We start from the raw sequence: 57,671 nt of genomic DNA, 5'->3' as shown, positions 1-57,671 counted from the left end.
CGCCGCCGTAGACCACCGATGCTTCCAGCAAAGCACGCCGCGCGGGCCTCCCCAAGCCGGCGAAGCCGTCATCGCCTATACCCACCACGGTCAGCCAAGCCGGCATGCATCCATCCTCTTTCTGTATCTTCAAATAATGCGCTGTGCCACGCCGATCAAAGCGTCCAGCCTCGTTGTGCTGTTCGAAAAAAGGCATAATACAGCCGCCGGTGCCCTTCGGGGCCGAAGAGGGAACACAGTGCCACTGTGGCTGCCCCCGCAACTGTATGCAGCGAGTCCGCCTGCGCTCCGTGCCACTGGTTCGACCGGGAAGGCCGCGGCGGACCATGACCTGCCAGCCAGGAGACCTGCCGGCCAGACTGTTCGTGCCAGCCTACATCGGGCGGGGTGTACCGATGCCGCAGCAATGCCCGCCTGGGCGGCGCTCGGGCCTTCGCGCGACGCTAAACCCGGTGTCCGTCTTGAATCAAGCTTCGCCCTCCACTGCTATGCCCGACGCGGCCCTCGCGCTGCGGCCCTCGGCCTGTCCGGGGCTGCTGCGCATCGTCGCCGCGCGCGATGGTGGGATCTGCCGGATCAAATTGCCCGGCGGCGAGCTGGGCGCGGGGCAAGCTGAGGCGATCGCCGACGTCAGTGAGCGGCATGCGGCAGGCGTGGTCGAACTGACCAATCGCGCGAATCTGCAGGTGCGTGGCGTGCGAAGCGGGCATGAAGCGGCGTTGATCGCGGCGCTGGTTGACGCGGGTCTTGGTCCGATTGGGGCGTTGGGCGCGGCCGACGCCTCCAGCCTCTTGCCGCCATCCGCTGCGGACGATGTTCGCAACGTGATGGTGAGCCCGACTGCCGGGCGCGATCCGTTTGCGCTGTTCGACACTTGGCCGCTCAGCACCGAGCTTCTCACACTGCTGCAAAGTGATGCGCGTTTCGCGGGGCTATCGCCGAAATTCGCGCTACTGCTGGACGGCGGTGAGCGGCTTGCCAGGCTCGATCACCCGCATGATGTCTGGCTGGCGGCGATACAAGCTGAAGACGGTGTGCGATTTGTGTTTGGATTGGCGGGTTGTCCGCCGGTGGTGGCCGACGCGAGCACAGGCGCGGATGCCGATGCCGATGCCGATGCCGATGCCGATGCCGATGCCGATGCCGATGCATTCCAGCATACCGACTCGCGTAGTTCCGCTGTCCATCTTCGTCCGAATTACACAGGCGCCCTCGCAGCCGTGCTGCCTGCACAGGCCAAAGATCTTGTCCGCGCGCTGCTGCATACATTCCTCGATCTAGCCGCCGCCGATGCCACGCGCATGCGTCATCTGCTTACCGCACATTCCATCGACGCCGTATTGCAGCACGCTCAAAAGTACGTCGATTTCCCGCTGTCACGCGACACATCGCTCGCAAACTGGCAACGCAGCACGCCTGCCGATGCCACGCTGCGACTCGGCGTGCACGCGCAGCGAGTCGTGGGAACGCTGCACGTAGGCGGCCAACCGCCGCTCGGACGCCTCGACGCCGCGACCTTGCGTGGCCTCGCCACGCTCGCGCAACAGCAAGGCAACGGCACGCTGCGCATGACGCCCTGGCAAAGCGTACTGCTGCCCGATATCGCTGCCAATGCCGCGCCCGCTGTGCTCGCTGAAATGAACGCGCTCGGCCTCGCCTGCGATCCCGCACAGCCTATTACGCACTTGATCGCCTGCGCCGGTTCCACCGGCTGCGCAAAAAGCCTTGCCGATACCAAAGCCGACGCACTGCTTCTAGCGGATCGCTTGCCCGACGGCATCGATGTCCATCTAAGCGGCTGTCCGCGCTCATGCGCCGCCGCACATTGCGCGCCGTACACGCTGCTGGCCGCGGCGCCCGGAATCTATGACCTTTATCGACGCGACGGCCAGCCGGGTTTCGGCTCGTGCGTCGCGCACCAACTCACGATCGAACAGGCCGCCGACATGCTCGACCCATTGGCACACCCGGCCCGGAGCCCTTTAGATGCTTGATTACATTCGCGACGGTCAGGAGATCTATCGCCAATCCTTCGCGACGATACGTGCGGAGGCCGATCTCTCCCGCATCCCCGCTGACCTTGAAAAGCTCGCGGTGCGCGTGATCCACGCCTGCGGCATGGTCGACGTCATTGAGGATATTCAGTTTTCCAACGACGCAGGCGCCGCCGGCCGCACGGCGCTGGCACAAGGCGCGCCGATTCTGTGCGACGCCGGCATGGTGGCGCAAGGGATCACGCGCGCACGACTGTCCGCGAACAACGAAGTGATCTGCACCCTCACGCATCAGGATGTGCCCGTGCTCGCGCGCGAACTCGGCAATACGCGCTCGGCCGCCGCGCTCGAATTGTGGCGGCCGTATCTGGCAGGCAGCGTCGTCGTGATCGGCAACGCGCCGACCGCCCTCTTTCATCTGCTCGACATGCTCGATGCCGGCGCACCGAAACCCGCGCTGATCCTCGGTTTTCCGGTCGGTTTCGTCGGCGCGGCCGAATCGAAAGCGATGCTGGCCGAAGACAGCCGCGGCGTGCCTTACGTCGTGGTTCACGGCCGACGCGGCGGCAGCGCGATGGCCGCTGCCGCTGTAAACGCGCTGGCGACGGAGGTCGAGTAAATGACCGTGCAAGGACGTTTATTCGGACTGGGCGTCGGCCCCGGCGACCCGGAACTCATCACACTGAAAGCGCTGCGTTTGCTGAAAGCGGCCCCCGTGGTCGCGTATTTCGTCGCGAAGGGTAAAAAGGGCAACGCCTTCAGCATCATCGAGGCGCATCTGCATGACGCTCAACAGCATCTGCCGCTGGTTTATCCCGTCACCACCGAAGCGCTCGAGCCGCCGCTTTCGTATGAAGCGATCATCGCCGACTTCTACGACACCGCTGCGCAGATCGTCGCCGGCCATCTCGACGCGGGCCGCGATGTCGCGGTGATTTGCGAAGGCGATCCGTTTTTCTACGGCTCGTATATGTATTTGCACGACCGTCTCGCGGCGCGTTTCGAGGCCGAAGTCGTGCCCGGTGTGTGCTCGATGCTCGGCGGTGCGGCGGTGCTCGGTTCGCCGCTGGTGTATCGCAATCAGAGTTTGTCGGTGCTCTCCGGCGTGTTGCCAGAAGACGAACTGCGCCGGCGTCTCGCCGATGCGGACGCTGCGGTCATCATGAAACTGGGCCGCAATTTTGATAAGGTGCGGCGCGTGCTCGGCGAATTGGGGCTCGCGCATCGTGCGCTTTACGTCGAACGCGCGACGATGGGCAATCAGCGCATCGTGCCGCTCGCCGAAGTCGATCCGATGGCTTCGCCGTATTTTTCGCTGCTCGTCGTGCCGGGGGAAAAATGGCAAGGTTGACGCCACCCGCGATTGTGATTCTCGGCGTGGGCGCACTGGCGACGGCGCGGCGGATTCAGGCGCTGTATGCAGGTAGCCAGGTGCATGCCTTGCAGGGGCGAGTTGAGGCGGACGTCTCGTACATCGAACTCAGCTCGCATCTGCGTGAACTGTATTCGCGTGGCACACCGATCGTCGCGCTGTGTGCGGCGGGTATCGTGATTCGTTGCGTTGCGCCATTGCTGTCGAACAAAGGCGTCGAGCCGCCCGTGCTAGCTATCGCCGAAGATGGCAGCGCGGTCGTGCCGTTGCTTGGCGGTCTCGCAGGCGTCAATGTGATGGCACGCGAGATTGCAGCTGCGATGACCGTGTCGCCTGCAATTACGACGAGTGGCGAACTTCGCTTCGGAACGTGTGTGCTCAATCCACCTGACGGCTATGCGCTCGCCGATATTACGCAAGGTAAGCGGTTTGTTTCGGATCTGCTGGCCGGAGAAAGCACGCGAATCGAGGGCGAAGCGCCTTGGCTCGATGAAGCGCAACTGCCGCGCTCCGAATCGGCACGTCTCGCGATTCGCGTGACGCCACGCGCGTGGGATGGGCGTGATGACGAATTGGTCATTCATCCGCGTAGTGTGGTGGTGGCAGTGACGGTTCCAGGTATTGGTGCTGGTGCTGGTGCTGGTGCTGGTGCTGGTGCTGGTGCAGATTCCAATACAGATGCGAACATCGACGCAGATTCCAATTCAGATGCGCAGCCGGATTCCGGCGCCCGGATCGCTGCGCTCGTGCGCGAGACACTGAACGCGCATGGTCTTGCGACGCTTTCCCTCGCGGCCCTGCTGGCTTCTTCCGAACACACGGCGAACCCGGCGTTCGCCGATGCCGCGGCGAGCCTGAACGTGCCGCTGCGTTTTGCCGAGCCGCGCCCGGAAGACGGCGAGCCGCCGAGCAATTTGCTGCATGCCGCGCTGCGCGTCCCTTATCAAACCTTGCATGACGACGCGGACGCAGGGGTTGCGCTCGCGTTGGCTGCATTGGCCATCGACCCGGACACGATTGGCCGTCCACGCGGCCGCTTGACCGTGATCGGCCTCGGCCCCGGCAGCGCCGACCTGATGGTGCCGGCCGCTCGGACAGCGCTGAACGAAGCCACCGATATTCTCGGCTACGAAACCTACGTGAAAATGGCCGGTCCGTTACGCGCCGATCAACGCGTACACGGCACGGACAATCGCGAGGAGATGCAGCGTGCACGTCATGCATTCGAACTCGCTAGCACAGGACGGTCAGTGGTGATGGTGTCGTCGGGCGACCCTGGCGTGTTCGCGATGGCGGCTGCGGTGCTTGAGGCGCTCGAAGAGGGAGGTTCGACGAACGCTGACTGGCGCGCGGTCCAACTCGCCATCGTGCCGGGGGTGTCCGCGGCCATGGCGACCGCAGCGCAAGCCGGCGCGCCGTTGGGTCATGACTTCTGCATGCTGTCGCTATCCGACAACCTGAAACCGTGGACTATCATCGAAAAGCGCCTCAGGCATGCGGCCGAAGCGGACCTGGTGATGGCGTTCTACAACCCGATCTCGCGCGCACGGCCGTGGCAGTTAGATAAAGCGCTGGACATCGTGCGGGAATATCGCGCTGCGGCGACGAAGGTGGTGCTCGGACGCGATATCGGCAGGCCAGGCAGCACACTGCGCACGATCACGCTCGGCGAACTGCGCTCTTCCGATGTGGATATGCGCACGATGGTGATCGTGGGGTCGTCGACGACGCGGGGGTTTGCAAATGGCATCGACGGTGGCGAGTGGGTTTATACGCCGCGGTGGTATGAGTGAATCGAAGTGCGCTTATCGGTCACCAGCTGAGCGCGCTGCACATTTGTATCACCTTCACCACCGCCCCCATCCGCATCCCAACCGTCCACTAACGCGCGTGTCCCCTCACGCCGCCGCCTTCAAATCGTCAATCGCCCGCTGCCTCACACCCAGATCGTCCCAAAGCTCTGGATGGCACGTGAACACCAGAATCTGGTGCCGCGTCGCCGCGTCGATCAGCGCGCGCTTGATCGCATCGCGCCGCGCCGCATCGGTATGCACGGCAGCATCGTCGAGCATCAGCAAGGTCGGGCGACCCGACGCCTTCAAAAGATCCGCATACGCCAGCCGCGTCAAGATACCAAGTTGCTCCCGCGTACCGAAGCTCAACGCGTCGAGCGTATCCGCACGGCCATAACGATCCAACGTCGCGGGACTCAAATCGTCGCCGAGCGCAATCGTCGACTGCGGGAAAATCCGTTTCAGGTAGTGCCCAAGCCGCTCGGTCAGCGGCGCACGCAATTGCGCGACCGCCGCGTCGCGTTCGTCGACCAGCACCTCGTCGAGCAGACTCAAAGCGCTCGCCCGCAAGCTGAGTTCGTCCTTGCGGCGGGTGGCTTGCTCGACCGACGCCTTCACCGTCGCAAGACGCTCCCCTAGGCCGGATGCGCCCACCGTCTCCAACTGACTGCGCAACTGCGCGATCCGCAGTTGCCGCTCGTGCTGCTCGTTGCGCGCAAGCTCTGCCGATGCACGATAGCGTTTCGCTTCAGCCGCCGGATCGTCGAGACGCGCTGCTTCCAGCTCGCGCTCACGTCCTTCGAGTTGCTTTTTCAGCGCCTCAACCTGTACACGCTGCTCAACAATTTTTGCCTGCCACTGCGCACGGTTGCGGCAAAACGCTTCGTCGCTCAGTTGGGCTTCCTTTCGCTGCAACTGACCAGCGAGCGATTCTGTCGTAGCCGTGGCGGTGGATCTGCTTTCCGCCGCCTGTGCCAGCACTTTTCTGGCAGCGTCCAATGCATCGCGCGCGATGTCGGCATTACGGCGAGCTTCATCAAGCGGCGGCGCAGCAGAGACATCGGGCAAGATCGCCAGCCGCTCGTTCGACGTTTGCAACCGCGCGGCGGCCGAAGCCAACGCAGCACGCAGCGTGTCGATGCCTTGCGGCGCATGCACCTCAAGAATCTTCGCCTGACTTTTCTGCTGCGCGACCAGCGTCTTCCACTGCTCGTGCCTGGCCTCGGCTTCGCCCAGCGACGCTACGCCCAGTGCCTGCAACAGCTGCGCATGCCGGGCTTCTAGCGACGCCAGCTCAGACAACTGCGCAGACAGATCGGAAACGCCCGGAATCACGCGCAATTCGCCGAGCTCGCCAAGACCGATCAGCTTTTCCTCGTCGAGCCGCAACACACCTTCGCCGCTCACCTTCGTATCGCCGACGGTAATCGCGCCATTCAGCCGGTATTCGATACGCGTCATCGCCGCTTCGGTGCGGGCGCGCAGCACAGTCAACTCCGCATCGAGCGCCTGGAGCCGCTTCAATTGCGCCCCGTCGATTTCGACCGCCGCCGCTGCACGCGTCGCCTCCAGTACGGCCTCGTTCGCCTTGCCGGCGGCCGCGATCGCCGCCTCAAGCCGCTCGCTCTCGGTGCGGTGCAGAGCAATCTGACTGCGCAAATCGCCCGCGGTCACCGCGGCGCTCGCCAGTTCGTGGGCGCGGCTGGCGTCGGCATACGCCTGCTCGAATTGCGCCACGCTCGCCTGAGCCTGTGCATGGTCGTGCTGAACCGCCGACACGTTGGCGCGAGCGGCGTCGAGTTGCTGCCGTTCGCGGGCAACGGCCGCCTCCAGTTCTGTTGCGGCCTGTTCCTGCTGCACCGACAGCGCCAGTTCCGCGTCGCTCAATTTCAGCGACTGCGCGAGCCCCTGAAGACTGCGTTCGAGTTCCGCCGCAGCATCGGCGCGCTGTTGCGCCTGCACGGCCTTCTGCTCGTGAAGCTCCCAGGGACGCTTGCGTAGCGCGTCCTCGAAGGCTTCCTGCTGCGTGGCAAGGCGCGCTATATTCTCGTCGAACTGCTGACGCTGCTGCTCGAGATCGTCGCGTTCTTCAATCAGCGCCGCCAAGGCCTGTTCGGCCTCGGCCAACGGTCCGGTGGACTTCTGCGTACGCGCCGTGAGCAGTTGCCGAAGCTCACGCTGCACCGCCGCGATCAGCGCATCCTCACCCGCCGATTCATTGCCGCCCGACAGTTGCGACAACGCGTCGCGCAGATACTGCGCCGCGTGTCCCGTGGAATCGCGCACCTCCTGCGTGCCACCTTGTTGCACCCACAACAAACCGGGAACGCCGGCGTTTTCCGCCTTGAGCGGCCCGCGCGCGGCACGCGAAAAGCCGAGCAGCGCGGCGAGCTTGTCTTCGGCTTCATCTTCGCCGAACACCGCCTGGCCGATCTTCAGCTCGCAGCGCTGCCGTGTGACAAACTGCTTCGACAGCCTGCACGCTGTGCCGTCCATATCGAACGTCACTTCAACCGAAGGTTGCCCGCTCGCCTTGCCCCACGGCAGCAGGTCTTTCAGATGCGACGCCTTGTAGCGTTCGAGGAACACCGCTCGCACGGCTTCCGCGATCGTGCTCTTGCCGGCCTCGTTTGGGCCGGTGAACAGATTGAGACCGGGCTGCAGATCGTCGATAACGAGCCGGCCGGTGAACTGCTTGAACTCCTGAATCGCGATACTTTCCAGCTTCATGCAGACCTCGCTTCGCGCGGCAGTTCACGTTGAAAACGCGCCAGGAGCAATAACGCCTCCGCCGCTCGCTTGATCTGTTGCGGGTCGGACTGCGGGTCCTCCTGCAAGCCTCGCAGACGCGCCACCACTTTCGCGAGGTAGCCGCTTTGCGCGCCGAGTTCGGCGAGGTCGTCAGCGGTAGGCAGCACTTGCAGGCCACTCAGATCGACACGTAGCGCACGCACCCGCGCGCGGGTCTCTTCCACCGCGACGTGAATCGCTTCGGCTTCGGCCAATGCGGTCGTGCCGCTTACGGTGACCCGCAGCACGTCGTGACTGCCTAACGCGCTGAGGCGCGCCTTCAGAGAATCCACATCGGTCGGCACCGAGATCGTCTCTTCCCAGCGATGCCATTGATATTTACCGACCCGCACCGCTTCAACGGCCGGCACGGCGCCTGGCCCGGTTAGCGTGACGTCGAGCATGAAGCCCGGATCGTTGGCGCGGAACCGGTCCTGCTCATGCGTGCCGGCATACCAGGTGCGCTCGTCGACACGCAAATGACCGTGCCAGTCGCCGAGTGCAAGATAGTCCAGACGCGCACTCGCGGCACGCGTGGGGGCGATCGGGTTCGACGAATCGATGCCCTCCTGCAGAATCCCGCTCACACTGCCATGCGCGAGCCCGATTCGGTGATAGCCGCTCGGCGTCTCCGTTGTGTCGAAGAAGCCCGTCGTGTCGTCGTAGGTGATACGTTGTGTGAGCGGCGCGCAGAGCAACGCGCATTGGCAGGCGTCGAGCGTCACCACGCCGGGTTCGAGCACCACCCGCACGTTCGGTGCAATGCAGTTCAGGCGCTGCGCACGGGTCCACACGCTCTCGACCAGCGCGGCATCGTGATTGCCCGGCAGCATGATCCACGGCCCGGAAAACGCTTGCAACGCGCCGAACAAACGGCGGATCACCGTGTCCGAGACGGTCTGCAGGTCGAATACGTCGCCTGCGACCAGCACGGCGTCGACCTTGCGCGCCGCCGCTTCCTCAGCGATCCGGCGCACGGTTTCGAAGCGCGCTTCCGCGAGGTGTGCGGCTTCGTCCGGCTCGAACTGACCGAATTGCGTCCCTATCTGCCAGTCCGCGGTGTGCAGAAACCTGATCACTGTGCCTCCATTCCGTTCAATTGCATCGTCATTCCACGCCCATCCGGCGTTCATTCAGCCATTCAGCAGTTATTCAGCGCTCATTCCGCGCTCAATCTACGACTGCTCAGCGCTCACCCCGCGCTCGATCAACGACTACTCAGCGCCCGTTCAGCGCTCATTGCGCAACTACCCGGCGCCCGCTCGAGGTTCGCTCAACGTTCCGTTAGCGCTCGCCCCAAGCCACGCTGCCCGGGCGCCGCATCGCAGTCTAACCGTAGATGTTACCGCGCCGACGGGTCAAAGAATGTCTCAAGCCGTGCCGCACGGCCGGAACAGCGGCGCTACACTCGCGTTTCTGGACGATCAAGTCAATCGCACCGCAACATTTCAATCGAATTGAACCCCGCTGCCCTGCTGCCGATGAACAAAGAGACCGAACTGAAGAAGGCCAAGCGCACCCCGTTGCTGTTGCTGGCGGCCGCCGCCTGCGTTTTCGTCGTGACCGCTTTTATGCCGCGCGACGTCTGGGTGGACGGCATCAAGGCAGTGGCCGAGGCCGCGATGGTCGGGGCGCTCGCCGACTGGTTCGCCGTGGTCGCACTGTTTCGCCGCGTGCCGATCCCGATCGTCTCCGCGCATACCGCGATCATTCCGAAGAACAAGCACAAGATCGCCGACAACCTCGCGGTGTTCGTACAGGACAAGTTTCTGGACGTGCCGTCGCTAGTTGGGCTGATCAAGAAACACGACCCGGCGCAAAGCATCACCGGCTGGCTGACGACGCCGGCCAATACCGCGCGTCTGGGCGACTACGTGGTCAAACTGACGAGCGGCATTCTCGAACTGACCGACGACGTGCGCATCCAGGTCTTCATCAAGGACGCATTGCGCGACGTGCTGGCCAAAGTCGATCTGTCGCAATCCATGGGGACGATTCTCGATACGCTCACCAAAGACGGCCGCCATCAAGAGTTGCTCGACGCCGGCATCGAACAGGTCGTAGCGCTGCTGCGCGAACCGCAGGCGCGCGAGTTTATCGCTGAACGCATCGTCGAGTGGGTGAAGAGCGAATATCCGAAGATGGAAATGATTCTGCCGTCGGCGTGGCTCGGCGAGAAAGGCGCCGAAGCGATCGCCAATGCGGTGAACCGGATGCTCGAGCAGATCAGCGAGAACCCCACCCATCAACTGCGCCAGAAATTCGACGACGCGGCGCAGAAGCTGATCGTCAAACTCAAGACCGATCCTGCGTTCCTGCAAAAAGGCGAGGATCTCAAGCGGTATCTGGTGGAAGGCGAAGCGCTCAGCACCTATGTAAAGGACATGTGGGGCGAACTGCGCGCATGGCTCAAGCGCGATCTGCAAAGCAGCGATTCGGCCCTGCACGCCAGAGTGATGGCGATGGGCCAATGGGTCGGCCGCGAACTGGCGCACGACCCTGCGCTGCGTCAGTCGCTCAACGACCACCTGGAAGAAGCAGCGCGCGCCATGGCGCCGGATTTTGCCCAGTTCCTCACGCGCCACATCAGCGATACAGTGAAGAACTGGGACTCGCGCGAAATGTCACGGCAAGTCGAGTTGAACATCGGCAAGGATTTGCAGTACATCCGCATCAACGGAACGATTGTGGGCGGCTTTATCGGCTTGCTGCTCTACGCGAGTTCGCAGCTATTCGAGCTGTTGCGTTTGCACATGGGCTAGCGATACGGCCGGCATACGCCAAAGCGCCTACAATCCGGGCATGTGAATTGCTCAGGCGCTTTACCTGACTGCCGCCGGTCCATTTGCGCGTGCCCTCAATAAAAGCGACAGCGCCACAACATCGAGAAGTGTGTTCATGAAAATATCGTTACCGCCGCACGGGCGGCCGAACCGCGTATACCCGCCGGGTACGCCCAGTCTGCATGGTTTGGCCTCGGTCATCACCGGCGTGGTGGTGGTGTGCGCGCTTTACTTCGGCCGCGCGGTGTTGATCCCGATCACGCTCTCCGTACTGCTCAGCTTCCTGCTCGCACCGCTGGTGCAGGCGCTGCGGCGCTTGCACATGGGTCAACTGCCGTCGATCTTTATCGCCGTGCTGTTCGCCCTCGCCGCTTTGCTCGCTGTGGGCGCGTTGATCGGAGCGCAACTGGTGCAACTGGCGGGCGATCTGCCGCAGTATCAAGTGGCGATCGAGCAAAAGATCGAGACTGTGCAGGAGAAAACCGTCGGCCGGGCCGATTCGCTGATGAGCCGCGCCGCCGCCACGCTGCAACGCGTCGCGCCGAGCAAGCCGAGCCCGCCGCGCCTCACCGGACGCGCGGCGCGCAATGCGCCCGCTGTACCGACGCCCGTCGAAGTGCACGAGCCGTCGCCCACGCCGATGCAACTCGCTCAACGCGCGCTGTCACCGGCGATCGCGCCGATCGAGACGACCTTCATCGTGCTGGTCGTCACCATCTTTATCTTGTTGCAACGCGAAGACCTGCGCGACCGTTTAATCAGTCTATTCGGTTCGCGCGATCTGCACCGCACCACCACCGCGATCAACGACGCCGCCGTGCGGCTGAGCCGCTATTTCGTCGCGCAACTCGGCGTGAACCTCAGCGCAGGGGGAATCATCGCCATCGGTCTGGCGATTATCGGCGTGCCGGGGGCGCTGCTGTTCGGTGTGATCGCCGCATTGCTGCGCTTCGTGCCGTACATCGGCATCTGGATCGCCGCGATTCTTGCCGTGTTTCTTGCCGCCGCCATCCAGCCTCAATGGACCATGGCGGTCTATACGCTGATCCTGTTTATCGTCGTCGATGTGGCGGCTGGGCAGATCGCCGAGCCGCTGCTGTACGGCCATCGTTCGGGGCTGTCGCCGCTGGCGGTGGTGGTTGCGGCGATTTTCTGGAGCTGGCTGTGGGGGCCGATCGGCCTCGTGCTGTCCACGCCGCTCACGCTGTGCGTCGTCACGCTGGGTCGCTACGCCGATCGTCTGAACTTTCTCACTGTGCTGCTGGGTGACCAGCCCGCCCTTACGCCCGCGCAGAACTTCTATCAGCGGCTTCTGGCGGACGATCCGCATGAAGCCATTGTGCAGGCCGAGCGCCTGCTGCGCGAGATGTCGCTGATCGATTACTACGACAATGTCGCGCTGGAGGGCCTCAAGCTCGCGCGTAACGATGCGATGCGCGGCGTGTTGATGCCTGACCAGTTGGCGCGGATCAATGATGCGCTGGTCGATATCGTCGAAAACCTGGAAATCGCCGACGGACTTCCGGACCGCCTGTCGCGCACTGAATCGGCCGACGCCGCTGGGGCCTTACTGGCTGCGGCTTCAGCTGATCTTTCGGAGCGCCATGACAGCCACATTTCGGCACACCCGCAAGTGCACCATGAAACCGAAAAGACGTCGGTGCTGTGCGTGCCGGGACGCGGCGCGTTCGACGAGGTCACTACCGCAATCGCCGTGCAATTGCTCGGGCGCCAGGGACTCGCGCCGTTGATGGCCACGCACTCGGGTTATCGCAGCGCGCATGCCGACGAACCGAGCTTCAAGGACGCGCCGATCATCTGCATCATCTCGCTCGACGCGCCGGAGTCGCCGCCTTATCTGCGCAATATGCTGCGGCGCACGCGGGAATGGCGGCCGAGGGCGACGTTGGTGGTCGGCGTCGGCGGCGCGCCCGAAGGCGCCCCGGAGAAGGGCGCGACGGGCGCTTCGCACTCGGCCCCGACGTTCCGCGCGATGATCGAGGAATGCCAGGCGGCGGCGAGCTTGCAACACATGCGGCAGCCATCGCATGTTGCTGGGGCGGATTAGGCAAGTCTGCCCAATACATACCCGGCCCAGAGCGCGTGAGGTCAGACTCCGACCGCCGCAATGCCGGCGCCTCGTACCCAAAATGAGGACAGCCACGCGCCCCCCCTCCTTCATACTTCACCTATCGATTCGCACCGCCTCTAGAGCGCATTCAGGCCCCGGCGGGCAATCCATCGGCATCGAAGATCCAGGAGACACGCATGAGCCGCAGCTTCAAACCCTATCCATTCACGCCTCGTCACTATGAGGGCGTGGTGCCGCCGCTGGTCGACGGGCGTGATCCTGTGCGGCGCGCCGTAGCAATCGTCGGCGGCGGTCCGGTAGGCATGACATTGGCGCTCGCGCTGGCTCGCCAGGGCGTGCGCTCGGTGCTGATCGAAGCCGACGACGGCGTCTGCACCGGCAGCCGCGCGATCTGCATTTCACGGCGTAGCCTCGATATTTTTAAACGCCTGGGTGCGGTGCACGGCTTCCTGCAAAAAGGCCTGCCATGGACAGGCGGCCGCAGCTTCTACCGCGACGCAGAAGTATTCCGCTTCGCCATGCATCAGGACGACGAGCAATCGCTGCCGCCGATGATCAACATCGCGCAATACCAGATCGAACAGTTGTTGCTCGACGAGGTGGAACAGCACGCCGATCTGATCGACATCCGCTGGCAAACCCGCGTGACCGGTATCGGACAACATACCGACAACGGCACCGCTGGCGCAACGCTTGACCTGAGCACCGGCGACACCGCATGGAAAATGCGCGCGGATTGGGTCGTCGCATGCGACGGCGGCCGCAGCACGATTCGCGAGGCCCTCGGCCTCAAGCTCACGGGCACGACCTACGAAGGCCGCTACGTGATCGTCGATATCGAACTGAAGAGCGAACGCGCCACCGAGCGTCTCGCCTATTTCGATCCGCCCTCCAATCCCGGCTCGACAGTGCTGGTGCACAAGCAACCCGACAATGTCTGGCGCATCGACTACCAGCTTCGCGACGATGAAGACCCCGAGGCCGCCGTCAAGCCTGAAAACGTGATGCCACGCGTGCAGAGCGTGCTCGATTCGATGGGCGAAACAGGCGAATGGTCGCCGATCTGGATTACGGTCTACAAGGCCAACGCATTGACGCTCGAGCGCTACCGCCACGGCTCGGTGCTATTCGCGGGCGATGCCGCGCATCTCGTGCCGATTTTCGGCGTGCGCGGCGCAAATTCCGGCATCGACGACGCGGACAATCTCGGTTGGAAACTCGCTTGCGTGGTCAACGGCATTGCGTCGGCACGCCTGCTCGACAGCTACAGCGACGAGCGCGTGTTCGCGGCGCGTGAAAACCTGAGCTACGGGATGAAGAGCACGGAATTCATGGCGCCGCCCTCGTTCGCATTCAACCTGATGCGCAAGGCCGTGCTAGGACTTGCCGAGCGTCATCCCGCCGTGCGGCCGCTGATCAACCCGCGGCAGACGCATGCGATTGCGTATGCCCAGTCGCCGCTCAATCGGGTCGCGGCCGTTGCATCGGGCGCGTTCGCCAAAGGGCCAGCACCTGGCACGGTACTGCCGGAGTGCCGTCTTCAACGCATGTGCGACGGCGTAGCAGTCGATACCCACCTCACCGATCTGCTTGGGCCATGCTTCACCGCACTTCGCTTCAGCGCGGACGTGACCCAAGACGAAGCATGGCAGCAACTGCACTATGCGCTTGGCGAACACAGCATTCCGTTCAAAGCGGTCACCCTGGTCACGGGCGACGCGCCGCGCGCCGCGAGCCCGCATGTGGTCGATCCGGCGGGACGCTTGCACGAGATGCTCGACGCGACGCCGGGCACCGTCTATCTGATCAGACCGGACGGTCATGTGCTCGCCCGCTGGCGCAACGGCAACGCGGCGAACGTGCAAAGCGCCGTGACGGCCAGTCTGACGAACTGACGCAAGAGGAACTCAAACCATGACCGATAGCGAACTCGACCTCGTCTACACGACGCTCTGCAAGACACTGACCGCTGAAGGCGAAACGCAAGCGCCCCTGTATCTGGCACGCCTTGCATTGCTATGCATGACGGAGCTCGGCGACACGCAGCGGGCGTTGTCGTTAATCGAGGCGGCGAAGCTGCCGCCATCCTCTGGAGTGATTGTGTGATGTGGTGGGAGTACGGTGCAAAGCCGAAGAACTAAGCCTTAAGACGAAAAAAGCCACCTCATGAAAAAACACCCCAAATCGTTGGACGGGTGTCCAGCTTTTGGGGTGCAGTTCATCGCTGATCACGCGGAGCAGCTTCTTTTCGGAGCAACTTTCACTGCCGCGGATACAACCCCAACGTGCTCGCATGCAAGCGCGCGAGCCCAAGCAACGCGTCCGTGTAAGGCGTAGGCACATCGGTAAGCTGCCCCAGTTCACGCACCGCGGCCACCAGCGCATCAAGCTCGACCGCCTTGCCCGCCTGCACATCCTGCAGCATCGAGGTTTTCATCGCACCGAGTTTGAGCGTAACCTCGTGGCGATCCGCGGGCGCCTGCTCGATTGGAATACCGAAACGTGCGCCGATCTCCTTCGCTTCCAGCATGATGCTCGTGACGAAGTCGCGCACCAGTTCGTCGCTGAGAATCCGGTCGGTGGTCGCGCCGGTGATGGCGCTGATCGGATTCATCGTCATATTGCCCCAGAGCTTGAACCAGACGTCGCGCTGAATCTGCTCCGACATCGACGCATTGAAGCCCGCTGCGGCTAGTGCGGCGGTGAGCGTCTTGACGCGTTCGCTCGGTTGCCCCAACGCCTCGCCGACGATCAGCCCATTGCCCTGATGATGCTTAATGACACCCGGCGATTCGATCAGACAGCTGGCATGCACCACACAGCCCACTGTCTGTGCGGTCGGAATCGCGGCGGCGATCGCGCCGTCAGGATCGATCGACTTCAGCCGCGTGCCGGCGAAATCGCGGCCGAGCCCGTCGCAGAACCACCATGGCACGCCGTTCATCGCTGTCAGTACGGTCGTCTGCGGATTCAGCAGCGGCGCGATATGCGCGGCCACCGACGCCATTGCCGGGCCCTTGACCGCCACCACGACGAGGTCCTGCACGCCGAGATCCGCCGGCTGTTCGCTCGCATTCACCTTCACGGTGTGCGTCACGCCGCCTTCGATCAGACGCAAACCGTGCTGCTGCAACGCAGTGAGCGTTGCGCCGCGCGCCACCACGCTCACGTCGTGGCCGGCCTGCGCGAGCTTCACTCCCATCCAGCCGCCGATCGCGCCCGCACCGTAGATTCCTACTTTCATCGCTTCAATCCTTGCGTTAATCCTCGGGTCAATCTTTGCTTCAATTCTCGCGTTATTCCTCGCGTCAATCCTTATAGCTCGCGTCGATGCGATCCACACGCCGCACCAACGCGTCGAACACATCCTGCCCCGCACCGTGACGCGGATCGAACTGCAACGAGTCGCGCGAGCAGCGGATCGCCACGTCTTCCAGCACCGGCCGCGCGCGGCCCATCGAGAACGTGGCCATCTGGATTTCACATGCGCGATTGAGCGTCCACAGAATAGCGAAAGTCTGCGGCAACGTGTGGCCCCATGCGAGCAGGCCGTGGTTGCGCAAGATCACCGCCTGCCTGTTGCCGATATGCTCGAGCAGACGTGGCCCTTCTTCCGCATGCACCGTGATGCCTTCGAAGTCGTGATACGCAATGCGGTCGTGCAACTGTGCGCTATAGAAGTTGGTTTGCTCCAGGCCGTTTTCGAGGCATGCCACCGCGACGCCGGCCGTGGTGTGCGTGTGCATCACACAGTGCGCATCGGGCAAACCTTCGTGAATCGCCGCATGCACGACAAAACCCGCGGGATTCACCGGATACGGTGAGTTGTCGAGCACGCGTCCTTGCGCGTCGATCTTCACGAGATTGCTCGCCGTCACTTCGCTGTAATGCAGGCCGAATGGATTGATCAGGAACTGGCGCTCTCCGCCGCTGACGCTCGCCGGCACGCGCAACGTGATGTGGTTGTAGATCATCTCGGTCCACCCGAGCATATCGAAGATGCGATAGCACGCCGCCAGTTGCACGCGTGCCTGCCATTCGTCGGGATGCATCGCGGCGAACTTCGGCGCGCTCGCCGGTTGCATTTCAAGAGTCGTCATCAGGGTCTCCGTTGTTATCGTTTGCTGTCGTTCGCTATGTTCGGCCGCGGCGCATAACAGCCGTTATGCGCCCGCCACCACCGCCGCAATCGACGACGCTACATAGCCGGCGTTGCGCGCGTTCAATCCGGCGACGCACATGCGCCCCGAACGCAGCACATACACGGCGTATTCGCTGCGCAAACGCTCGACCTGGGCTTCGCCCAAACCCGTGTACGTGAACATGCCGCGCTGCGCAACGTAACGCGCGCGCATCACTTCATCGACGCGGCCTGCAAGGCCTTCGTGAATCGTGCCGCGCATGGCGAGAATCCGTTCGCGCATGGCGGCGAGCTCCGCTTCCCACGCAGCACGCAAGGACGTGTCCGACAGCACATTGGCTACGAGACGTGCGCCATGCGTCGGCGGATTGCTGTAGTTGGCGCGCACCGTCGACATCAATTGGCCGAGCACGCGAGCCGCCTCTTCCTTGCTCTTGCACACCACGCTCAACGCGCCGCACCGCTCGCCATACAGTGAGAAATTCTTCGAAAACGAATTGGCCGCGATCAACGGCACACCCGCATCGGCGAGCAGGCGCACGCAGGCAGCGTCCTCCTCGAGGCCGGCGCCGAAACCTTGATACGCCATGTCGACAAACGCAATCAGCTTGCGGCGCTGCAAGACCGGCACCAGTTCCGCCCATTGCGCCGGACTCAGGTCGACGCCGGTCGGGTTGTGGCAGCACGCGTGCAGCAGCACGATGCTCTGTTCCGGCAAGCGGCCGATCGTGTCGATCATGTCAGCGAAACGCAGGCCACCAGTGTGTTCGTCGTAATAGGGATAGGTGTTAACCGTGAGGCCCGCGCCTTCGAACACTACGCGATGGTTTTCCCAGCTCGGATCGCTGATCCATATCTGCGAGGCCGGGAAATAGCGCTTCAGAAAATCCGCACCGACTTTCAGCGCACCTGAGCCGCCGATGGTCTGCAAGGTCGCGATGCGGTCCGCTGCACGCGCTTCGTTGTCCGCGCCGAACACCAGCGCCTGTGCTGCGTCGCGGTAGAGCGGCAGACCGGCCATCGGCAGGTAGGAGCGCGGGCCGATCGCGTCGAGCAGCGCGGTCTCGGCGCGCCGCACGGCGTCCATCACCGGCAGCTTGCCGGCGTCGTCGAAATAGATGCCGATGCTCAGGTTGACCTTGTTGGGTCGCGGATCGAGTTGAAAATCCTCGTTCAGGCTCAGAATCGGGTCGCCCGGATAGGCGGGAATGTGGTCGAACATGGCAATTCCTTGAGTGGAGCCCCGCATGTGGCTTGACTGCGGCCTGCGTATACCCTGAGTGTGGCGTGTCGCAGCCTGGTGTTAGTTAGCCGCGTGAGCGAGACGGAAGTCTAAGCGGGTTTCCAGCTTCGCGTCGACCAGGACGAGTGTCGGCCAATCGCGCGTTGCCTACAATCAATCGTTTTTTCACGATTAGTAAGTTTTTCTTTAGAATCACCCGATGCCACTCACACGCGTCACCATCCGTCAGTTCGAAGCGTTTCTCGCCATCGTCGATTTGCACAGCATCGGCGCGGCGGCGGAACGGCTCGGACTGACCTCGTCGGCGGTCAGCCAGTTGCTGGCCGAACTGGAAACGGAACTGGGCTTTCGCCTCTTCGACCGGACGACGCGGCGCGTCAATCTGTCGAGCGCGGGGCAGGATTTTCTGTCGTCGGCCGAATCGGTGTTGCGCTATGTGCGCGCCGCCGCCCAATCCGCCGACGACATCCGTAATCGTGCCGCCGGCATCGTGCGAGTCGGCGCGCCGCTGGTGCTCGCGGCGACCGCGCTGCCGGCGGCCATCGCCGAATATGCGCGCGACAAACCGAAAGTGGTCGTGCGCATTTGCGACACCGTGGTCGAACAGTTGGTGGAGCGCGTGGAAAGCGGCGACGTGGATCTCGCGATCGGCCCGGATCGCCAAAGCGGCACGCGGGTGCGTTGCGATCCGGCCTTCGCGAGCCCATGGGTGATGTGGTGCGCGCCGACACATCCGTTGAACGCACGGCGCCGGGTACTGTGGCAGCATTTGCGCGACGTGCCTATCGTGGCCACCGGCCGCGATCACGAGCGCGCAGTCGAACAGATGCTGGCCGATCTGCCGGTGGATGCGCGCATCATTCCGGTGGACGTGGTGGACAACGTCACGACGGCGTTCGGCCTGGCTGCACAGGGGCTTGCCGTGACGCTCGCGCCCGCCTACGTCGCGCCGCTCGCGCGAACCTTCGGGCTGGTGATGAAGCGGATCGTCGATCCCGAAACGATCCGCGAAGTGTGCGTATATCGTTCGACCGAACGTGCGCTGTCGCCGCCGGCGGACGGATTCGCGGAATTCATCATGCCGTGGCTAAAGCGCTGGGATCGTGAGACGCAGGCCGATGCGCGGCTTAAGCGCGGGTGATTTTTTCGACGCGAACTCAATGCGCTTTGGCTGTTGTCGGCTGCCGGGATTCGTGAAAAGGCAGTCATTGACTTTAAAGGGATTTTTCAGGAAAAGTGGCACCCGCCGCCCAGCAGTTGCCCCGGGATGTGAAATATCCCTCTTGCTCTGCCGCATTAAATGAAAAATCCGGCAGGTCCTCGTTAGTGCAGCGTGATTCGAAGGTCAATCCGCTGCGCCAACGGGTTGCCATTTCGCTAGTAAGCGACGGGCAGAGACCGGCCAACAAGGGACATTCGGCGGCAGCATCAAAATTGACGACGATCCACGAATGACCAGCTCCCTTGGCGGCAGCGTGTTAGATTCAAACTGTCAAAACACGTTTGCTTGGCAGCGTAATATCTCGACACAAGAATTCGAACCCGTGACCGTCAGTGGATATCTATGGCAACAAGATTCGATGCTAAAAGGTTGCGTCCATTCAGCATTGCCGTAGGTTGCGGAGGGTTACTGACGATCGCGCAATGGTCGCTACCAGCCGTACCCATGCCACCCGCTAGACTGAGTGACATGTGCAATGTCGACGCGTCTGGAAATGTGGTGCCGAACCAGACGATAGTTGGCCACCTGTCTCAAATCGACGATTCGTATTTTGCGCAGGATGATCGCGGCAACACTGTGCTAGTGTCCAGATGCTTCAAGGGAGGTTGTGCACCTTTTTCCCGCAACCTCGTCCAGGGGCATACTGGTGAACCAGTACAAGCCGAATTTTGCGGTAAACATCCAGCTCGCTTACTGATTTCTGGTGTGGAGGTTTATCGGCTAACGCAGCAGGTAATTGACGAGAATATTGCCGGTATCCGGCACACTCAGTCGATGATGCGTCGCTTCGGGGCTATTTGGTTTGGTGCATGGCTACTATTTCAAGTCGGCATTGAATGGCTTGGACGGCGGAGAGCCGAAACAGGCGCCAAGAACGTATAACCTATGGTCTCAGCACGGTGCACACTTCGGCTAGCCTGCCAAATTGATCTGTTTGGCAACTGCAGTTGTCGTTTCGATTAGATTGAACGTCCGCTATCAGTAACCTTGAAGGTCCCCTGAGGGTCGCGTGCAGCCGATCGCCGGCTCGCGAGTTTCAGGCCGCGTATGCCGCTTGCGTGAGGCAGAGAGCGGCCATCACTGCTTCCGTTTCTAGGAGTGGCGCCGAAGTGAACTGCTGAACGCCAGGCGAGACCGCAAAGAGACGGGGTAGGAAACTGGTTGTACCGCGCCGGTAAAAGCGCGCATGTGGCATAGGTGCTGAGAGGCCTTTCCGCGTAGCAAAAACGGATGTCGCCGTTGAAGCCCGTCCGCAGCCAACCGTTACGTCAACTTCGCACCAGTTCAAATCGGCCTTGGTTGCCGTTTTTTCCGACACTTCAGGGTAGGCACCGTTTGCGAACATGTGCCAAATCATGACAATCTGAGGTCGTAAGCTGAGGAGACAGCTCTGCTGGTAGCAGAGCACCGACGCGAGGGATCTCGTCTTGAAACGAAGCCCAAGCTTTCAAAATGCAATTGACGCGGCGCGCCACATTACCGACCCCATCGCGCCATGGACAGATGTGCTTCAGTCGGCCGCGAAACTCGTAGGGGCAGACGCCGCAACGATTCTTATGTTTGGCTCGCCAAACGAGATGCTATTCATGGAGCAGACCGGCGTAGACAGCGCCGCCGAAAAGGAATATCGCGACTGTTTCTCTGCGTGTGACGCCCTTGCAGAAGCGACATTCGCCAAACCCAGCGAGCTATGGCTAGATTCGTCCCGGGAGAAATGTGCACCGGAGGTCCGAAACCATCCGTTCTATGCCGACTATCTGCCTCGACACCGAATGGCGCAAATCCTTTCGTTCACCATTCGAGACGAAGGAAACATTCGAACTGCAATGAGTTTCCAGCGAAGCACCGCCGTTCCGAACGCAATCGAAGGGGTTGCGTCGGGAGATGTGGGAGCTTACGTCAGGTTCCTCACGAATAGCCTCGCGAAGCGTGCACGTGCAATTACTGAAAACGCGGAAATCGTTGAGAGTGCACTACACAGTATCGGGGAAGCATCTTGCCTGGCAACCTCAGCCGGACGGCTGGTGCGATGTACGGAACATGCTCGAGTGCTTCTTGCATTGTGCGGTGTCCTGTCCACGGACCGTTACCATTTAGACTTGACGAGCACGCGATCGGGTTTGCTTCTGGGTAGCGCGATTAGTAGCCATCAGCGTAGCGGCACCGCCGTGCCGGTCGCCCTTGCTGCCGGCTGGGGGCAAGGAGTCCGTTTCGATATCGCGACTGCCCCGGCCACATTCCGACTGGCGGCCGAACTCGTACTATTCATACGAATGAAAAAGAGGAGTGTTTTCGAGTTTGCGAGCAGCAGTGAGCTCGCCGCGTTCTTTTCGCTAACCCCGGCGGAGGCGCAGGTTCTTGCTGCCATCATTGCAGGCCATGCCGCGGGAGACTATGCAGGCCAAGAAGGCATCTCCACTATCACTGCCAGAAATCAGCTCGCATCAGCCATGCGAAAGATGGGCTGCAACAAGCAGTCCGAGCTCGTACGCCTTGGCTCGATACTAAGGTAGGGACACCGGCACGCAGTCTTAAGCTAAGGCTCTGTGGCTATCTCAAGGCGCCAGGCACCAGATACTGACGGGTGCTCATACAAAGTCCATGGTGTATTCGCATCATGGCGCGAACGACCTCCCATTTCACATAATGACTCCGTCCGCATCCGCCGTTACGGCGACGGCGAACGAGTTCAGCCGTAAAAGCCTGGCTAATTGTTCGAGACGCTCGCAGTGTCTTACCTGCGTGAATACCCTCAAGACGGAGAGGAAAATGAAACGAGTGAATAGTCATTTTCTTGCGAGCGTGGTCACACAAACCTCGGCCGTGTTTGCGATTCTCTTCACACAGTGCGGCGGTGCGCAAGCGACCGTCTTATATACAGACAATGTTCCGACCGACGGGCTCAACGTAATTAACAGCGGCGCGTCCCAGACTCTCATCACCACCCTGCAGACTCCAGCGGGTGAAGGTATTGCAGTCTCGCCAGACGGCTCGGAGGTGGTAACCGTTGGAATCTCCGGAAATGCTGCGCCAATCTTGTCCGTCACTAATGGCAGTACGAGCGCATTGGTCAGCCAACTCAGTCTGACCTCGGCCGCTGTGTCTGGGCTCGTGTTATCTCCAGACGGAAAACGTGCCTTTGTGCTTCAGACATTTGACGACGGAACTAACCATATTATCGTGGTCGATTTGACGAGCAACACGCAGGTCAAGGACCAGCAGTTGTCGCTGATTGGCAATGCGATGGGTATGGCCATAACGTCTGATGGAACGAAGTTGTTCGTGCTTGATAATTCGGGCCCGACGCAGGTGCTCGACACCACGTCACTCGCGGTTCTTGCTTCGATTGCGCCGCCTGCCGGCGGCGTTTATCGCGTTGCGACGTCTCCGACTATGGGCAGTGCGTATGTCCTTGACGGCACAGGTGGCTTCGTTCAGGTCATCAATACTGCGACGTACGCAGTTCAAACCATCAGTTTGCCTGCGAGCGGAGCAAATAACGTCGCTGTCTCACCTAACGGCAAGACGTTGTATCTAACAAGCTCTGGCAGCTACTCGATGGTCGATACAACGTCCTTCGCGGTCACAAAAGTCGCCCTCCCAAACGGGTTGAATCAAGCAATACCCAACGCGCTCACTGTCGCGTTTACGCCAGATGGGAAGTCTGCCTATTTCCTCGCCTCCTACTTTCAGCCGAGGCAGCCAGTTACAGCGCAACTCCTGGTTGTTGATACAGCAACCAACGCGATTGAAACGACGATTTCGCTACCAGGTTACGCCAACTTTCTTGCGACCGCTTCCGGCATTCTTCCTGTAGCAACGACGCCATTCGCGAAATACACGCCTCAGTTGCTCGTTGCGCCGAAGTTGAACGCCTATTCAATGGCAGCGAGTTTCACACTCGGCACATCCAGTCAACCACTCAGCCCGACGACGCAGACACTCACGCTCACCGTTGGGGCGTTGACCGTCACAGTTCCAGCCGGCGCAATTGTTCAGCCTAGTCCGAAACTCGGGCTTTACACGTATGACGGCGTTATCAATGGCGAGAAGTTCGGCCTGGTGTTGACCGGACAGAAGAATGGACCATGGGGCATTGTCGCGGTGGGAAGCCACGCCTTCACAAGTTCGACCGCGCCCCTCCCCGTCAACCTGACGATTGGCACGAGCAGCGGAACGGCGACCATTCGGCCGGTCGTGGCGGCTCAGGTTATGAGCCTGAAGTAGCACTTTCGGCATCGTCTCGTCCGTAAGCAAAACGAAGATGTCCGTCGTCTTCCTGCGTCGCAGCCTTCGAAAGGCTGCGACGCACGACCACTCGCGTCAGGTCGGAAGCCGGCCAGTTTTGGGCTGTCGACAAAAAACCGCCGATGTGCAACGACCGGTCAATTTTTCTCACATCGTCGCGAGAATTTCTGGCTTGGGGAACGCTTTAACACCGAACTATGCTGGGGTATGGAAAAAACAGCGCGCCCGCGCTGTGTAGTGTGGGTCCAACCTAACTTCAGGGGAGACGACATGATCCAACCGATCGATGTTGGTGCGATCGCTGGTGGCACGCTTCGAGGCTATTCAAATCAGATTCTGACTAGCGTGAACGACCATGACGTTCATTTGAGCATCATGGACGGGCCATATTTCTGGCACCTGCATCCCGATTCGGACGAAACGTTCCTGGTCATCGAAGGCGCGCTCACCGTAGATTTCGACGATGGATCGATCGACCTCCTGTCCGGCCAGTTGCTCACTGTGCCTGCAGGTATGCGTCATCGCACGCGACCGCTCGGCGCACGCTCCGTTAATCTAACGGTTGAAAAGGCTAATGCGACCACCGTCGAGTGCGAAGCCCCCCCGAGTTGGCCAGAATCGTCCTGAGTGAAACTACGAAAACGGTCGCGTGCTGCGGATCGCAGTGGCGTGACGTACAGGCCTCGTATATCTAGTGCATGAGGCGGCCCTCGGCCAAAGCGAGCTTCGATGCTTCCGCCCAGATCGTCGCCAATCGTGAGGGAGTTCGTTTGCAAGTTTGCTCACCGGCCCCCGCTCCACTGGCTGTTCGCTATCCGCGCAGCTCAATCAGTTTCCTCGCGTGTCGCGTAGCATGCACCGCGCAATGCCGAACCACGCAGGCCTCAGATTGGGGACCCGGACCGATTAGGGGTAGCCCCGAAAATCGAAATTCAGCCTTGCGCACAACGCGCTTAATTATCAGCGACCGCTTTCCTAAACTTGATACCAGTTGCTATGGACTCGATCCCGCGCTGTCGGCGCACTGTATGTCGTATCGAAAAACACGAATGGATCGTTTCCGTCGAAATTCCAGTCAATCAAGGAGGAACGGGGCATGAACAAGGCAACCAGCACATTCATCGCGGCCGTCGCCGCACTCACGCTGTCGGGCGGCGCTTATGCACAGAGCAACAATACGCTGGCGACCCCGAGCACCGTGTCACCGGCCGCCGTGTCGCCAGCTAATGCAACGAGTGGCTACGGCACGCCTGGCGTCACCAACTCGGACAGCGGCATGGGCGCCGGGTCGCCGAACTCGGGCCTGCCGGATAGCACGAACAATAGCTCGACGTCCCTCACCCCCGCTCCCGGAAGTCACAATACGCTGGCGACCCCGAGCGTAGTGTCGCCGGCCGCCGGCCAATAACAGTTGTTAAAGATGACAGCCAGGCGCAAATAAGCGCAAACCGACTAAGCGCTTCAATCGCGTAAGGCGCAGTTGTCATTGTGACCGGCGCCACAGTTTCGCGACTAGCGAAGTCCCTCATTCGCCGCGCATCGTAAGAAAGGCCGCTGCCCTCACGGACAGCGGCCTTTTGTTTCTCCCTGACCGCTTCCTGGCAGCGGCTTGCGGCACACCGACTGGTTGCATGCCCATAGGGTGACCGAATAACAGCGACTGGCGACCTGCGGCCGACCTCGCCAATCAGACATCGGTCCTTGTTCGGCCAGCTTCTGGCTTTCAACAGCGACGAGTGCTGGCGCGACATGTTCGGGCGTAGATGGAGGATACTTGCGTAGCAGCAAGCCAATGCATTCAGCCGGGATTCTGCATATGAAGACTCTTTTTCTGGTGACGCTTTGCGCAGCGTTGCTCTCGTTTGGCGGCGCGGCGTACGCGCAAGTCGACCAATCGGAGCCGCAGGTTCTGATCAAGACCGCGACGCAGCAGATACTCAACGAGGTGCGCACCCGGGCGATCGAGCCGGACGATATTCCCCGCATCATGGATATCGTGAACCGCGACATTGTTCCTTACACCGATTTTCGCCACACCACGTCGCTCGCGATGGGCCGCCACTGGCGGACGGCAACACCGGCGCAGCAGCAGCAACTGGTCGAACAGTTCGAGATGCTCCTGATCCACACCTATTCGGGTGCTATCGGCCAGCTCCGTCCTGATCAACTGATCGATTACCCGCCGATACGCTTCGCTCCAACCGATACGGACGTGGTGGTGCGCACGATCGCAACCAGGAACGGCGAGCCAGCAGAGATCGACTACCGGTTGTACAACACGCCGCAAGGCTGGCGCTTGTATGACCTGAACGTGCTCGGCGTCTGGCTGATCCAAACATATCGGCAGCAGTTCAGCGACAAGATCCAGCAAAGCGGTGTGGACGGTCTGATCCGGTTTCTCGCTGAGCGCAACGAGCAGCTCGCTTCGGGCAAGCAGTAAGTGACCATTGAGTAAGATTGCGATGGACGTTTAGGGTAAGCTTTCGCAACCGTTTCCTCGGATGGTCGTCCGGGATGAGACACTCAGCCGATTTTTTCGAATGCGGCTTTGTACAGGGTTCGCTTCGGCTCTGCAAACACTCGCCGCACCATCGGTTCGAAGAACTCAAGCGGCAGCGTTTCCGCATCTGGATCGAAGGCCGCCGCGTCATATTTCTCGCAGAAATGCGCGGTACGTTTGAACAACTCCGGCACGTCGCGATACTTATCACGCAGATTGCGGTCCATGCCCATGTGCTGGAAGAAATAGTACCCCTGGAAAATCCCATGGTGCTTGACCATCCAGTGGTTTTCCGCGCTGACGAATGGCTCCAGCAGCACGGCTGCAACGTCGGCATGGTTGTAACTCCCCAGCGTATCGCCAATGTCGTGCAGCAGCGCGCAGACCACGTATTCCTCGTCCTGGCTGTCGCGATGCGCCAGCGTGGCAGTCTGCAAGCTATGCGTCAGACGATCGACAGGAAAGCCGCCAAAGTCGCCATTCAGCAAGCGCAGGTGGTCCAGCAGGCGGCTAGGCAGTCCTTTGGCGAACGGCCCAACCTCATTACCGATGATCGCCCAATCCTGCTCCGTACCATCGCGCATATGGCGGAATGCGGCGCACTGTTCATTGTGTTCCATGTGACGACTCCTTCTCTTTAAGTGGTGCTTCATTATCGGAAGGAGAGGGATATAAAATCCAATAAGTGGAAAGTCAAAATCCATAACCCCAAGGAATGGCATGATTGACGGCGACCTTGCATATTTCCTGACCATCGCGAGTACCGGTACGCTGGCACGCGCCGCCGAACAGCTGGGCATTTCTCAGCCGGCCGTGACCAAGGCCATACAGCGGCTGGAGCGCAAGGTGGGAGTAACGTTGGTCGAGCGCACCGCACGCGGCTCGGTATTGACCGAGGCGGGCAAGATATTTCAGACACGGGTATTGAGCGTGTCCATGCAGCTCGATAGTGCGCTTCAGGAAGCGCGCGATATTGGTGGCGGACACGCGGGCCTGCTACGCCTCGGTGCGACGCCGGCCACCACGAGTTTCGCGCTGCGCTCGCTGTTCCCAACGCTGCTGGTGGAGCGGCCGGCCGCACGCGTCAATGTGACGACAGCGTTTAGCGACACGCTTTTGGACGCCATCGACAAGCGTGAAGTGGAACTGGCTGTATGCCCGTTGCCTGAGACCTTGGACGCATCCATGGCCAAGGAGGTGCTGTATGACGATCACTACAGCTTGATGGTGAGCACCGGGCACCCTCTGGCCGAGCGGGAATCGGTCACGCTGGACGATCTGGTGGATTGCGCATGGGCCGCGTCCAGTCGACAGGAATTTGCACGTGTGCAGATCGAGCAAGCCTTTGCAAAACGGGGCTACCCGCGTATGCGCATCGTAGCGGAGGCCAATAGTTTGGCCGCGTTGATTCTTATCGTATCCACTACGCAGTTGGTCAGCTTTATCAACGCGCGCAGCTTCGACCCTGGCCCCCTACCGGTCGACGTTGCTGTGCGCCCGATCCAGCTCGACGGCCTGCTGCGTCAGGTCGGACTGATACGAAGGGCTGGCTACCTATCCCCGATCGCGCAACGCGCTCAGGAAATTTTGCGCAACGCAGCCCGGGAGTTGTAAGGCTAGCCGCCTCGCCTCGCCTCGCACCGCAACTGGAACTGGAACTGGAACTGGAACTGGAACTGGAATAGCTTTCACTTTCTGCGGCACCCGACAGCTGTTCTTCGGCTGTTCTTCGGCTGTTCTTCGGACGCCTTGCAGTTAATCCGCAGCCGCAACTTCGGCGCGCCGGATCAGGACCGCTCGGGCAGCAGACATAACGCGAACAATTGGCGCTGGGTAGAGATCCCCAGCCGCGCATAAGCGCGCTTCTGATACGTAATCACGCTGGTGGCCTTGATCCCCATTTGCTCGGCGATCTCGGCGGCGCTTGCGCCTTCGAGCGTGCCGCGCAGCACGTCGATCTCGCGCGGCGTAAGCGCCGGACAGGCACGTCTGACGCGTGCCAGCATCGCGGCTGCCGTACCTTGCTGATGCTGCCCATTGAGCGCGTAATGGCCTTTCGCCGCGTGTGCGAATAGATGCGCGACGCTTTCCACATGCTCCAGTTCGCCTGGCTGAAACATGCCGTACGCGCTGTCACGATACAGATTGATCGACAGCCAGACGCTTTCCATCGGTTGCAGGAGCAACGATAGCCGGTCGGACACGTTGGGCTGCGCGTAGCAGGCCGCGCGATAGGCTTCGTTTTCGATTTCTTCGCTTTGCTGCTGATGCAGCACTAACGCCTCGTGCGCCTGTTTCGCTTGCGGGCGGCCGACGATGGCGCGGTTGCCGTCGAGCGCATAAAAGTGCGTAGCGTAGCGGTCGGCGACATCGCGGAGAAAGCGTCCGCCGCGGTGGTCGGCGGCGGAGACGGTGCGCGGCCTCGCGTCGAATTCGTAGGCGAAGATCGTGCACTGTGAAACGGGAAGCGTGTCGCCGACGGTTTTCAGAATGCTTGCAGCGAGCGCGTCCGGGTCGGCATGCGAGATCGACATGACGAGGTCGGTAACTCGCGAAGTATTGATGTGCCCGCTGCGGGGCGGCGTGGATACGCGCCAGGAACGCATGATAAGCGAGGTCGGAGTGCTTGGATTTCGGTCCGGCAAGCGTAGCACAACGGAGGTTGAACCCGCCGCTGCGCTGCTTTGACGGCGCTGCAGTTCGCTTGGCGTCGCCAGAGTCCACGCGAACCCTGCTGCAGACGAAAAGACCTACAGCGTCCCCAATTTGACCGCAAGAAAATCGACCAACAGCCGAGTCCTCTGTGGCAACCGCCGCGTCCTCGTCCACATCGCATGCAACGGCAAAGGCGTGAGCTGGAAATCCGCCAGCAAAACCTCAACCCGTCCTGCCTCGACCCATTCCTGAATCTGCCAGAAGGCAGCAACTCCGATCCCCATCCCGCCCAGCACACCCGCATTGACGGCAGCCACCTGATTGCTGTCAAAGCGCCCTGCCACGTTCACCGCAACCTCGTTTCCGTCGGAAGACGTAAACACCCACCGCCCAGGATGCGGCACCCCCGTTCGAACGACACATTCATGTCTCGCCAGATCCCGCGGATGCGACGGTCTGCCGTGCTCGGCAAGATAATCCGGCGCCGCGAACACCACCCGCCGAAGCGTGCCGATCCGTCGCGCCACCAGCCGTGAATCAGGCGTTTCGCCAATGCGGATCGTCACATCCGCGCCGGTCTCCGTCGGATCGCGATACTCGTCGCTCAAATCGAGCGACAACGCCAGTTGCGGATGACGCTGCAAAAACTCCGCGGCGAGCGGCGCGACGAATTTCGGTCCGAACAGCGTTGGCGCATTGATACGCAAACGCCCGGTGAGCCTGTGCAATTCTTCAGCGAGTTCGGTGCGCGCCAGTTCCAGTTCGGTCAGCGCGCCTTTGACGCGCTCGTAAAAGCGCATGCCGGCTTCGCTCGGCTGCGACGTACGCGTGGTTCGCACGATCAAGGTCGATCCGTGCGACCGCTCAAGCACCTGAAGCGACCGGCTGACGGCCTGCAACGACCGGCCAAGCCGGCGCGCGGCACTCGTCAGACTGCCTTCCTCGACAATCGCCACCAAGGTTTCCAGATCGCGCAATGCATCCATCGGCGATTCTCCCGTTTTTTGTGAGAATGTATCCAATTTCGTGCGAATTGTGTTTGTCTGACGTGAGAGTAGCATCGATTCAACTTCACTTAACGGCTAGTCAGACAATGGACTCTCCCACGATTCAATGCCCGACGGCAGCCCAAACGGCTACGCCGCCGGCACAAAGCGTTCCGACCGCCCGCTTCGCCGCGATGGTCGCGGTCGCCGTACTGCCCCTGTATGCGTCGCAAACGTTGATCGGCCCGCTCAACGTCTCGCTGCATCTCGGTGCATGGACCACGCTCGTCACCGCTTTGACGTTGCTCGGTTATGCGGTCGGCCTCGTCGGGCTCGTCCCGCTGATCGACCGCCTGCCCAATCGGCCCTTGATTGCAGCGACGTTGTTCGCGCAGATCGCATGTCTCGCGCTGGCCGCCATGGCGCCGTTCGCGCCAGTGTTTCTGGCGGCATCGTTCGCCGTCGGCGTGACGTCGAGCGTTGTGCAGATGCTGGTGCCCGCGGCGGCGTCGCTCGCGCCGCCGGCTTCGCGTGGCAAAGTCGTCGGCAACGTGATGAGCGGTCTGATGCTCGGTATTCTGTTATCGCGACCGCTGGCGAGTGTGATCGGCGGCGCGCTCGGCTGGCGTGCGTTTTACGCCGCAGATGCCCTGCTGCTCGCCGCTGTCACGCTCGCCGTGGTGCCGCGTTTGCCGGATAGCCGCCCTGTCGGCGCGCCGCCCTATGCCGCGTTATTGGCATCGATGGCCAGATTGCTCGCGCACGAACCGGTGCTGCGCCGCCGGGCCCTGTATCAAGGCCTGCTCATGGCCGGCTTCAATGCGTTCTGGAGCAGCGTCGCGATTGTCCTGACGCGCGCGCCGCTCGGTCTGAACAGCACTTCCGTCGCGCTGTTCGCGCTTGCCGGCGGCGGCAGCGTGTTCATCGCACCGTTGGCCGGCCGAGCCGGCGATAGAGGCTGGTCGAAGCCCGCCACCCTGCTCGCTCATACGGTCAACATCGCGGCCGCCCTGATGGCAGCATTGGCGTTGAGCTCGGGTGTGTCGCGCGTCGCATCGATCGCCATGCTTGCCGTAGCTGCCTTCTTTCTCGACGGTGGCGTGATTGCCGATCAGGCACTCGGCCGGCGCGCGATCAATCTGCTCGCGCCCGAATCGCGTGGCCGCGTGAACGGCCTCTATACAGGGCTCTTTTTCGTCGGCAGCGCGATAGGCGCCACCATCGCCGGGCCCGTGCTCGCGCGTTGGGGCTGGCCAGGGGTGTGTATTGCTGCGTTGGTTTTTTTCGCTGCTGCAGCAGGGCTACATCTGCGCGACAGTTCGCGCGGGCGCGGCGCATGATCGATCTTACGAACGACTGAAGGAGCATGTTCATGACATCCACACGCACCGGGATGCGCTATCGCAGCATCGAGATCGACGGCCTCGACATTTTCTACCCCGGGCGGTGACCTGGTTGCCTGCGCAACGACCGCGGAAGACACCCACTATCGCCCGGTAAAGGACCCACGCACCAACGTCACCATCCTCGGCAATTCAATAGTAAAAATGGTCCCATTAGCCTCGTCAGAGCTGACATTGACGTTCCCCCCATGCATCCGTGCAATCTCCTGCACGATATGCAACCCCAGTCCCAATCCTTCCCGCGACCGCGCACCACCGCTATGCGGCCCAAAAGCCTTGAACAGATGCGGAAACACCTCTCCTGGAATCGTCCCGCGATTAGCGACCTTCAACTGAACTGACTCGACAGACTCGCCGTCCACCTCGACACGGATCTCCGCGCCCTGCGCGCCGTGATGCAACGCATTGCTCACCAGATTCGACACCGCCTGCCAGATCAGATCCGTATCCCATGCGCCCGCGGTATTCCCCCGGCTGGCAAACACAATGCGCTTGCCGTTCTCCCGCGAAGCGAACTCATCGATCACCGATTTGCACAAGTTCGCCAATTCGATCGAGCGCGGCTGCAACGGCAAACGCCCACCTTGCAAGCGAGCAAGGTTGAGCAACTGATCGACCATTCTTGCCATGCGCAGCGAACTATTTTTTACACGCGTCGCTACCGTCGCCGATTGCTCATCGGCCGCTGTACGCAACAGATATTCTGCCGACGCCAGCACCGCGCCGAGCGGCGTGCGCAAATCGTGACTCAGCACCGCCATCAGCATTTCGTTGGCTTCGAGCATCTGCCGCGTCGTCACGAGTTGTGCCGCAAGCTGGCGTTTCTGCTGCTCGAGTTGCACGAACACATCGACCTTCGATTGCAGAATCCGCGGGTCGAAAGGCTTATAAAGGAAATCGACCGCACCGGCCTCGTAGCCGCGAAACGTGCGCGATGCATCCTGCGCGGTAGCGGTCAGAAAGATGATCGGCACATGTGACGTGCGTGGGCTGCCGCGCATCAAGGCAGCCAGTTCGAAGCCGTTCATGCCCGGCATGTTGACGTCGAGAATCGCTAGCGCCACTTCGTGCTTGAGCAGCAAATCGAGCGCCGCCGTACCCGAGTCCGCCACCAGCACGGCAAGGTCCGGCCGCGCCAGCAAGGCTTCGAGCGCGGTAATGTTGTGGGCGATGTCGTCGACGATCAGGATCTTCACGGGTGAGTGCGTCATGGCATCGGGTCAGAAAGCGCCCGGCAATGCTGCAAGCCGCCGGGCCATGGTTTCGGGAGAGTAAATGTGATCGGCCGCGCTGCGCTCAATCGCGGCGCGCGGCATTTCTGGAGAACTGGCGCTGTCGGGCACCTGCACCCACGTGGCACCGCCTCGCGCCTGCACATGCTTAAGGCCTTCTGCGCCGTCGTCGTTGGCACCGGAGAGCAGAATGGCCAGCAAACGCTCGCCATATACCGGGGCCGCGGACTCGAACAGCACGTCGATCGACGGTCGCGAAAAGCGCACGGCGGCGTCGGTAGAAAGCGCGACAGTGCGGTCTACTTCCACCAGCATGTGATAGCCGGGCGGCGCAACATGGATGCGGCCCGGCATGATCGGCTCGCCCGCGTCGGGTTCGAGCACGGGCAACACGCAGCGATGCGCAAACGCATGCACCAGATAGCTCGGCGAATCAGGCGGCAGGTGCATGACGATCATCACCGCCGGCGCAAAGCTCGCGGGCAGTGCGCCGAGCAGCACGTTCAATACTTCGATGCCACCGGCCGAAGCGCCGATCACCACGAGCTCGAAGCCGCGTGCTTCGGCAGCACCCGGCTGGGGTTCGACGGCTGGCTTGGCGATTGAGCGAGACATGATGACTGTGCTAGCGCTTCTGGTAGATGCGTTCGCTCGGACGGAACTCGTCGAACGCTTCGTAGTGGCGGGAAAAACGCAAGCTTTCCTTGCTGCCCAAACCGAGAAAACCGCGCCGCACCAGCGCGTTTTCAAACAGACCCAGCGCGCGATCCTGCAAGCCGCGATCGAAATAGATCAGCACGTTGCGGCACGACACCAGGTGCGCCTCGAGAAAGACTTCGTCGGTGGACAGGCTGTGGTCGGCGAAGACGACGCGGTCCTTCAGCGAACCGGCGAAGCGCGCGCCGCCATACGCCGCGTGATAGTAATCCGACAGCGACCGCTTACCACCAGCCGCGAGGTAATTCTGCGTGAAGCCCTGAATCCGGTCGAGCGCGTAGATGCCGGACTCGGCGCGCGCCAAGGCATCAGGGTTGATGTCGGTCGCGTAAAACAGCGTGCGCTCGGTCAAACCCTCTTCATCGAAGAGGATTTTCAGCGACCACAATTCCTCGCCGGTGCTGCATCCCGCCACCCACACCTTGATCGACGGATAGGTGCGCAGACGCGGCAGCACATGTTCGCGCAGCGCGAGGAAATACGACGGATCCCGGAACATGTCGCTGACCTGCACCGTCAGGTACTGGAACAGCCGCGAAAACTCGTCGCCGTTACGCATGATGCGGTCCTGCAACTGCGACAGCGTCCTCAGCCCGAACTCCTCGAGCGCCTGCGACAGGCGGCGCCGCAGCGATGACATCGCGTAGTGCCGGAAATCGTGCTGGTATTTGAGGTAAATCGCCTCCAGCAGCAGTTTCAACTCGATGTCGAAATCGCTGATGCGTTGCGGCGCGTCAAACTCGGAATGGCTCATCGTGTTCCCGTACCCCAACTACCGTTGCCGCAGCCACACGCGGCACAGTGAAACCAGTTTGTCCACGTCGATCGGCTTGGAGACGTAATCGTCGGCGCCGGCTTCGAGGCAGCGGGTGCGGTCGTTCGCCATCGCCTTGGCGGTCAGCGCAATGATCGGCAGATGCGCAAAACGCTGATTGCGGCGGATCTCGCCCATCGCCGTCAAACCGTCCATCTCCGGCATCATGATATCCATCAGGATCAGATGCACCTCGGGGCCGTTTTCCAGCGCGTCTAGCGCTTCGCGTCCGTTGCGCGCAATCTGCAGTTTCGCACCGAGCGGCTCCAGTACGTGCGAGAGCGCAAAAATATTGCGCACGTCGTCTTCGGCCAGCAGGATGGTGCGGCCCTCGAAGGCATTGTCGCGCTGCCGCACGGTGCGCAGCATGCGCTGCTGCTCAGGCGCCAGCGACGACTCCACACTGTGAAGGAACAGCGTGACTTCATCGAGCAGCCGCTCGGGCGACTTCGCCCCTTTGATGATGATCGATTTCGAATAGCGGCGCAGGCGGTGCTCTTCTTCGTCCGACAGCATGCGGCCCGTGTAGACGATCACCGGCAGCGCGGCGTGCGCGGTGTTCGCGGCAAGCCGCTCGAGCAGATCGTAGCCGGTGCCGTCGGGCAGCGCGAGGTCGGTTACCACGCAATCGAAGGTGAACTTCGACAGATATTCGAGCGCCTCCGCCAAGGTTGCAACCGCAACGATCTCAGTGTTGTCGCTTTGCAGCAGCGCGCGGATGCTTTCGCGCATCGGCGCGTCGTCCTCGATGACCAACACGCGTTTGAGGCGCTGTTGCAGACGCGCTTCGAGACGGCGGATCGCGGCTTCCATCGTGCTGCGCGCGGTCGGCTTGAGCGTATAGCCGATGGCGCCCAGGTGCAGTGCCTTGTCGGCGTGGTCGGTGGCCGACACAATATGAATCGGGATGTGACGCGTGAGCGGATCGTTCTTCAGCCACTCCAGCACGGTCAAGCCGGACCGGTCCGGCAAGCCGACGTCGAGCAGTACCGCAGCCGGGCGCATGTCGCGCACCAGCGCGAGGCCGCTGGCGGCGCTGCTGGCGTGGACGAAATCGAAATCGAGCTCGTGCGTCAGCTCGCGCAGGATTTCGGCGAAGGCAAGATCGTCTTCCAGGGCCACGATCAGCCGGCCGGCACGCGTGCGGTTGTCGCGGTCGTCGGCAATCGGGCCGCTGGTGGCTTCGGACGCATTGCCCTCGGACAGGCCGTTGGCGGCCGTTATGACGGCCGGCTGGGAACTGCTCAGCGGTGGCCGGATCAGCGTCGGCTCCGGCGCCGTCGGGACCGACGCCGCTGCGGCAACGGGCGCCTGAATCTGCGCAAACGCCGATGGCGGCATTTGCGCGTTCTGACCGCCCGCCTGTGCCGCCTCGGCGTCGAGCGGCAACCAGAGTGTGAACACGCTGCCCTTGCCCACCTCGCTCGTTACCGTAATCCGGCCGCCAAGCAGACGGGAAAACTCGCGTGAAATGGATAGGCCCAAACCGCTGCCACCGTATTGGCGGCTGGTGGAACCGTCGGCTTGCTGGAATGCTTCAAAAATCATTTCCAGCTTGTCTGCGGCAATGCCGATGCCGGAATCGCGTACATCGAACCGCAGCATATTGCCTTCAGCCGGCGCGACCGACAGTGCCACTTCGCCATGTTCGGTGAACTTGACGGCGTTCGACAGCAGATTGCGCAGGATCTGCGTGACCCGCTGGCCGTCGGTGATGAAGGTGTCGGGCGTGCCCGGCAGACGGTCGAAGGCGAGGCTCAAATGCCTGGCGGCGGCCATTGGCTTGAACATTTCCTGCAGCGACTGCAGGGTCGCGTCGACCGATACCGTTTCTAGCTCGACCGTTACCTGCCCGGCCTCGACTTTCGACAAATCGAGGATGTCGTTGATCAGCACCAGCAAATCGCTATTCGACGCGTGAATCGTCTCGGCATAGCGCACCTGCTCTTCGCTGAGATTGCCGGTGCGGTTCTGCTGCAACAGCTTCGCGAGAATCAGCGAACTGTTCAGCGGGGTACGCAATTCGTGCGACATGTTCGCGAGGAACTCGGACTTGTAGCGGCTCGACTGCTCGAGGCGTGCCGCGTTAGCAGCGAGTTCGTCCTGCGCGCGCAACAGGTCCGACTTCTGCCGCTCGAGACGCTGCGCATATTCCTCGAGCTGTACGTTGGTCTGCTCCAGTTCAGCCTGCTGGGCTTCGAGGCGCCGTTGCGACTCCATCAGCGCGCGGCCGCGTTCTTCCAGGCCTTCGTTGGAGACGCGCAGTTCTTCCTGCTGAACCTGCAGCTCTTCGTTCAACTGTTGCGTTTCGGCAAGCGCGTCCTGCAGACGTTCGCGATACAGCGCCGCTTCGACGAAGTCGCCCATGCTGTTGCCGATCAGTTCCATGAACTCCTGATCGCGCGCCGTCAGTTGGCGGATAAAGCCCAGTTCGACGACACCGTTGACCTGCCCGTCGTTTTCGATCGGCATGATCAGCAGATTCTTCGGCGCGCTTTTGCCAGTGGCGGAAACCACTTGCACGTAGTTGTCCGGCACGTCGCGCAGGATTAGCGTGCGGCGTGCGACGGCCGCCTGGCCGATCAGCGTTTCCGATTCTTCGAAATTGCGCGCGGCAGCCTGCTCGCTTTCGCGGCTGAAACCATAGGCGGCGATGCGGCGCAACGTACCGTGCTGTTTATCGCGTACGTAGAGCGCGCCGACGGCGGCATCGAGATATTGCGCGAGGAAGTCAAGCATCGCGCGGCCGACCAGTTGCGGGGTCGCCTGGTCGACGACCTTTTCAGCAAGCAGGCGCTGGCCGGAGCGCAACCACACTTGCTCCTGCAAGGTGTCGGTCTGTTCGGCCTGCTTGCGCAACACGCCGTCGTAGGTAGACGACAGGCTCATCAGTTCGCGGCGCCCCACCCATGCAAGCAGGCCGCTCACGCTCAGGCTGAAGAGCAGGAATACGCCGACCAACGTGGTGGTGACGCGGCGCGTCGCCTCCACACGCTCCTGGCGCAGGCGCAATTCGGCATCGAGAAAATCGCCGAATTCGCGGCGCGTTTCGTCGAATTCGATCTTGCCGCGACCGCTCGCCACCGCGCTTTCGAAATCCTGATTCCTGCGGCGCGCGTCGATCATGCCCTCGGCGAAGCCGCTCCAGCGCTGCTGGATCGCTTCGATCTGCTTGAGTTTTTCGACCTGCGGGGGATTATCGGAGACCAGTTCCTGCAGTGCTTCGATCTGCGCTTTGAACTTCGGGCCACCGGTTTCATACGGCGTGAGGAAGCTTTCGTCACCCGTGATCAGGAAGCCGCGCATCGACGATTCGCGATCGACCGCGAGACGCAGCATTTCATTGGCCTGACCGATAACACGCTCGGAATGCTCCGCCCAGTTCATTGTCGACACCAGATACGCGATCAATGCGACGAACACGGCCATCGTCACCAGGCCGACGCCTAAAGGCAGGGCGATGTTGCGGCGGATTATGCTGCGAAAACGGTTCTGATCGACGGCCTGAGGTGCGGTCATTTTTTCTGTCTTCGGCTTGGGGAATCGAGGCGGTTTGGAATTTTTTTCGCTTTTTTTAATCGCTTTTTCTGTCGCCGCGCGACTGGCGTAATCATACAGGATGAGGTCTTTTTTGAGGTATTTTGGGTGCTGTCGCCCATGCTGGGCTTATTGTGTGCGAGCGTGCGCAACTTTGCGGTGCTAATGCGAGTCAATCGTGAGAGGAATCCAACAGCCCCGCTTCGTTCACGCCCTCACACTTGCCGGTAGCCGATGACCTATCCCACTCTCGCTTGCACTCATCTTCGTACCGCCCTCGTCGCCGCACTGCTCTGGCACGCCTCTTTCGCGGGGGCAGTTCAGCCGCTTGACGTGCCTGCCGTCGACGGTAGCGTCCCGGCCGCCACCGTGCGCGTGGAGCCGCCCACGCAAGCGTCGCCGGTTGTGGCCGTGCCGCCGTCGGAGCAGTACCCGACGCTGTATCGCGATGTCGAACTCGCGCACCTCTATCCGGACAGCAAAACCTTCGCGGATATGGTGCCGCTTTCACCGCCCGCGCAAATCGCCGCCACTTATGAGGCGGCCAGGCAGCAGCCCAATTTCAGTCTCGGCGACTTCGTGAAGCGCAATTTCATACTGCCCACGCGCACGACGAAAGCGTACGTCTCCGATCCGAATCAGGATGTGGTCGGTCACATCGATACGCTCTGGAATGTCCTGCGCCGTGAGCCGGATGCAACGGCAAGCCCGTGGTCGTCGCTGTTGCCGTTGCCGTATGCGTACATCGTGCCGGGCGATCGCTTCGATGAGATCACTACTGGGACTCGTACTTCATCATGCTCGGTCTGGAACAAAGCGGGCAGCATGCCCTGGTCGTCGACGAACTGAAAAACTTCGCGACCTTGATCGATCGGTACGGGCATATCCCGAACGGCAACCGGACCTACTATCTAAGCCGCTCGCAACCACCTTTCTTCGCGCAGATGGTGCGGCTCGTCGCCGAGAAGGACGGCGACAGCGTCTATACGCAATACCTGCCTGAATTGCAGCGCGAATACGCCTACTGGATGAATGGCAGCGACGGCCTCCCCGCAGGCCGGGCGAGCCGGCATGTCGTGCGCCTCGCGGACGGCACGCTGCTCAACCGCTATTGGGACGAACGCGCAGTACCCCGCGACGAGTCGTATCGCGAAGACGTCGTCACCGCACAGCAAACACCCCAACGCGATTCCGCCGACCTGTGGCGCAATCTGCGCGCAGGCGGCGAAACCGGCTGGGACTTCAGCTCGCGCTGGTTCGCGGACGGCAAGACGCTGGCAACCGTCGACGTGACCTCGCTCGTGCCCGTGGATCTGAATTGCCTGCTGGCCGATCTGGAACGCACGTTGGCGAAGGCGTACCGTCTGCGCGGCGACGTCACGCAGGCGGAAAATATGGAGCAGCGTGCCGCCACGCGCGCGGATGCCATTCGGCGCGTGCTGTGGGATCCGCAATTGAAAGCGTTCGGCGACTACGACTTCGTGCATCGCACACTCACGCACCGGCTTACCGCCGCCACGGTCTACCCGTTGTATACGGGTGTAGCGAGCCGTCAGCAGGCGAAGACCGTCGCCGCCACCCTGCAGCGCGAATTGCTGCGGCCCGGCGGTCTTGCCACCACGCAAGTCAATAGCAGCCAGCAATGGGATGCCCCGAACGGGTGGGCGCCGTTGCAGTATCTGGCGGTGATCGGCTTGCGCCGCTATAGCGAACCGGCGCTCGCGCAAACCATCGCGACGCGCTGGATCAGGACCAACGTCTCCTACTATCAGCACACCGGCAAGCTCGTCGAGAAATATGACGTCGATGCTGCAACGCCCGGCGTCTCCGCGGGCGGAGGTGAATATCCGTTGCAGGATGGCTTCGGTTGGACGAATGGCGTGCTGCGCGCCCTGCTCGTGCTCTATCCGCAGACGGTGCAGGCCTCACGCCCAAGCGATATTCCTGAAGGTCCCGCGGGCGTGTCGGCGGCGGCCGCTTCCGCTGCCGTGGCGCCCAAGAATACGCATCGGCTACATGAGACACAGGTGAATCCGTAATCAACGCCTTCATCGTTTTAGCGCGAAAAAACTGGCCGGTTCACACCGGCCAGTTTCGCTTAAGCGACGCGGCTGCTTGAACAGCCTGAATGCTTAAAAAAACCTGATCCTCAAGTATGCCGTGGTGCTTATGCCGGCACCGTCTCCGCCTGCTCGGCACGCGACCACACCCGATGCTGCTCGGCCGCCTTGATAAAGGTCTTCAGGACCTCGGCAGCTTGCTTGTCGTCACCGGTTGCCACGCCATCGGCATTGGCCGGCAAGTGAGCCGCAGCCAGCACGTCACGCCCCGCGCCGATGGCAGCAATCGCCTTCAGGTGCTTGAACGCTTCGAGCACGAAATGCCGTGCATCGCCCGATTGCGCCAGCAGCTTCGCGCCCGCCTCACCACCCACCACGATTACGGCGTCGAACATGATCGACGGCAAGCCGGCAATCGTTGCGTCCGGCGCCATGCCGTCGATAGCAGCAAGCGTCGGTGCGATCAACATTGGCACCGCGCCCTCGCCTTGCAGCGCCTGTTGCAGCTTCTTGATCGCGGCGCCATCGGAACCCGGCGCGGCTAGCAAAGCGATCTTGCAGGTCTTGATGCCGGGCTTCGCGCGATTGAGCAGACTCAGTGCCGGCGACTCTTTAGGACCTTTGAGCTTCGCCGTGCCCTTCTTCGGCGCCGGCAAACCGAGACCGTCGGCAACCTTCGCCGCAAGCCCCGCATCGAAATTGGCCAGAATCTCGTTGACCACGCGCGCGCGAATCTCCGGCTTGGTGACCTTGCCGAGTTCGAACTGGTAAGCCGCGGCGATATGATCTTTCTCAGGCTCGGACATGCTGTTGTAGAACATCGCGGCCTGCGAGAAATGATCGGCAAACGACTCGCTGCGCACGCGAATCTTGTTGCCTTCCACGCGTTCCGGGTAGCTTTCGAAGCCACCATCTGACGGCGCCGGATCGGTCTCCTTCGGCCAGCCGCCACTCACCGAATTCGGCTCGTACGAGGCCTGCCCTACGTTGATCGTCTGGCGGTGCATCGCATCGCGCTGATTGTTATGGAACGGACATACCGGCCGGTTGATCGGAATCTCGTGGAAGTTCGGTCCTCCCAGGCGGCTGATCTGCGTATCGGTGTACGAGAACAAACGCCCTTGCAACAGCGGATCGTTCGAGAAGTCCAGACCCGGCACGATATGGCCTGGATGGAACGCAACCTGCTCGGTTTCGGCGAAGAAATTGTCCGGATTGCGATTGAGGGTCATCTTGCCGATGATCTTCACCGGCACCAGTTCTTCCGGAATCAGCTTGGTCGGATCGAGCAGGTCGAAGTCGAACTTGTGCTCATCCTGTTCCTCGATGATCTGCACGCCGAGTTCGAACTCGGGGAAGTCGCCTCTTTCAATCGCTTCCCACAAGTCACGCCTGTGGAAATCCGGATCCTTGCCGGCCAGCTTCTGCGCTTCGTCCCACAGCAGCGAATATGAGCCCAACACCGGGCGCCAATGGAATTTGACGAAACGCGCCTTGCCTTGCGCATTCACGAAGCGGAACGTGTGAATGCCGAAGCCTTCCATGGTCCGAAGGCTGCGCGGAATCGCGCGGTCCGACATGGTCCACAGCACCATATGCGCGGACTCGGGCACGAGCGAAACGAAATCCCAGAAGGTATCGTGCGCGGAGCCGCCGGTCGGCATTTCATTCGGCGCTTCCGGTTTTACCGCATGCACGAAGTCCGGAAACTTGATGGCGTCCTGAATGAAAAAGACCGGCATGTTGTTGCCGACCAGATCGTAATTACCTTCCTGCGTGTAGAACTTCACTGCGAAGCCGCGCACGTCGCGCACGGTATCGGCCGAACCGCGCGGGCCCTGCACCGTCGAAAAACGTACATAGACTGGCGTCTGCTCGTTCGGGTTCTGCAGGAAAGCCGCCTTGGTGTACTCGCTCATCGACTCGTACACCTGGAACACTCCATGCGCCGCAGAGCCTCGCGCATGAACGATGCGCTCGGGGATACGCTCATGGTCGAAATGCGTGATCTTCTCACGCATGATGAAATCTTCAAGCAGCGAGGGGCCGCGTGGGCCGGCGCGCAACGTGTTCTGATTGTCGGCGATCTTCAAGCCCTGATTGGTTCTCAGCGCCTCGCCGTCGGGACTGACTCGAAACTGTTCGAGATCCTTCGATTTCGGATCATTAGCGTGCTCGGGCTTCGCTGCGGGTTTCTGCGGATTCGTTTTACCTGCCATGAGATTTGCTCCTTGCGTTTGGGCGCGCCGGGGGATATCCGATCTAACGCACCATAACGAAACAGCAAACGATGTACCCGCGAGTGCTTAAATGCGTATTACTGTTTCTGATGGATCAAGCTCATGAACTCAAGAAGCGGCGCGCCAGAATCACGCGCCGGCATCCATACCGTCAAATAGAGAACCTCTGCATCAGAAGCGATAGTTGATGGAGATATCGGCCACACCGGTGGCCCTGCTGTGGGTAATCGGACTATTGCCCGCGCTGCCGACCAGTTGTTCGAATGCGCCGTCGGCAGTCGCAAACCAATGCTTGTCGAACAGCCACACTGCGCTAATGCCGAAACCCACCGACTTGAAACCGGCACTCGCGTGATACTGCGAGTATTGCGAGTGCGCCGCCTGATTCTGATTCACACCGTACCAACTGTTCATGTAGGTGGAGTCCGCGAGCGTCACGTTCGGCCCGGCGAACCAGAAGAATTTTTTGGTGCTGCCCGGCATCGGCAGATAGGCGCCGAGATCGCCGATCCAGCCGTTCGAGCCGCCGAAATAGCGTCGGATGTCGGCGCGCAGCACGAGCGGGAAATCCTTCGACACGACATATTCCCCGGAGAGTTTGGCGCCCAGCGCCGGGTTGATGTTGCCGAGGCCGTTCAACTCCTCCGGATCGTCATGGCCGCGACGCCCGAGATCGTAGACGGCCGCAAGACTCGCGCGCCAGTTCTGCCCTTGCGCGAAGTTGACCCCAAGGCCTTCGCCACTCGAAAAGAAGAACAGGTCCTTGTAGCGCACGTCGATGCTCGGACCGGCCATCACGTGATACCGGTCGGAGCCCTCATAACGCGGCTGGAACGACGTCGCCGCGCCGATGCGCACCTGCCAGTCCGGAATATCCGGCTGCCACATCTTCTGCAGCGGAATGCCTACCGAGTACTGCCATTCGCCCAGCGGCGAAGGGGTTTGCGCCAAGGCCGAACCCGGCAAAACGCCGATACTGCCGAGGGTCACGGCGACCAGAGATGTTGCGGCGACGCTTGTTTGTTTATTGCGAATCTTGCCGATTCGCTTTCTACGGCTGTTCAACACCAGGAGCCTCCATTTCTCGCGTATCGCGAAGAGGTTTAGGTTCTCACCCGCCGTCTGCAATGGATTGCGCTACATCCGGGCGACCGCCGCATTGGTACGCGCGGCATGTAATTCTTTCAGCAGACGACACGCATTGCCCGGCAAAACGCACTATCCGAACCTGGTACCGCCCCGTATATTGGGCATTTGTACGAACATAGACGTGCGAAAGATTAGCCGACGCACGCTCCTGTGCAAAATGCGGGCCTGGTCGCTGGAGAGCCAGCTCGAATCGGAGCAACGCAAGGACAGACCGACGGACGCTGGCAAGCGTACCGCGGCGATGGTGACAGGCAGAATACAGCCACAAAAAAGCGCCCGGCGCCGCGCGATGCGGCGCCGGAGAAGGAAGATTTCCGCTGGCGCGGCGCTCGCCGTTTTACTGCGCCGCTTCGACCAGCACAGGCTTGTCGCGATAGAGATTCGGAAACAGACGCTTCAGGTTTGCGACCTTCGGCATGTCATTGATGGCGATATAAGCGGAGTTCGGATGCAAGGTCAGGTAGTTCTGATGGTACGACTCAGCCGGATAGAAGCCCTTGAACGGTTCCGTTTTCGTGACGATCGGCGCCGGGAAGGCGTGTGCCTTGTCGAGTTGCGCGATGTAGCTTTGCGCGACGTGTCGTTGCGTGTCATTCAGCGGGAACACCGCCGAACGGTATTGCGTGCCGCTGTCCGGTCCCTGGCGGTTCAACTCGGTCGGGTCCTGAATCACCGAGAAGTAAACCTGCAACAACTGCCCATAGGTGACCTTGGTGGGGTCGAACGTGACCTGCACGGATTCCGCATGGCCCGTGTCGCCGCCACTGACAGTCTCGTACTGCGCCGTGTCGCGCTGGCCGCCTGAATAACCCGATACCGCCTTCGTGACGCCTCGCACGTGCTGGAACACGCCCTGCACGCCCCAGAAGCAGCCGCCCGCGAACACAGCGGTTTCTTCGTGCGCGGTCGTGGCGGAGATCGGCTCGTCGAGTGCGGGTGGCGCAATGACTATCCCTGCTTCCGACGAAAAAGCCACGCGTTGCGCCAGCAGCAGCGCTAGCGCGCCGAGCCCGACCGAAAGCGCGACGGCCGCTCGGCGCGAGCGGCCCGGTTTACCGATGATGCGTTTCTCGATGTTCATGATGTTCGTCCTGATTCGATCAGCTCGTGCCACGCGAGGCGGGTGCGAAAGTTAGGGCCAGGCCGTTCATGCAATAGCGCAGACCGGTCGGTTTGGGGCCGTCGTCGAATACGTGACCCAGATGGCTGCCGCAGCGACGGCACAGTACTTCGTCGCGAGTCATGCCGAACGACTTGTCGGTATGCGTGATGACGGCGTGATCCAGCGGCTGCCAGAAACTCGGCCAGCCGGTGCCGCTATCGAACTTCGTCTTCGACGAAAACAGCGGCAGTGCGCAACCGGCGCACGCGAATGTGCCGGCGCGGTGTTCGTCGTTCAGCGGGCTGCTGAATGGCCGCTCCGTGCCTGCGTCGCGCAGCACGCGGTACTGCGCCTCCGTGAGCAGCTTGTGCCATTCGGCATCACTGTGCACGACCTCGTAGGCCGCCGCTGCGCCCAACTCCGCAGCGCTTGCCGTACGCCATGCCGCGGTGCTGCCGGCGAGCGACACCGCGCCAATTAACCTGAAGAAACTTCGTCTGCTGCAAGCCATGATGATCGTCCCGGAAAGTCCGTACCGTTCACCCGTTCAGGCGCTGGTCGCGCCGCCCGCGAGTGGTCCTGACACTTAGTCGGCCAGCAAGGGGATTTATGACAGCATGCGCGTCTTTTTGCGTGAAGGCGGCGGTTACAGCGGAAATTTCGTGGTCGACAGGATTTCCTTGAGCACCATGAACGAGCGGATTTGCCGGACACCCGGCAGATAGAGCAACTGCTCCGCGTGCAGACGGTTGAAGCTGTCGCTATCGCGGGTGCGAATCGTCATGAAATAGTCGAACTCGCCGGTCACGACGTGACATTCCATGCACCCCGCCACTTTCTGCGCCGCTTTTTCGAACTCGGCAAACGACTCAGGCATGGACCGATCCAGCACCACGCCAATGATGACCAGCATGCCCGCCCCGGCCGCCTTGGGGTCGATCAACGCCACGACGCCGCGAATCAGTCCCGATTCCTTTAGCCGCTCGACGCGCCGCAGACACGCCGGCGCACTCAGTTTGACTTTGGCCGCGAGCGCGACGTTCGAGATCGACGCGTCGGTTTGCAGCTGACGCAGGATCGCCCGGTCGATGCGATCGAGCGCGTGAAACAGGTCAGCTTCCGCCGTTGCGGCTGTGGCGGCTGCTCCGGCAGCAGTGACTGGTGTACCACGAACTTTTGTTGTGCTCATCGCTTCATATTCGGCTTTTTGTTAAGTCAATGTGTATCGAATACTTTTAAAAGTATGCCGGACGCAATTTCTTTGCAAGCTCATTTCCAGCGCTTTTCCCTACCATTTGTTTAGCGCGACAGTTTGCTGCTCGCGTCGACCCTACCAATTCGGAGCTGCCATGAACCTGCAACGATTCCCTCGCTACCCACTGACTTTCGGGCCCACGCCGATTCAGCCACTGAAGCGTTTGAGCGCCCACCTGGGCGGCAAGGTGCATTTGTACGCGAAGCGCGAGGACTGTAACAGTGGCTTTGCCTTCGGCGGTAACAAGACGCGCAAGCTCGAGTATCTGATTCCCGAGGCATTGGCACAGGGCTGTGACACGCTGGTGTCGATTGGCGGCATCCAGTCGAACCAGACCCGCCAGGTCGCGGCTGTTGCCGCGCATCTGGGGATGAAGTGTGTGCTGGTCCAGGAGAACTGGGTCAACTATTCGGACGCCGTGTACGACCGGGTCGGCAACATCCAGATGTCGCGCATTCTGGGCGCCGACGTCCGGCTGGTCGCCGACGGCTTCGATATCGGCTTTCGCAAGAGTTGGGAGGACGCCCTGGAGAGCGTGCGTGCCGCGGGCGGCAAGCCGTACGCGATCCCGGCCGGCTGTTCAGACCATCCATTGGGCGGCCTCGGCTTCGTCGGCTTTGCTGAAGAGGTACGCCAGCAGGAAGCCGAGTTGGGCTTCAAATTCGACTACATCGTGGTGTGTTCTGTGACGGGCAGCACCCAGGCCGGCATGGTAGTGGGGTTCGCCGCCGACGGACGCGCCGATCGCGTAATCGGCATCGATGCATCCGCAAAACCTGCGCAGACGCGCGAGCAGATCACGCGAATCGCGAAGCAGACCGCAGAAAAGGTCGGCTTGGATCGCGACATCACCGGCAAGGACGTGGTCCTGGACGAGCGCTACGGAGGACCCGAATACGGCTTGCCGAACGAAGGAACATTGGCGGCGATCCGTCTATGCGCGCGACTCGAGGGCGTGCTGACCGACCCGGTATACGAGGGCAAATCGATGCACGGGATGATCGACATGGTGCGAAACGGCGAATTCCCGGCGGGCTCACGGGTGTTGTACGCGCACCTGGGTGGCGTGCCGGCGCTAAACGGCTACAGCTTCATTTTCCGGAACGGGTAAGCGGTAGAAGGCGGCGCAAGTGTTGCACGCGCACCTGGGTGGCGTCCCGGCGCCAAACGGATACCGCGTCATTTTCCGGCACGGGTAAGCGGCGGTACGCCCGCGAGCGAAGGACGGCGAATAGGCTGCCGCAACAAAGTCCGCCGCCGCCCCTCGAGATAGCGCTGAACTGGCGGAGCCAAAGACTCGAACACGGCGGCCGGTTTTAGAAGTACGCTTCGGCGCGCGCAGCGACGCCGGAAGAATGACGCCCTTGTCACTGACGCCGAATGTGCGAGAACACAGATTCCAGATGCGCCACTCCCCGCTCCGAGCTGACGTGGTGCTGCGGGTCAAGGCAAATGGCCAGTTACGCTTTGAGGGACGGCACCTGAAGGTCTCCAAGGCACTCTATGGATTGCCAGTCGCGGCTCGCGCAAAGCCGGGAGAAGACGGCGTATTTGAATTCTGGTTTGCCCACCATCGCATCCTTACCCTTGACCTGAGGAGCGAAAATCAATGACCATAAAGTGTCAATGATGTCCCCGCACGTATGTCAATCATGTCCCCGCTCTATACACGGCCGGCAAAGAAAAGTAGGTGCCTGCCCCGCACAGGGGCGACACTAATAAACCAATAACAAATCAAGGAAAGGCCAACGCCCCAGGCAAACAGACAGCAAGCGCCGCGCAGGCAACCAAAATCAAAATCAAAACCCCATCCCCTCCCTCAACCCCTTCCTCAAAAACTCCACAAAAAACCGAATCGTGACAGAGCTCTGCCGATGCTGCGGATAGACCGCATAAACCGTAGCCGCCGTCGGCAAGAACTCCTCCAAAACGGTCACCAGCTGCCCGCCATTAAGTGCATCAGCAACAATAAAATCAGGAAGCCGAACAATCCCCAACCCGGCCACCGCCGCATCGCGAATCAGCTCCCCATTATTAGCCCGCAGCGGCCCATGCACCTCAAACCCCTTCGAAACACCGTCAACAACAAAATCCCAACTCACAGCCCCACCATGCCCATACAACAGACATGAATGCCTCGCCAGATCGGCGGGATGAAGAGGCGCCCCACGCCGCCGCACATACCCCGGACTACAACACGCCACCATCCTGACATCGACGAGATTCTGCGCGATCAGTGTGGAATCCGGCAACGTGCCGATCCGGATCGCCATATCGAACCCCTCGCCCACCACGTCGACGGTGCGATCGCTCAACTCCATATCGAAACGCACGTCGCCATGCTCGCGCAGGAAGCTCGCCACCAATGGCGATAGATGCATCATCCCGAACGACATCGGCGCGCTGACCCGCAACAACCCACGTGGTCCGGCGCGGCGCAGCGACATCGCCTGCTCGGCGTCTGCCACTTCGCCCAGGATGCGTTTGGCGCGCTCGTAAAACTCCTGACCGAGTTCGGTCACGGCCAGCTTGCGCGTGTTGCGGATCAGCAGTTGCACGCCGAGCGCCTCTTCCAGCGCCATCACGCGCCGGCTGACGAACTGCTTCGACAGCGCCAGCCGCTTTGCCGCCGCGGTGAAGTTATGGGCGTCGACCGTGGCGACGAAGATCCGCATATCATCGAGTTGCATTGTATTGTCCACCTCAGCGAGACAGTGTTTCCTGTTTGCATCCGATTATAGCCATTCAGATTGACCTACACTGTCGTTCATGGATCGCGGCCAAACATCTGACCGGATCGCACAGCAGAACCAAGGAGAAATACGATGCTCGATATCAGACACGCCAATCAACGCGGCCGCGCGGAACACGGCTGGCTCAGCTCGCGTCATACGTTTTCCTTCGCGAGCTATCACGACCCGAAGCAGAACGGCTTCTCCGACCTGCTCGTGATCAACGACGACCGTGTCGCACCGGCCCAAGGTTTTGGCAAGCACCCGCATCGTGACATGGAGATCTTTTCGTACGTGCTGGAAGGCGCGCTGGAACATAAGGACACGATGGGCACCGGCTCGGTGATCGTGCCTGGCGACATCCAGTTGATGAGCGCGGGAACCGGCGTCGCGCATAGCGAATACAACCATTCGAAGAGCGAGCCCGTGCACTTCATGCAAATCTGGATTGCACCGGCGCAGAAAGGCACCGCGCCGCGCTATCAGCAAAGTCATTTTGGCGCGGACCAGAAGCGCGGCGTGTTGCGTCTCGTGTTGTCACCGGACGGAGCGGACGGCTCGCTGGTACTGCAACAGGATGCGCGGGTCTATGCCGGTCTTTTCGACGGTGACGAAACTGCGCGCATCGAGCTGGCAAGTGATCGTTATGCTTATATTCAGGTTGCGCGCGGCAGCGTCACGGTAAACGGCATCGAACTTGGCGAAGGCGACGGCGCGCGGGTCCGCGGCGAAGAAGCCCTGACCTTCACGCAAGGTCACGACGCGGAAGTGTTGGTGTTCGATCTGCGTAACAATGAAATGTCCGAGTTTTGGGCTTAACTGGCTTGAGCTTGGCTCGCGGCGAAGTTTGCGGCGAGCCGCTCCCTTCCTTACCTTTTGAGAAAAATCATGCGCTATACGCTATTTGAAAACCAGAAAGACGCAGGCATTCTCGTCGCCCGCATCCTGATGATGGTGCTGTTCGTGATGTTCGGCTGGTCGAAGCTGACCGGCTTTTCAGGCACCGTCGCTTATATGACGTCGACCGGCGCGCCGATTCCGGAACTGTCGGCGATCATCGCCGTGGTGATGGAGTTTGTGGTGGGCATTGCGCTGGTTGTCGGTTTCTATACGCGGCCGCTTGCACTGCTGCTCGGTATCTATACGCTGGCCACGGCGATCATCGGCCACCACTACTGGAACATGACGGGTGCGGAGCAGTACGTAAACATGATCAACTTCTACAAGAACGTCAGCATCATGGGCGGATTGTTCCTGTTGAGCATCACCGGGCCCGGCAAGTATTCGCTCGACCGGCGTTAAGGCTGCACTGCAGGTATTCGATAAGCGCCACAAAGAATCCGCCCGGTCTTGGCCAGGCGGATTTTTCTTTGCATGAAGCGAAGCGCGCTAGCCGGCAAACTGCGCCAACACGCGCTCACGAATTGCCGGCCGAATATTCGACTGCGCCATATTGCCTTGATAATGCGCAACCACGCGCGGATTCATCACACGAAACCAAAGTGGCGGCACATACGCGAGCATGATCATCGTTGCGTAGCCGGAGGGCAATTGCGGCGCGCCGTCGAAATGACGCAGCGCCTGATAAGAGCGCGTCGGATTCGCATGATGATCGGCGTGACGCTGCAACTGGTACAGAAACAGATTCGTCACGATGCGATTGCTGTTCCATGAGTGCTGCGGCTGGCAGCGCTCATAACGACCGCTCGCGAGTTGCTTGCGGCCGAGCCCGTAATGCTCCAGATAATTGACCACCTCGAGCAGCGAGGCGCCGTACACCGCCTGAATCAGCAGAAACGGAATCACCGTTTTGCCAAACAACGCGATCATCGCGCCCCATAGCACCGCGGTCATGGCCCACGCGTGCAGGACTTCATTGCGCCATGTCCATGGCGATTTGCCGAGGCGTTCGAGCCGATGTTTCTCGAGGCGCCACGCCGACGCGATGCTGCCGAATACCGTGCGCGGCAGAAAACGCCAGAACGATTCGCCGTAGCGCGCGCTCGCCGGATCGGGTGGCGTCGCCACGCGCACATGGTGCCCGCGATTGTGTTCGACGAAGAAATGACCGTAGGCGACCGGCGCCAGCGTGATCTTGGCGAGCCATCGTTCGAAGCCATCGGTCTTGTGGCCAAGTTCGTGTGCAGTGTTGATCGACACGCCGGTCGCCGCGCCCAGCGAGAGCGCAAAGCCGAGATAGTCGTACCACGTCAGGGCATGTGTGCCGACGATCCACAACGCGCCGAAGAACGACAGGTATTCGATGAAGGTGGCGAGATAAACCACGCGGCGGTAATAGCGCTCTCGTTCGAGCGTGGGGACGACGTCTTCTGGCGGATTGCTCGGATCATCACCGATCAGATAGTCGAGCAGCGGAATAATGCCGAACACGAAAATCGGCCCAAACCACCAGAAAATATGCCAACCGGTCTGCAACGCCAGATTGGCGGCGTGCAGTGGCAAGGTGATGGTGAGTGCACCGAGCAACCACAGATAGCGCTTGCCGTCGACCCACCGAGCGGGGGCCGCTTGCGATGTTGCCATTGTCTCCCTCCTTGTTTTATGTCGTCTGGTGTCAGCAAGCTGTGTGCTTGCTAGCCAGGACGCATGTCGGCGGGACCTTGCCCGACTCCCAGATTTATATGGCCTGACGGGTGGGATAGCCAAGGAATTGGCCTAGGTGGGAGGCTCCAAACGAAGGGGCCGTTGTTGCGGCGTTTGGGGTGGGCTTCGAGCGGGTGAATGAAACGGGTGTTTGCTGGCTTGCTGCGGTGCACTTGAGGGCGCAGGCTTCGTGACCAGTCGAGATCACCAGATAGCGAAGCCTGCGTTGACCTGCGGTGCGGTCTCAACCGCAAACAAAAACGGCGGCCCGAAGGCCGCCGTCCACTATTCACACAACCACATCAAACTGCTATTTCAGCTTCCGCTTCGCTCACCACTTCATCCGTATCGCTGCTGCGGATCAGGTGATCGAACGCGGACAGCGATGCCTTCGCGCCCTCGCCCACTGCAATCACGATCTGCTTGAACGGGACCGTAGTCACGTCGCCGGCGGCGAACACGCCCGGCACCGACGTCGCGCCGCGTGCATCGACGACAATCTCGCCGTGCTTCGACAATTCGACCGTGCCCTTCAGCCATTCGGTGTTCGGCACGAGACCGATCTGCACGAACACGCCTTCGAGTTCGATGCGCTTCGTTTCGCCCGAACGCAGGTCCTTGTAGACCAGACCGTTGACCTTCTTGCCGTCGCCGGTGATTTCCGTAGTCTGGGCCTGCGTGACGATCGTCACGTTGGCGAGGCTGCGCAGCTTGCGTTGCAGCACTTCATCAGCACGCAGTTGCCCGCCGAATTCGAACAGCGTCACTTCACGCACGATCCCCGCGAGATCGATCGCCGCTTCGACGCCCGAATTGCCGCCGCCGATCACGGCAACACGCTTGCCCTTGAACAGCGGACCATCGCAGTGCGGGCAGTACGCCACGCCGTGGTTACGGTACTCGCGCTCACCCGGCACGTTGATTTCGCGCCACCGGGCACCAGTCGCCAGAATGACCGTCTTCGCCTTCAACACCGCGCCGTTCGCCAGACGCACCTCGTTGATGCGGCCCGGGATCAGCGCTTCAGCGCGCTGCACGTCCATGATGTCGACTTCGTAGCTCTTCACGTGCTGTTCGAGCGCCGTGGCGAACTTCGGCCCTTCGGTTTCCGTCACGGAGACGAAGTTCTCAATCGCCAGCGTATCGAGCACCTGGCCGCCGAAGCGTTCCGCCACGACACCCGTTGCAATACCCTTGCGCGCCGAGTAAATCGCCGCCGCCGCGCCCGCAGGGCCGCCGCCGACGATCAGCGTATCGAACACCGGCTTCTTTTCCAGTTCCTTAGCCGCCCGCGCACCGGCATTGGTGTCGAGCTTCGCGAGGATTTCCTTCACGCCGCTGCGGCCCTGGCCGAACACTTCGCCGTTCATGAACATGGTCGGTACCGCCATGATCTGGCGCGCTTCGACTTCGTTCTGGAACAACGCACCGTCGATCGCCACGTGGCGGATGCGCGGGTTGAGCAGCGCCATCACGTTCAGCGCCTGCACGACTTCCGGGCAGTTCTGGCATGACAGCGAAAAATACGTTTCGAATTGATAGTCGCCGTCGAGACTGCGGATCTGTTCGATCACCGCGTCTTCGAGTTTGACCGGATGGCCGCCGACCTGCAAAAGCGCGAGGACGAGCGACGTGAATTCATGCCCCATGGGAATGCCGGCGAAACGGATGCCCGTTTCCTTACCCGGCTCGCCGATCGAAAACGACGGCTTGCGCTCATCGTCGCCGCGACGTTCGATCACGGTGACGCGCTCCGACAACGTCGCGATATCGTTCAGCAATGCCAACAGCTCTTGCGATTTCGCGCTGTCGTCGAGCGAGGCGACGATCTCGATAGGCCTGCTAACCTTTTCGAGGTAGGATTTCAACTGAGTCTTGAGATTGGCGTCCAGCATGGCTATTCGATTCCGTGACGAGGGGTGTTGGATCCCGGGCGCCGCGCGCATCCGGATAGGAGGCGCGCAGCCCGGGCACGCGCGAACCGCTGTAAGAAGCGGTCCGCACGGCAATGCGCCGTGAGGCGCTTACTGCGAGAGGCTTTTAGACCTTAGATCTTGCCGATCAGGTCGAGCGACGGGGTCAGCGTTTCAGCGCCCGGCGTCCACTTGGCGGGGCAAACTTCACCCGGGTGAGCTGCGACGTATTGCGCAGCTTGCACCTTGCGCAGCAGTTCGCCAGCGTCACGGCCAATGCCGTTGTCGTGAATTTCGGCCAGCTTGATCTCGCCTTCCGGGTTGATCACGAACGTGCCGCGCAGTGCCAAACCTTCTTCTTCGATCAGCACGTCGAAGTTGCGCGAGATTGCCAGGGTCGGGTCAGCGAGCATCGGGTACTTGATCTTCTGGATCGTGTCCGACGTGTCGTGCCATGCCTTGTGCGTGAAGTGCGTATCGGTCGACACGCTGTAGATTTCGACGCCGAGCTTCTTGAATTCGGCGTAACGATCGGCCAGGTCGCCCAGTTCGGTCGGGCAGACAAAGGTGAAGTCAGCCGGGTAGAAAACGAAAACCGACCACTTGCCCTTCAGGCTTTCTTCAGTGACGGTCTGGAAATCGCCATTGTGATAGGCCTGTGCCTTGAACGGTTTGACTTGACTGTTGATGATCGGCATTTACTGAGTCCTCTTTCTGAGTGGTTGGAAAGTAGAGTCAGTATGTCAGACAGCGCTTAATAGGTAAAGCAGAGTGTTTTAATGACGGCGATAGTCTGACACTATTTGTCGGCCGGGTGGCGACTATTGCACCGCACCAGCCCTTAATGAACTGCCAGAGGGCCGTGCGGCCGATTCCAAGTCCCCGGCTTGCTGCGGCGCGATTGCCGCCGGCTTGTTCGAGGGCCCGTAAAGCGTCCTCGCGGGTGGGTGACATGTGGACCGGAGTGCCTACTGCTGCCTCAGGCGAAGCCCGCGGCATTTTGACTCCCGCCGCCTGCTGCATGCGTCCGAATTGCGGAAACACCGCCTGCAGGTCTTGCCAGCCAACGCCTGCCGAATCACTCACATAAATCGCGGCGCGCGCCAACGCGTCTTTCGCGCAGCGGCGGCAATTCTATCCGAAGCGGGTTCAGACGAAAATACAAATCCGCGCGAAACGCGCCCTGCTCGACCAGCGCGTGCAGATCGCGATGCGTGGCGGCAATCAGCCGCACGTCGACAGGGGGCGCGCGCCCGGAGCCGAGCTTCATGACGTCGCGCTACTGCAACACCCTTCCCGGACCGAAAAGAACCTGGCGCGGCCGGTGTAACGCGGCGCACCGTCTCGCCAAGCGATTGCAACCGGCTGATACTGACCAAAGCAACGCCCGGGAGGCCGGCATGGAGATTGTCAAGGGACGACGTGAAAGTGGACATTGCAACGCTTCACTATGACTGGAACGCTCCACGGATCGTTTCATGGAACGTTCCGGCATTCTGTCATGAACCGCGCCGCCGCCCCCTTCCTGCCTAACCCGCTGATTGTTCGGCACAAATCCTGAGAGCTGACGAATGGCATGCTTCCTGCAAGTTCGGCTCAACGTTCTATCATCCACTTTCCCATCTGGAGACACACAGCTATGACCACTTCCGCTACCCGCCGCGCGGCCTTCCGCGCCAAAGTCAACCAACGCCAGGGCCTGCTCGTGCCGGGCGCCTTCAACGCGATGAGCGCGCGCGTGATTGAAGACGCCGGTTTCGAGGCGATCTACATCACGGGGGCGGGCGTCACCAACATGTCGCTCGGGCTGCCCGACCTCGGCTTCATCGGTCTCGCCGAAGTCGCCGAGCATTGCGCGCGGATTCGCGACGCGGTCGCGCTGCCGCTGATCGTCGACGCCGACACCGGCTTCGGCAACGCGCTGAACGTGCGCCAGACCGTGCGTGTGCTCGAGCGCAGCGGCGCCGACGTGATCCAGTTCGAAGACCAGGTCATGCCGAAGAAATGCGGCCACTTCGCCGGCAAGGAAGTCGTCAGCACGAGCGAGATGGTCGGCAAGATCCGCGCGGCCGTCGATGCCCGCGAAGACGGCAATCTGCAGATCATGGCGCGCACCGATTCGGCCGCGGTCCACGGTATCGAAGACGCGATCGAGCGCGGCCATCGTTTCATCGAGGCCGGTGCGGACATCCTGTTTATCGAAGCGACCGAATCGCTCGCCGATATCGAGCGCCTGCCGGGGCTGTTCGACAAGCCACAACTGATCAACATCGTGATCGGCGGCAAGACGCCGGTGCAATCGCGTGAAGCGCTCGCCAAACTCGGCTACGGCATCGTGCTGTACGCGAACGCGGCGCTGCAGGGCGCGGTGCTCGGCATGCAGCGCGCGCTCGGTACATTGAAGAGCAACGGCCGACTCGATGAAGACGCCACCCTGGTCGCGCCGTTCAGCGAACGCCAGCGCCTTGTGAACAAGCCGCTGTACGACAAGCTCGACCGGGACTACGCGGCGAAGGACTGAGCCGCATAGACAGCGCGCAAGTCCATCACAACCGGAAAGCCTGGCGGCCCGATGTCGATTGCACCCGATACGAGCCGCTCTTCGGCTTCGCTTCCGATGTGTTCGGCCGACGCCGGCTGCCGATCTGCTTCGGCCTTCGCTGCACGCTATTTTCGGCGCCGCTCGTCACCGTGTTGAGCTACACCAAAGATCCTTTCGTCGCGTTTATGCTGTCGCTCGCCGCGCTCGACATACAGAGCGGCTTTACTTCCGTTCACATGCTGGCGAAGACCGAAATGTTTCCGGCGCGCATCCGCACCCGGGCCGTCGGCTAGCCTTATGCACTGACTACTGCAATCCTCGGCGGTACAACCGAGTCTGTTGCGTTACGATTCAAGGCTAGCGGCCATGAGCCATATTTTTACGGGTACGTCACCGTATGGGCCGCTATCTCGTTGATTGTCTATATATAAATGCCGGAAACACGTTTTCGAAAGGTAGTCGCAAGGACATGAGGTCAAAACCATCTCGCGATACGCGCCGGCACGGTGGCGGCCTGAGCAAATCCACGCGCAGTGCGATGGGGAAGGCCCAATGACCGGCGGCGCACGCAATTCACATGTCGGCTGGCTGCCGTATATCGTGGCTGCCACCTTCTTCATGGAGTACCTCGACACCACGGTGATCGCGACCGCGCTGCCGCAGATGGCGCACTCGTTCGGCGTCGGGCCGAACAGCCTGAGCCTCGGCATGACGGCTTATATGCTGGCGCTGGCGATTTTCATCCCGGCGAGCGGCTGGGTCGCCGACCGCTGCGGCTCGCGCACGGTGTTCTTCAGCGCGATCGGCGTGTTCACGGTGGCTTCGGTGTTGTGCGGTTTGTCGCAGAACGTGGCCGAATTTACGGCGGCGCGGCTGCTGCAAGGCATGGGTGGCGCGATGATGGTGCCGGTGGGCCGGTTGATCGTGGTCCGCAACACGGAGAAGAGCCGCATGATGCAGGCGATCTCGACCATCACCTGGCCGGCGATCGCCGCACCGGTGGTCGGACCGCCGGTGGGCGGCTTCATCACCACCTATGCGTCGTGGCGCTGGATCTTTCTGCTGAACGTGCCGTTCGGCCTGGCAGCAATGGCCATTGCGCTCGCGCTGGTGCCAAACCTGCGCGGCACCGAACGCAAACCGCTCGACGTCGTCGGCCTGCTGCTGAGCGCCACGACACTGACGGCGATTCTGTATGGCGCCGAACTGGCGAGCCAGCCCGGCGAGAATCCCTGGGTGGCTGGCGCGGTCATCGCCGGCGGGCTGCTGATGGGCGTGGTGGCGTTCCAGCATGCGAAACGTCATCCGCATCCGCTGATCGACGTGTCCACCCTGAAAATCCCGACTTTTTCCGTGACGGTGGTGACCGGCTCGTTCACCCGCATCGGCATTGGCGCGGTGCCCTATCTGATGCCGCTGCTGTTCCAGGTCGGTTTCGGGTTATCGGCGTTCAAGTCGGGCCTGTTGCTGCTCGCGAGCGCGCTCGGCAATCTCGGCATGAAGGCACTGACCACACGCATCTTGCAACGCTACGGTTTCCGGATGGTGTCGATTATCGACGTGACGGTGGCCGGTGTTTTCATCATTGCCTGCGGGCTGTTGACGCCAAATGTACCGCTCGTGCTGGTTCTGTTCGTCGTATTCATTTACGGCGTGGCGCGTTCGATGCAATTTTCGACGCTCGCCACCCTTGCTTACGCCGACGTCGCTCAGCCGCAGATGAGCGCGGCCAGCACGCTGTGGAGCGCCGCGGCGCAGATGACAATCGGCCTGGGGATCGCGTTCGGCGCCGTCTCGCTGCGCGCGGCGGCATTCTTCAACGGCGAGACGACTGGCCGCGTTTTCACACTTGACGACTTCCGCCTTGCATTTCTGTTTGCCGGTGTGCTGACGCTGGTATCGGTGATCGGCTACATGGGCCTTGCGCACGACGCCGGACAAAGCATCGGCGGCGGTTCGCGCGGCGCCGAAGACCCGGCGAAGAGCTGAGCGCACAACGAGCGGACTGGATGGAAGCGTTTCAAGCGGAATTGAAGCGACGGCGCCCAACCGGCGCCGCATCCTTTAGTGGCTTAGTCTGAACTAGCGGAGACACGCGGTGCAAGCAAACGAGCTGACGGTTTCGAGCAACAAGGCCGACCTCGACATCGAGATGATCTACGCATTCCTCTCGCAAGAGACGGCATGGGCAAAGGGCATGCCACGCGAGACGTTCGACCGGGCGATTGAAGGGTCGCTATGTTTCGGCGCGTACGGTGTGTGTCAAGGTAGTTGTCGCGTGAACCGTTACGCTGCGTGCTTATACATTCCGGCCGAGGCGTGGGTTCGCTCCGGGTTCAGATAGACCGCGTCTGTCAGGTGCCAGTTGCGGATGGCACCTGACCAGCGTGCGGGGTTCTGCAGGCGCGCGTCTTCGTACAGCGCACGCCGTCGGGCCAGAAGCTCGTCGGCTTCGCCGCGGTGCCGCTGCCCCGGACTCACATACTTCAGGCCGCTGTGGCAGTGCTCTTCGTTGTACCACTGCACGAAGCGCTGCACCCAGGCGCGGGCAG

Annotated in this window: 45 protein-coding genes, 4 pseudogenes and 1 riboswitch (1 of these 50 running past the window's edge); of the genes and pseudogenes, 25 read left to right on the top strand and 24 right to left on the bottom strand. The window is 61.4% G+C overall.

Annotation, left to right across the window (positions count from 1 at the left end):
- A protein-coding gene (gene cbiE, locus HHL24_RS36910; protein ID WP_169490198.1) for a precorrin-6y C5,15-methyltransferase (decarboxylating) subunit CbiE crosses the window boundary here: on the bottom strand, positions 1-106 show its start. 1,223 nt of this gene lie to the left of the window's left edge; only the first 106 of its 1,329 coding nucleotides appear in the window; the start codon lies at positions 104-106; its stop codon lies off the left edge, out of view.
- An 84-nt stretch (positions 107-190) separates the two neighbouring features.
- A riboswitch (cobalamin riboswitch) is annotated at positions 191-369 on the top strand.
- A 119-nt stretch (positions 370-488) separates the two neighbouring features.
- On the opposite strand from cbiE, the gene HHL24_RS36905 reads away from it, so the two are divergent.
- From HHL24_RS36905 to cobJ, 4 genes are read left to right on the top strand one after another with little or no spacing between them, the layout of a single operon-like run.
- On the top strand, positions 489-1,994 hold the full coding sequence (locus HHL24_RS36905; RefSeq protein WP_230417729.1) for an oxidoreductase: 1,506 nt from the start codon (positions 489-491) through the stop codon (positions 1,992-1,994).
- Positions 1,987-2,613 carry a precorrin-8X methylmutase gene (locus tag HHL24_RS36900; protein WP_169490195.1) on the top strand — a complete coding sequence of 209 codons (627 nt, stop codon included), beginning with the start codon at positions 1,987-1,989 and terminating at the stop codon, positions 2,611-2,613. Before HHL24_RS36905 ends, HHL24_RS36900 begins: the two co-directional genes overlap by 8 nt.
- The gene (locus HHL24_RS36895) at positions 2,614-3,345 is read left to right on the top strand and encodes a precorrin-2 C(20)-methyltransferase (RefSeq protein ID WP_169490194.1); all 732 of its coding nucleotides are present in this window, start codon (positions 2,614-2,616) and stop codon (positions 3,343-3,345) included.
- Positions 3,333-5,159, top strand: a complete 1,827-nt coding sequence (gene cobJ, locus HHL24_RS36890; protein WP_169490192.1) for a precorrin-3B C(17)-methyltransferase — start codon at positions 3,333-3,335, stop codon at positions 5,157-5,159. The genes HHL24_RS36895 and cobJ overlap by 13 nt, the downstream gene beginning before the upstream one ends.
- 105 nt (positions 5,160-5,264) lie before the next feature.
- On the opposite strand, the gene HHL24_RS36885 is transcribed toward cobJ, so the two are convergent.
- Both HHL24_RS36885 and HHL24_RS36880 read right to left on the bottom strand, forming a co-directional pair.
- Positions 5,265-7,889, bottom strand: a complete 2,625-nt coding sequence (locus HHL24_RS36885) for an AAA family ATPase (RefSeq protein WP_169490190.1) — start codon at positions 7,887-7,889, stop codon at positions 5,265-5,267.
- Positions 7,886-9,028, bottom strand: coding sequence for a metallophosphoesterase family protein (locus HHL24_RS36880; protein ID WP_169490188.1), 1,143 nt, complete (start codon positions 9,026-9,028; stop codon positions 7,886-7,888). The genes HHL24_RS36885 and HHL24_RS36880 overlap by 4 nt, the downstream gene beginning before the upstream one ends.
- 402 nt (positions 9,029-9,430) lie before the next feature.
- On the opposite strand from HHL24_RS36880, the gene HHL24_RS36875 reads away from it, so the two are divergent.
- From HHL24_RS36875 to HHL24_RS36860, 4 genes are all read left to right on the top strand, one after another.
- The gene (locus tag HHL24_RS36875) at positions 9,431-10,711 is read left to right on the top strand and encodes a DUF445 domain-containing protein (protein ID WP_169490186.1); all 1,281 of its coding nucleotides are present in this window, start codon (positions 9,431-9,433) and stop codon (positions 10,709-10,711) included.
- 136 nt (positions 10,712-10,847) lie between these two features.
- Entirely contained in the window at positions 10,848-12,800 is a 1,953-nt protein-coding gene (locus HHL24_RS36870; RefSeq protein WP_169490185.1) for an AI-2E family transporter, read from the top strand.
- Between the two features lie 200 nt (positions 12,801-13,000).
- On the top strand, positions 13,001-14,719 hold the full coding sequence (locus HHL24_RS36865) for an FAD-dependent oxidoreductase (protein ID WP_169490183.1): 1,719 nt from the start codon (positions 13,001-13,003) through the stop codon (positions 14,717-14,719).
- A 19-nt stretch (positions 14,720-14,738) separates the two neighbouring features.
- Entirely contained in the window at positions 14,739-14,930 is a 192-nt protein-coding gene (locus HHL24_RS36860) for a hypothetical protein (RefSeq protein ID WP_169490182.1), read from the top strand.
- A gap of 154 nt (positions 14,931-15,084) precedes the next feature.
- On the opposite strand, the gene HHL24_RS36855 is transcribed toward HHL24_RS36860, so the two are convergent.
- The 3 genes from HHL24_RS36855 to HHL24_RS36845 all read right to left on the bottom strand — a co-directional run bounded on the left by HHL24_RS36855 (position 15,085) and on the right by HHL24_RS36845 (position 18,187).
- Positions 15,085-16,068, bottom strand: coding sequence for a 2-dehydropantoate 2-reductase (locus HHL24_RS36855; RefSeq protein WP_169490181.1), 984 nt, complete (start codon positions 16,066-16,068; stop codon positions 15,085-15,087).
- A 64-nt stretch (positions 16,069-16,132) separates the two neighbouring features.
- A complete protein-coding gene (locus HHL24_RS36850) occupies positions 16,133-16,924 on the bottom strand; it encodes a class II aldolase/adducin family protein (RefSeq protein ID WP_169490180.1) in 792 nt (263 codons plus the stop codon).
- A gap of 63 nt (positions 16,925-16,987) precedes the next feature.
- Positions 16,988-18,187: an amino acid aminotransferase gene (locus HHL24_RS36845; RefSeq protein ID WP_169490179.1), complete on the bottom strand. Its 1,200-nt coding sequence runs from the start codon at positions 18,185-18,187 to the stop codon at positions 16,988-16,990.
- Between the two features lie 220 nt (positions 18,188-18,407).
- Here HHL24_RS36845 and HHL24_RS36840 point away from each other — a divergent pair, with 220 nt between their 5' ends.
- The 7 genes from HHL24_RS36840 to HHL24_RS36810 all read left to right on the top strand — a co-directional run bounded on the left by HHL24_RS36840 (position 18,408) and on the right by HHL24_RS36810 (position 26,118).
- Positions 18,408-19,349 (top strand): LysR family transcriptional regulator, encoded by a 942-nt coding sequence (locus HHL24_RS36840; protein WP_169490178.1) that lies wholly within the window; start codon positions 18,408-18,410, stop codon positions 19,347-19,349.
- Between the two features lie 549 nt (positions 19,350-19,898).
- The gene (locus tag HHL24_RS36835) at positions 19,899-20,312 is read left to right on the top strand and encodes a hypothetical protein (protein WP_169490177.1); all 414 of its coding nucleotides are present in this window, start codon (positions 19,899-19,901) and stop codon (positions 20,310-20,312) included.
- Positions 20,313-20,857: 545 nt separating this feature from the next.
- The gene (locus HHL24_RS36830; protein ID WP_169490176.1) at positions 20,858-21,943 is read left to right on the top strand and encodes a helix-turn-helix transcriptional regulator; all 1,086 of its coding nucleotides are present in this window, start codon (positions 20,858-20,860) and stop codon (positions 21,941-21,943) included.
- 256 nt (positions 21,944-22,199) lie between these two features.
- A complete protein-coding gene (locus tag HHL24_RS36825) occupies positions 22,200-23,657 on the top strand; it encodes a YncE family protein (RefSeq protein WP_169490175.1) in 1,458 nt (485 codons plus the stop codon).
- A 291-nt stretch (positions 23,658-23,948) separates the two neighbouring features.
- Entirely contained in the window at positions 23,949-24,305 is a 357-nt protein-coding gene (locus HHL24_RS36820; RefSeq protein WP_169490174.1) for a cupin domain-containing protein, read from the top strand.
- A 469-nt stretch (positions 24,306-24,774) separates the two neighbouring features.
- Positions 24,775-25,086 carry a hypothetical protein gene (locus HHL24_RS36815; RefSeq protein WP_169490173.1) on the top strand — a complete coding sequence of 104 codons (312 nt, stop codon included), beginning with the start codon at positions 24,775-24,777 and terminating at the stop codon, positions 25,084-25,086.
- Between the two features lie 408 nt (positions 25,087-25,494).
- Positions 25,495-26,118: an MlaC/ttg2D family ABC transporter substrate-binding protein gene (locus HHL24_RS36810; RefSeq protein WP_169490172.1), complete on the top strand. Its 624-nt coding sequence runs from the start codon at positions 25,495-25,497 to the stop codon at positions 26,116-26,118.
- Between the two features lie 83 nt (positions 26,119-26,201).
- Here HHL24_RS36810 and HHL24_RS36805 read toward each other — a convergent pair whose 3' ends face one another.
- Positions 26,202-26,798 carry an HD domain-containing protein gene (locus tag HHL24_RS36805; RefSeq protein ID WP_169490171.1) on the bottom strand — a complete coding sequence of 199 codons (597 nt, stop codon included), beginning with the start codon at positions 26,796-26,798 and terminating at the stop codon, positions 26,202-26,204.
- 100 nt (positions 26,799-26,898) lie between these two features.
- Here HHL24_RS36805 and HHL24_RS36800 point away from each other — a divergent pair, with 100 nt between their 5' ends.
- Complete coding sequence (locus tag HHL24_RS36800; protein ID WP_169490170.1) at positions 26,899-27,792, top strand: LysR family transcriptional regulator; 894 nt, start codon at positions 26,899-26,901, stop codon at positions 27,790-27,792.
- A gap of 173 nt (positions 27,793-27,965) precedes the next feature.
- On the opposite strand, the gene HHL24_RS36795 is transcribed toward HHL24_RS36800, so the two are convergent.
- Positions 27,966-28,784, bottom strand: coding sequence for a helix-turn-helix transcriptional regulator (locus tag HHL24_RS36795; protein ID WP_169490169.1), 819 nt, complete (start codon positions 28,782-28,784; stop codon positions 27,966-27,968).
- A 144-nt stretch (positions 28,785-28,928) separates the two neighbouring features.
- The gene (locus HHL24_RS36790; protein ID WP_169490168.1) at positions 28,929-29,819 is read right to left on the bottom strand and encodes a LysR family transcriptional regulator; all 891 of its coding nucleotides are present in this window, start codon (positions 29,817-29,819) and stop codon (positions 28,929-28,931) included.
- A 107-nt stretch (positions 29,820-29,926) separates the two neighbouring features.
- Here HHL24_RS36790 and HHL24_RS36785 point away from each other — a divergent pair, with 107 nt between their 5' ends.
- On the top strand, positions 29,927-31,159 hold the full coding sequence (locus HHL24_RS36785) for an MFS transporter (protein WP_169490167.1): 1,233 nt from the start codon (positions 29,927-29,929) through the stop codon (positions 31,157-31,159).
- Positions 31,160-31,305: 146 nt separating this feature from the next.
- On the opposite strand, the gene HHL24_RS36780 is transcribed toward HHL24_RS36785, so the two are convergent.
- Genes HHL24_RS36780 through HHL24_RS36765 form a run of 4 tightly spaced genes read right to left on the bottom strand, consistent with a single transcriptional unit; the run spans position 31,306 to position 37,504 of the window.
- Positions 31,306-32,433: a hybrid sensor histidine kinase/response regulator gene (locus tag HHL24_RS36780; protein ID WP_169490166.1), complete on the bottom strand. Its 1,128-nt coding sequence runs from the start codon at positions 32,431-32,433 to the stop codon at positions 31,306-31,308.
- A 9-nt stretch (positions 32,434-32,442) separates the two neighbouring features.
- Positions 32,443-33,069, bottom strand: a complete 627-nt coding sequence (locus HHL24_RS36775; protein WP_169490165.1) for a chemotaxis protein CheB — start codon at positions 33,067-33,069, stop codon at positions 32,443-32,445.
- A 10-nt stretch (positions 33,070-33,079) separates the two neighbouring features.
- Positions 33,080-33,925 (bottom strand): CheR family methyltransferase, encoded by an 846-nt coding sequence (locus HHL24_RS36770; protein ID WP_169490164.1) that lies wholly within the window; start codon positions 33,923-33,925, stop codon positions 33,080-33,082.
- Between the two features lie 18 nt (positions 33,926-33,943).
- Positions 33,944-37,504 (bottom strand): response regulator, encoded by a 3,561-nt coding sequence (locus tag HHL24_RS36765; RefSeq protein ID WP_169490163.1) that lies wholly within the window; start codon positions 37,502-37,504, stop codon positions 33,944-33,946.
- Positions 37,505-37,756: 252 nt separating this feature from the next.
- On the opposite strand from HHL24_RS36765, the pseudogene treF reads away from it, so the two are divergent.
- A pseudogene (gene treF / locus HHL24_RS36760) lies at positions 37,757-39,561 on the top strand (alpha,alpha-trehalase TreF).
- A gap of 128 nt (positions 39,562-39,689) precedes the next feature.
- On the opposite strand, the gene katE reads toward treF, so the two are convergent.
- The 5 genes from katE to HHL24_RS36735 form a co-directional block, all read right to left on the bottom strand.
- Complete coding sequence (gene katE, locus HHL24_RS36755) at positions 39,690-41,801, bottom strand: catalase HPII (protein WP_169490162.1); 2,112 nt, start codon at positions 41,799-41,801, stop codon at positions 39,690-39,692.
- Positions 41,802-41,993: 192 nt separating this feature from the next.
- On the bottom strand, positions 41,994-42,890 hold the full coding sequence (locus HHL24_RS36750) for a MipA/OmpV family protein (protein ID WP_169490161.1): 897 nt from the start codon (positions 42,888-42,890) through the stop codon (positions 41,994-41,996).
- Between the two features lie 418 nt (positions 42,891-43,308).
- Positions 43,309-44,052 (bottom strand): peptide-methionine (S)-S-oxide reductase MsrA, encoded by a 744-nt coding sequence (msrA, locus tag HHL24_RS36745; RefSeq protein ID WP_169490160.1) that lies wholly within the window; start codon positions 44,050-44,052, stop codon positions 43,309-43,311.
- A gap of 19 nt (positions 44,053-44,071) precedes the next feature.
- Positions 44,072-44,584, bottom strand: a complete 513-nt coding sequence (msrB, locus tag HHL24_RS36740) for a peptide-methionine (R)-S-oxide reductase MsrB (RefSeq protein ID WP_169490159.1) — start codon at positions 44,582-44,584, stop codon at positions 44,072-44,074.
- A 135-nt stretch (positions 44,585-44,719) separates the two neighbouring features.
- On the bottom strand, positions 44,720-45,262 hold the full coding sequence (locus tag HHL24_RS36735; RefSeq protein ID WP_169490158.1) for an Lrp/AsnC family transcriptional regulator: 543 nt from the start codon (positions 45,260-45,262) through the stop codon (positions 44,720-44,722).
- A gap of 160 nt (positions 45,263-45,422) precedes the next feature.
- On the opposite strand from HHL24_RS36735, the gene HHL24_RS36730 reads away from it, so the two are divergent.
- Positions 45,423-46,439 (top strand): 1-aminocyclopropane-1-carboxylate deaminase, encoded by a 1,017-nt coding sequence (locus tag HHL24_RS36730; RefSeq protein WP_169490157.1) that lies wholly within the window; start codon positions 45,423-45,425, stop codon positions 46,437-46,439.
- 688 nt (positions 46,440-47,127) lie between these two features.
- Here the strand turns inward: HHL24_RS36730 and HHL24_RS36725 are convergent.
- The gene (locus tag HHL24_RS36725; RefSeq protein WP_169490156.1) at positions 47,128-48,018 is read right to left on the bottom strand and encodes a LysR family transcriptional regulator; all 891 of its coding nucleotides are present in this window, start codon (positions 48,016-48,018) and stop codon (positions 47,128-47,130) included.
- 135 nt (positions 48,019-48,153) lie between these two features.
- On the opposite strand from HHL24_RS36725, the gene HHL24_RS36720 reads away from it, so the two are divergent.
- Positions 48,154-48,879 carry a pirin family protein gene (locus HHL24_RS36720; RefSeq protein WP_169490155.1) on the top strand — a complete coding sequence of 242 codons (726 nt, stop codon included), beginning with the start codon at positions 48,154-48,156 and terminating at the stop codon, positions 48,877-48,879.
- Between the two features lie 69 nt (positions 48,880-48,948).
- Positions 48,949-49,362, top strand: coding sequence for a DoxX family protein (locus HHL24_RS36715; protein ID WP_169490154.1), 414 nt, complete (start codon positions 48,949-48,951; stop codon positions 49,360-49,362).
- 87 nt (positions 49,363-49,449) lie between these two features.
- On the opposite strand, the gene HHL24_RS36710 is transcribed toward HHL24_RS36715, so the two are convergent.
- From HHL24_RS36710 to HHL24_RS36695, 4 genes and pseudogenes are all read right to left on the bottom strand, one after another.
- Entirely contained in the window at positions 49,450-50,604 is a 1,155-nt protein-coding gene (locus HHL24_RS36710; RefSeq protein WP_169490153.1) for an alkane 1-monooxygenase, read from the bottom strand.
- 362 nt (positions 50,605-50,966) lie between these two features.
- Positions 50,967-52,559, bottom strand: a complete 1,593-nt coding sequence (gene ahpF, locus HHL24_RS36705) for an alkyl hydroperoxide reductase subunit F (protein WP_169490152.1) — start codon at positions 52,557-52,559, stop codon at positions 50,967-50,969.
- 152 nt (positions 52,560-52,711) lie between these two features.
- Complete coding sequence (gene ahpC, locus HHL24_RS36700; protein ID WP_169490151.1) at positions 52,712-53,275, bottom strand: alkyl hydroperoxide reductase subunit C; 564 nt, start codon at positions 53,273-53,275, stop codon at positions 52,712-52,714.
- Between the two features lie 37 nt (positions 53,276-53,312).
- A pseudogene (locus tag HHL24_RS36695) lies at positions 53,313-53,856 on the bottom strand (sigma 54-interacting transcriptional regulator); the annotation flags it as partial.
- 360 nt (positions 53,857-54,216) lie between these two features.
- Between HHL24_RS36695 and HHL24_RS36690 the strand changes: the two are divergent.
- The 4 genes and pseudogenes from HHL24_RS36690 to HHL24_RS44325 all read left to right on the top strand — a co-directional run.
- Positions 54,217-55,098, top strand: coding sequence for an isocitrate lyase/PEP mutase family protein (locus tag HHL24_RS36690; protein ID WP_169490150.1), 882 nt, complete (start codon positions 54,217-54,219; stop codon positions 55,096-55,098).
- Between the two features lie 98 nt (positions 55,099-55,196).
- Positions 55,197-55,412: a hypothetical protein gene (locus HHL24_RS36685; protein WP_169490149.1), complete on the top strand. Its 216-nt coding sequence runs from the start codon at positions 55,197-55,199 to the stop codon at positions 55,410-55,412.
- Between the two features lie 259 nt (positions 55,413-55,671).
- A complete protein-coding gene (locus HHL24_RS36680) occupies positions 55,672-57,108 on the top strand; it encodes an MFS transporter (RefSeq protein WP_169490148.1) in 1,437 nt (478 codons plus the stop codon).
- 109 nt (positions 57,109-57,217) lie between these two features.
- Positions 57,218-57,373, top strand: a pseudogene (locus tag HHL24_RS44325) (GNAT family N-acetyltransferase); the annotation flags it as partial.
- A 32-nt stretch (positions 57,374-57,405) separates the two neighbouring features.
- Here HHL24_RS44325 and HHL24_RS36670 read toward each other — a convergent pair.
- Positions 57,406-57,671 (bottom strand): annotated as a pseudogene (locus HHL24_RS36670) (IS3 family transposase); the annotation flags it as partial.

Source organism: Paraburkholderia polaris, assembly GCF_012927345.1.
Classification (GTDB): domain Bacteria; phylum Pseudomonadota; class Gammaproteobacteria; order Burkholderiales; family Burkholderiaceae; genus Paraburkholderia; species Paraburkholderia polaris.
This window is presented reverse-complemented; position numbering and strand designations above follow the sequence as displayed.

Excerpts from the sequence above, each read along its gene's own strand:
- HHL24_RS36905 (WP_230417729.1), top strand. The coding sequence starts at position 489 with ATGCCCGACGCGGCCCTCGCGCTGCGGCCCTCGGCCTGTCCGGGGCTG.
- HHL24_RS36900 (WP_169490195.1), top strand. The coding sequence starts at position 1,987 with ATGCTTGATTACATTCGCGACGGTCAGGAGATCTATCGCCAATCCTTC.
- HHL24_RS36895 (WP_169490194.1), top strand. The coding sequence starts at position 2,614 with ATGACCGTGCAAGGACGTTTATTCGGACTGGGCGTCGGCCCCGGCGAC.
- cobJ (WP_169490192.1), top strand. The coding sequence starts at position 3,333 with ATGGCAAGGTTGACGCCACCCGCGATTGTGATTCTCGGCGTGGGCGCA.
- HHL24_RS36885 (WP_169490190.1), bottom strand. The coding sequence starts at position 7,889 with ATGAAGCTGGAAAGTATCGCGATTCAGGAGTTCAAGCAGTTCACCGGC.
- HHL24_RS36875 (WP_169490186.1), top strand. The coding sequence starts at position 9,431 with ATGAACAAAGAGACCGAACTGAAGAAGGCCAAGCGCACCCCGTTGCTG.
- HHL24_RS36870 (WP_169490185.1), top strand. The coding sequence starts at position 10,848 with ATGAAAATATCGTTACCGCCGCACGGGCGGCCGAACCGCGTATACCCG.
- HHL24_RS36865 (WP_169490183.1), top strand. The coding sequence starts at position 13,001 with ATGAGCCGCAGCTTCAAACCCTATCCATTCACGCCTCGTCACTATGAG.
- HHL24_RS36860 (WP_169490182.1), top strand. The coding sequence starts at position 14,739 with ATGACCGATAGCGAACTCGACCTCGTCTACACGACGCTCTGCAAGACA.
- HHL24_RS36855 (WP_169490181.1), bottom strand. The coding sequence starts at position 16,068 with ATGAAAGTAGGAATCTACGGTGCGGGCGCGATCGGCGGCTGGATGGGA.
- HHL24_RS36850 (WP_169490180.1), bottom strand. The coding sequence starts at position 16,924 with ATGACGACTCTTGAAATGCAACCGGCGAGCGCGCCGAAGTTCGCCGCG.
- HHL24_RS36845 (WP_169490179.1), bottom strand. The coding sequence starts at position 18,187 with ATGTTCGACCACATTCCCGCCTATCCGGGCGACCCGATTCTGAGCCTG.
- HHL24_RS36840 (WP_169490178.1), top strand. The coding sequence starts at position 18,408 with ATGCCACTCACACGCGTCACCATCCGTCAGTTCGAAGCGTTTCTCGCC.
- HHL24_RS36835 (WP_169490177.1), top strand. The coding sequence starts at position 19,899 with ATGTGCAATGTCGACGCGTCTGGAAATGTGGTGCCGAACCAGACGATA.
- HHL24_RS36825 (WP_169490175.1), top strand. The coding sequence starts at position 22,200 with ATGAAACGAGTGAATAGTCATTTTCTTGCGAGCGTGGTCACACAAACC.
- HHL24_RS36820 (WP_169490174.1), top strand. The coding sequence starts at position 23,949 with ATGATCCAACCGATCGATGTTGGTGCGATCGCTGGTGGCACGCTTCGA.
- HHL24_RS36815 (WP_169490173.1), top strand. The coding sequence starts at position 24,775 with ATGAACAAGGCAACCAGCACATTCATCGCGGCCGTCGCCGCACTCACG.
- HHL24_RS36810 (WP_169490172.1), top strand. The coding sequence starts at position 25,495 with ATGAAGACTCTTTTTCTGGTGACGCTTTGCGCAGCGTTGCTCTCGTTT.
- HHL24_RS36805 (WP_169490171.1), bottom strand. The coding sequence starts at position 26,798 with ATGGAACACAATGAACAGTGCGCCGCATTCCGCCATATGCGCGATGGT.
- HHL24_RS36800 (WP_169490170.1), top strand. The coding sequence starts at position 26,899 with ATGATTGACGGCGACCTTGCATATTTCCTGACCATCGCGAGTACCGGT.
- HHL24_RS36795 (WP_169490169.1), bottom strand. The coding sequence starts at position 28,784 with ATGCGTTCCTGGCGCGTATCCACGCCGCCCCGCAGCGGGCACATCAAT.
- HHL24_RS36790 (WP_169490168.1), bottom strand. The coding sequence starts at position 29,819 with ATGGATGCATTGCGCGATCTGGAAACCTTGGTGGCGATTGTCGAGGAA.
- HHL24_RS36785 (WP_169490167.1), top strand. The coding sequence starts at position 29,927 with ATGGACTCTCCCACGATTCAATGCCCGACGGCAGCCCAAACGGCTACG.
- HHL24_RS36780 (WP_169490166.1), bottom strand. The coding sequence starts at position 32,433 with ATGACGCACTCACCCGTGAAGATCCTGATCGTCGACGACATCGCCCAC.
- HHL24_RS36775 (WP_169490165.1), bottom strand. The coding sequence starts at position 33,069 with ATGTCTCGCTCAATCGCCAAGCCAGCCGTCGAACCCCAGCCGGGTGCT.
- HHL24_RS36770 (WP_169490164.1), bottom strand. The coding sequence starts at position 33,925 with ATGAGCCATTCCGAGTTTGACGCGCCGCAACGCATCAGCGATTTCGAC.
- HHL24_RS36765 (WP_169490163.1), bottom strand. The coding sequence starts at position 37,504 with ATGACCGCACCTCAGGCCGTCGATCAGAACCGTTTTCGCAGCATAATC.
- katE (WP_169490162.1), bottom strand. The coding sequence starts at position 41,801 with ATGGCAGGTAAAACGAATCCGCAGAAACCCGCAGCGAAGCCCGAGCAC.
- msrA (WP_169490160.1), bottom strand. The coding sequence starts at position 44,052 with ATGAACATCGAGAAACGCATCATCGGTAAACCGGGCCGCTCGCGCCGA.
- msrB (WP_169490159.1), bottom strand. The coding sequence starts at position 44,584 with ATGGCTTGCAGCAGACGAAGTTTCTTCAGGTTAATTGGCGCGGTGTCG.
- HHL24_RS36735 (WP_169490158.1), bottom strand. The coding sequence starts at position 45,262 with ATGAGCACAACAAAAGTTCGTGGTACACCAGTCACTGCTGCCGGAGCA.
- HHL24_RS36730 (WP_169490157.1), top strand. The coding sequence starts at position 45,423 with ATGAACCTGCAACGATTCCCTCGCTACCCACTGACTTTCGGGCCCACG.
- HHL24_RS36725 (WP_169490156.1), bottom strand. The coding sequence starts at position 48,018 with ATGCAACTCGATGATATGCGGATCTTCGTCGCCACGGTCGACGCCCAT.
- HHL24_RS36720 (WP_169490155.1), top strand. The coding sequence starts at position 48,154 with ATGCTCGATATCAGACACGCCAATCAACGCGGCCGCGCGGAACACGGC.
- HHL24_RS36715 (WP_169490154.1), top strand. The coding sequence starts at position 48,949 with ATGCGCTATACGCTATTTGAAAACCAGAAAGACGCAGGCATTCTCGTC.
- HHL24_RS36710 (WP_169490153.1), bottom strand. The coding sequence starts at position 50,604 with ATGGCAACATCGCAAGCGGCCCCCGCTCGGTGGGTCGACGGCAAGCGC.
- ahpF (WP_169490152.1), bottom strand. The coding sequence starts at position 52,559 with ATGCTGGACGCCAATCTCAAGACTCAGTTGAAATCCTACCTCGAAAAG.
- ahpC (WP_169490151.1), bottom strand. The coding sequence starts at position 53,275 with ATGCCGATCATCAACAGTCAAGTCAAACCGTTCAAGGCACAGGCCTAT.
- HHL24_RS36690 (WP_169490150.1), top strand. The coding sequence starts at position 54,217 with ATGACCACTTCCGCTACCCGCCGCGCGGCCTTCCGCGCCAAAGTCAAC.
- HHL24_RS36680 (WP_169490148.1), top strand. The coding sequence starts at position 55,672 with ATGACCGGCGGCGCACGCAATTCACATGTCGGCTGGCTGCCGTATATC.